53 protein-coding genes (1 of these 53 running past the window's edge) are annotated in these 57,671 nt (G+C 36.1%); 43 read left to right on the top strand and 10 right to left on the bottom strand.

The window, feature by feature from the left end:
* A protein-coding gene (locus tag ACEN4L_RS09265; protein WP_407097009.1) for a hypothetical protein crosses the window boundary here: on the top strand, positions 1–327 show its final stretch. It extends 1,680 nt beyond the left edge of the window; only the last 327 of its 2,007 coding nucleotides appear in the window; its start codon lies beyond the left edge, outside the window; its stop codon occupies positions 325–327.
* Between the two features lie 244 nt (positions 328–571).
* Positions 572–1,132, top strand: coding sequence for a GNAT family N-acetyltransferase (locus ACEN4L_RS09260; RefSeq protein ID WP_407097008.1), 561 nt, complete (start codon positions 572–574; stop codon positions 1,130–1,132).
* 73 nt (positions 1,133–1,205) lie between these two features.
* Here the strand turns inward: ACEN4L_RS09260 and ACEN4L_RS09255 are convergent, their stop codons facing one another.
* Positions 1,206–2,549 carry an MATE family efflux transporter gene (locus ACEN4L_RS09255; protein ID WP_407097007.1) on the bottom strand — a complete coding sequence of 448 codons (1,344 nt, stop codon included), beginning with the start codon at positions 2,547–2,549 and terminating at the stop codon, positions 1,206–1,208.
* A gap of 341 nt (positions 2,550–2,890) precedes the next feature.
* Here ACEN4L_RS09255 and ACEN4L_RS09250 point away from each other — a divergent pair, with 341 nt between their 5' ends.
* Positions 2,891–3,592, top strand: a complete 702-nt coding sequence (locus ACEN4L_RS09250; protein ID WP_407097006.1) for a hypothetical protein — start codon at positions 2,891–2,893, stop codon at positions 3,590–3,592.
* A 60-nt stretch (positions 3,593–3,652) separates the two neighbouring features.
* Here ACEN4L_RS09250 and ACEN4L_RS09245 read toward each other — a convergent pair whose 3' ends face one another.
* The gene (locus ACEN4L_RS09245; protein ID WP_407097005.1) at positions 3,653–3,865 is read right to left on the bottom strand and encodes a hypothetical protein; all 213 of its coding nucleotides are present in this window, start codon (positions 3,863–3,865) and stop codon (positions 3,653–3,655) included.
* Between the two features lie 182 nt (positions 3,866–4,047).
* Here ACEN4L_RS09245 and ACEN4L_RS09240 point away from each other — a divergent pair, with 182 nt between their 5' ends.
* The 11 genes from ACEN4L_RS09240 (at position 4,048) to ACEN4L_RS09190 (ending at position 13,972) form a co-directional block, all read left to right on the top strand.
* Positions 4,048–4,881 (top strand): metallophosphoesterase, encoded by an 834-nt coding sequence (locus ACEN4L_RS09240; protein WP_407097004.1) that lies wholly within the window; start codon positions 4,048–4,050, stop codon positions 4,879–4,881.
* Positions 4,882–5,018: 137 nt separating this feature from the next.
* On the top strand, positions 5,019–5,930 hold the full coding sequence (locus ACEN4L_RS09235) for an aldo/keto reductase (protein ID WP_407097003.1): 912 nt from the start codon (positions 5,019–5,021) through the stop codon (positions 5,928–5,930).
* A gap of 691 nt (positions 5,931–6,621) precedes the next feature.
* Complete coding sequence (locus ACEN4L_RS09230) at positions 6,622–7,620, top strand: Gfo/Idh/MocA family protein (RefSeq protein WP_407097002.1); 999 nt, start codon at positions 6,622–6,624, stop codon at positions 7,618–7,620.
* A gap of 120 nt (positions 7,621–7,740) precedes the next feature.
* Positions 7,741–9,027: a DEAD/DEAH box helicase gene (locus ACEN4L_RS09225; protein WP_407097001.1), complete on the top strand. Its 1,287-nt coding sequence runs from the start codon at positions 7,741–7,743 to the stop codon at positions 9,025–9,027.
* Positions 9,028–9,057: 30 nt separating this feature from the next.
* Positions 9,058–11,736, top strand: coding sequence for a sigma 54-interacting transcriptional regulator (locus tag ACEN4L_RS09220; protein WP_407097000.1), 2,679 nt, complete (start codon positions 9,058–9,060; stop codon positions 11,734–11,736).
* A gap of 167 nt (positions 11,737–11,903) precedes the next feature.
* Positions 11,904–12,212: a PTS sugar transporter subunit IIB gene (locus ACEN4L_RS09215; protein WP_407096999.1), complete on the top strand. Its 309-nt coding sequence runs from the start codon at positions 11,904–11,906 to the stop codon at positions 12,210–12,212.
* 192 nt (positions 12,213–12,404) lie between these two features.
* Entirely contained in the window at positions 12,405–12,707 is a 303-nt protein-coding gene (locus tag ACEN4L_RS09210) for a PTS lactose/cellobiose transporter subunit IIA (RefSeq protein ID WP_407097012.1), read from the top strand.
* A gap of 78 nt (positions 12,708–12,785) precedes the next feature.
* Entirely contained in the window at positions 12,786–13,007 is a 222-nt protein-coding gene (locus tag ACEN4L_RS09205) for a hypothetical protein (RefSeq protein ID WP_407096998.1), read from the top strand.
* A gap of 12 nt (positions 13,008–13,019) precedes the next feature.
* Complete coding sequence (locus ACEN4L_RS09200) at positions 13,020–13,193, top strand: hypothetical protein (protein WP_407096997.1); 174 nt, start codon at positions 13,020–13,022, stop codon at positions 13,191–13,193.
* A 66-nt stretch (positions 13,194–13,259) separates the two neighbouring features.
* Positions 13,260–13,751 (top strand): SRPBCC family protein, encoded by a 492-nt coding sequence (locus tag ACEN4L_RS09195; protein WP_407096996.1) that lies wholly within the window; start codon positions 13,260–13,262, stop codon positions 13,749–13,751.
* Positions 13,752–13,807: 56 nt separating this feature from the next.
* Positions 13,808–13,972, top strand: coding sequence for a hypothetical protein (locus ACEN4L_RS09190; RefSeq protein ID WP_407096995.1), 165 nt, complete (start codon positions 13,808–13,810; stop codon positions 13,970–13,972).
* A 787-nt stretch (positions 13,973–14,759) separates the two neighbouring features.
* Here the strand turns inward: ACEN4L_RS09190 and ACEN4L_RS09185 are convergent.
* On the bottom strand, positions 14,760–15,785 hold the full coding sequence (locus tag ACEN4L_RS09185; protein ID WP_407096994.1) for a YeiH family protein: 1,026 nt from the start codon (positions 15,783–15,785) through the stop codon (positions 14,760–14,762).
* A 76-nt stretch (positions 15,786–15,861) separates the two neighbouring features.
* A complete protein-coding gene (locus ACEN4L_RS09180) occupies positions 15,862–16,353 on the bottom strand; it encodes an N-acetyltransferase (RefSeq protein ID WP_407096993.1) in 492 nt (163 codons plus the stop codon).
* Positions 16,354–17,728: 1,375 nt separating this feature from the next.
* Between ACEN4L_RS09180 and ACEN4L_RS09175 the strand changes: the two genes are divergently transcribed.
* From ACEN4L_RS09175 to ACEN4L_RS09155, 5 genes are all read left to right on the top strand, one after another.
* Complete coding sequence (locus ACEN4L_RS09175) at positions 17,729–18,058, top strand: thioredoxin family protein (RefSeq protein WP_407096992.1); 330 nt, start codon at positions 17,729–17,731, stop codon at positions 18,056–18,058.
* Between the two features lie 87 nt (positions 18,059–18,145).
* A complete protein-coding gene (locus tag ACEN4L_RS09170; RefSeq protein WP_407096991.1) occupies positions 18,146–18,997 on the top strand; it encodes an aldo/keto reductase in 852 nt (283 codons plus the stop codon).
* Between the two features lie 223 nt (positions 18,998–19,220).
* On the top strand, positions 19,221–20,534 hold the full coding sequence (locus tag ACEN4L_RS09165) for an ABC transporter substrate-binding protein (protein WP_407096990.1): 1,314 nt from the start codon (positions 19,221–19,223) through the stop codon (positions 20,532–20,534).
* Between the two features lie 119 nt (positions 20,535–20,653).
* On the top strand, positions 20,654–21,574 hold the full coding sequence (locus ACEN4L_RS09160) for a carbohydrate ABC transporter permease (RefSeq protein WP_407096989.1): 921 nt from the start codon (positions 20,654–20,656) through the stop codon (positions 21,572–21,574).
* On the top strand, positions 21,564–22,409 hold the full coding sequence (locus ACEN4L_RS09155) for a carbohydrate ABC transporter permease (protein ID WP_407096988.1): 846 nt from the start codon (positions 21,564–21,566) through the stop codon (positions 22,407–22,409). Before ACEN4L_RS09160 ends, ACEN4L_RS09155 begins: the two co-directional genes overlap by 11 nt.
* 144 nt (positions 22,410–22,553) lie before the next feature.
* Here ACEN4L_RS09155 and ACEN4L_RS09150 read toward each other — a convergent pair whose 3' ends face one another.
* Complete coding sequence (locus tag ACEN4L_RS09150; protein WP_407096987.1) at positions 22,554–23,792, bottom strand: aminopeptidase; 1,239 nt, start codon at positions 23,790–23,792, stop codon at positions 22,554–22,556.
* Between the two features lie 520 nt (positions 23,793–24,312).
* Here ACEN4L_RS09150 and ACEN4L_RS09145 point away from each other — a divergent pair.
* On the top strand, positions 24,313–24,864 hold the full coding sequence (locus tag ACEN4L_RS09145; protein ID WP_407096986.1) for a TetR/AcrR family transcriptional regulator: 552 nt from the start codon (positions 24,313–24,315) through the stop codon (positions 24,862–24,864).
* A 36-nt stretch (positions 24,865–24,900) separates the two neighbouring features.
* Here ACEN4L_RS09145 and ACEN4L_RS09140 read toward each other — a convergent pair whose 3' ends face one another.
* Positions 24,901–25,353, bottom strand: a complete 453-nt coding sequence (locus tag ACEN4L_RS09140; protein ID WP_407096985.1) for a flavodoxin — start codon at positions 25,351–25,353, stop codon at positions 24,901–24,903.
* 103 nt (positions 25,354–25,456) lie between these two features.
* The gene (locus ACEN4L_RS09135) at positions 25,457–26,305 is read right to left on the bottom strand and encodes a formate/nitrite transporter family protein (RefSeq protein ID WP_407096984.1); all 849 of its coding nucleotides are present in this window, start codon (positions 26,303–26,305) and stop codon (positions 25,457–25,459) included.
* Between the two features lie 426 nt (positions 26,306–26,731).
* On the opposite strand from ACEN4L_RS09135, the gene ACEN4L_RS09130 reads away from it, so the two are divergent.
* The 11 genes from ACEN4L_RS09130 (at position 26,732) to ACEN4L_RS09080 (ending at position 39,602) form a co-directional block, all read left to right on the top strand.
* Positions 26,732–27,475, top strand: a complete 744-nt coding sequence (locus tag ACEN4L_RS09130) for a MurR/RpiR family transcriptional regulator (RefSeq protein WP_407096983.1) — start codon at positions 26,732–26,734, stop codon at positions 27,473–27,475.
* 129 nt (positions 27,476–27,604) lie between these two features.
* Positions 27,605–29,041 (top strand): glycoside hydrolase family 1 protein, encoded by a 1,437-nt coding sequence (locus ACEN4L_RS09125; protein WP_407096982.1) that lies wholly within the window; start codon positions 27,605–27,607, stop codon positions 29,039–29,041.
* Between the two features lie 48 nt (positions 29,042–29,089).
* Positions 29,090–30,436, top strand: coding sequence for a PTS sugar transporter subunit IIC (locus ACEN4L_RS09120; protein ID WP_407097011.1), 1,347 nt, complete (start codon positions 29,090–29,092; stop codon positions 30,434–30,436).
* A 69-nt stretch (positions 30,437–30,505) separates the two neighbouring features.
* Positions 30,506–31,414, top strand: coding sequence for an ROK family protein (locus ACEN4L_RS09115; protein WP_407096981.1), 909 nt, complete (start codon positions 30,506–30,508; stop codon positions 31,412–31,414).
* Position 31,415: 1 nt separating this feature from the next.
* Positions 31,416–32,222, top strand: coding sequence for an alpha/beta hydrolase (locus tag ACEN4L_RS09110; RefSeq protein ID WP_407096980.1), 807 nt, complete (start codon positions 31,416–31,418; stop codon positions 32,220–32,222).
* A 170-nt stretch (positions 32,223–32,392) separates the two neighbouring features.
* Positions 32,393–33,691 carry a PTS sugar transporter subunit IIC gene (locus ACEN4L_RS09105; protein WP_407096979.1) on the top strand — a complete coding sequence of 433 codons (1,299 nt, stop codon included), beginning with the start codon at positions 32,393–32,395 and terminating at the stop codon, positions 33,689–33,691.
* An 18-nt stretch (positions 33,692–33,709) separates the two neighbouring features.
* Positions 33,710–35,128 (top strand): glycoside hydrolase family 1 protein, encoded by a 1,419-nt coding sequence (locus ACEN4L_RS09100; RefSeq protein WP_407096978.1) that lies wholly within the window; start codon positions 33,710–33,712, stop codon positions 35,126–35,128.
* Positions 35,129–35,277: 149 nt separating this feature from the next.
* Positions 35,278–36,000: a GntR family transcriptional regulator gene (locus ACEN4L_RS09095; RefSeq protein ID WP_407096977.1), complete on the top strand. Its 723-nt coding sequence runs from the start codon at positions 35,278–35,280 to the stop codon at positions 35,998–36,000.
* Between the two features lie 118 nt (positions 36,001–36,118).
* Positions 36,119–36,874: a type I methionyl aminopeptidase gene (gene map / locus ACEN4L_RS09090; protein WP_407096976.1), complete on the top strand. Its 756-nt coding sequence runs from the start codon at positions 36,119–36,121 to the stop codon at positions 36,872–36,874.
* A 656-nt stretch (positions 36,875–37,530) separates the two neighbouring features.
* Positions 37,531–38,574, top strand: coding sequence for an acyltransferase (locus ACEN4L_RS09085; protein ID WP_407096975.1), 1,044 nt, complete (start codon positions 37,531–37,533; stop codon positions 38,572–38,574).
* A gap of 104 nt (positions 38,575–38,678) precedes the next feature.
* Positions 38,679–39,602: an aldo/keto reductase family oxidoreductase gene (locus ACEN4L_RS09080; protein ID WP_407096974.1), complete on the top strand. Its 924-nt coding sequence runs from the start codon at positions 38,679–38,681 to the stop codon at positions 39,600–39,602.
* Between the two features lie 389 nt (positions 39,603–39,991).
* Here the strand turns inward: ACEN4L_RS09080 and galE are convergent, their stop codons facing one another.
* The 3 genes from galE to ACEN4L_RS09065 form a co-directional block, all read right to left on the bottom strand.
* On the bottom strand, positions 39,992–41,005 hold the full coding sequence (galE, locus tag ACEN4L_RS09075) for a UDP-glucose 4-epimerase GalE (RefSeq protein WP_407096973.1): 1,014 nt from the start codon (positions 41,003–41,005) through the stop codon (positions 39,992–39,994).
* Positions 41,006–41,129: 124 nt separating this feature from the next.
* A complete protein-coding gene (locus ACEN4L_RS09070) occupies positions 41,130–42,218 on the bottom strand; it encodes a glycosyltransferase (RefSeq protein ID WP_407096972.1) in 1,089 nt (362 codons plus the stop codon).
* A gap of 72 nt (positions 42,219–42,290) precedes the next feature.
* Positions 42,291–43,037, bottom strand: coding sequence for a WecB/TagA/CpsF family glycosyltransferase (locus ACEN4L_RS09065; RefSeq protein ID WP_407096971.1), 747 nt, complete (start codon positions 43,035–43,037; stop codon positions 42,291–42,293).
* 390 nt (positions 43,038–43,427) lie between these two features.
* Between ACEN4L_RS09065 and ACEN4L_RS09060 the strand changes: the two genes are divergently transcribed.
* The 12 genes from ACEN4L_RS09060 (at position 43,428) to ACEN4L_RS09005 (ending at position 57,470) form a co-directional block, all read left to right on the top strand.
* Positions 43,428–44,504 (top strand): glycosyltransferase family 2 protein, encoded by a 1,077-nt coding sequence (locus tag ACEN4L_RS09060; protein WP_407096970.1) that lies wholly within the window; start codon positions 43,428–43,430, stop codon positions 44,502–44,504.
* A gap of 6 nt (positions 44,505–44,510) precedes the next feature.
* Complete coding sequence (locus ACEN4L_RS09055) at positions 44,511–45,938, top strand: lipopolysaccharide biosynthesis protein (RefSeq protein ID WP_407096969.1); 1,428 nt, start codon at positions 44,511–44,513, stop codon at positions 45,936–45,938.
* A gap of 21 nt (positions 45,939–45,959) precedes the next feature.
* Complete coding sequence (locus ACEN4L_RS09050; RefSeq protein WP_407096968.1) at positions 45,960–46,913, top strand: glycosyltransferase; 954 nt, start codon at positions 45,960–45,962, stop codon at positions 46,911–46,913.
* Positions 46,914–46,915: 2 nt separating this feature from the next.
* Complete coding sequence (gene wecB / locus ACEN4L_RS09045) at positions 46,916–48,058, top strand: non-hydrolyzing UDP-N-acetylglucosamine 2-epimerase (RefSeq protein WP_407096967.1); 1,143 nt, start codon at positions 46,916–46,918, stop codon at positions 48,056–48,058.
* Positions 48,059–48,096: 38 nt separating this feature from the next.
* Positions 48,097–49,284 (top strand): hypothetical protein, encoded by a 1,188-nt coding sequence (locus tag ACEN4L_RS09040; RefSeq protein ID WP_407096966.1) that lies wholly within the window; start codon positions 48,097–48,099, stop codon positions 49,282–49,284.
* Positions 49,285–49,457: 173 nt separating this feature from the next.
* Entirely contained in the window at positions 49,458–50,843 is a 1,386-nt protein-coding gene (locus tag ACEN4L_RS09035; RefSeq protein ID WP_407096965.1) for a sugar transferase, read from the top strand.
* A gap of 25 nt (positions 50,844–50,868) precedes the next feature.
* Positions 50,869–51,912 (top strand): glycosyltransferase family 2 protein, encoded by a 1,044-nt coding sequence (locus ACEN4L_RS09030; protein ID WP_407096964.1) that lies wholly within the window; start codon positions 50,869–50,871, stop codon positions 51,910–51,912.
* Positions 51,913–51,932: 20 nt separating this feature from the next.
* A complete protein-coding gene (locus ACEN4L_RS09025) occupies positions 51,933–53,024 on the top strand; it encodes a glycosyltransferase family 1 protein (protein ID WP_407096963.1) in 1,092 nt (363 codons plus the stop codon).
* A 13-nt stretch (positions 53,025–53,037) separates the two neighbouring features.
* Positions 53,038–54,180, top strand: a complete 1,143-nt coding sequence (locus ACEN4L_RS09020) for a hypothetical protein (RefSeq protein WP_407096962.1) — start codon at positions 53,038–53,040, stop codon at positions 54,178–54,180.
* A 19-nt stretch (positions 54,181–54,199) separates the two neighbouring features.
* Entirely contained in the window at positions 54,200–55,264 is a 1,065-nt protein-coding gene (locus ACEN4L_RS09015; RefSeq protein WP_407096961.1) for an EpsG family protein, read from the top strand.
* 46 nt (positions 55,265–55,310) lie between these two features.
* On the top strand, positions 55,311–56,249 hold the full coding sequence (locus ACEN4L_RS09010; RefSeq protein ID WP_407096960.1) for a glycosyltransferase family 2 protein: 939 nt from the start codon (positions 55,311–55,313) through the stop codon (positions 56,247–56,249).
* Between the two features lie 45 nt (positions 56,250–56,294).
* On the top strand, positions 56,295–57,470 hold the full coding sequence (locus tag ACEN4L_RS09005; protein ID WP_407096959.1) for a glycosyltransferase family 4 protein: 1,176 nt from the start codon (positions 56,295–56,297) through the stop codon (positions 57,468–57,470).
* The last annotated feature ends 201 nt before the right edge of the window (positions 57,471–57,671 follow it).

Below are 57,671 nucleotides of genomic sequence, written 5' to 3'. Positions count from 1 at the left end.
GCTGACAATATGAACTATGTTCCTGGTCAATGGGCTGCTGTACAGTTCACATTGCTTAAAGAATCAAAGCAGGCTTCTCAAAATAAACTAACTGTAGAACAGACAACCCCTAATACCGAAATGAGCTATGAAGAACAATTACTCCAAGCTGTCACTAACGGAGAGAAAGAACTGTATATTGAGTACACTCAATTGCCCATTGATTTTGATGTAGCAAAAGTGGAAGAGGATATTCGTAATATAATGGCTAATCAAGGTGTTGAAATTGAGTTCCTGATTGAAGATGATCCAGAATTAAAAGCCATAAAAATAACGGTTCAAGAATGAGGCCCATCAGTTCCTTTAGATAAAGGGTGAATAACACAAATAAAATAAATTGTTTACGGGGAATTAACGGAAGATACATATTCTGTTGTTATACTAGAAATAGTCATTGGCGCCCCCTTGATTACAGACCAAACCGCTGAGGGGCCAGATATTCTGGCCCTTTTTTATACATAGTTTTCTCTTTCAAACAATCTGTTTGAGCACATAGCTGAGTACATACCAGATATTTTAGGAGGTGAGAGGATTGTTACCGGTAGACATTGCATCATATGAACGGATGAACACGAAGAATTTGATTTTGCGAAAAGCCACTATTCGTGACGTAGACGATATATTTGAAATTCGGCACAATCCTCAACTCTTTCGCTTCCTCGAGGATCATATTGATGAGACAAAAGACGTCACGAAATCATACCTTGCTCGGATGAACAAAGGTCAAGAAGAACATAAATGGATTGTATGGGTCATTGAATGCAGAGCTGATCGAAAAGCGATTGGAACGATTTGTTTGACCGATATCAATGATGAAAAATCCTCAGCCGTTGTTGATTTTGTCATGCACCCAGACTATCAAAACCAAGGATATATGCAAGAATCCATAGATACTGTAGCAATGATTGCATTTGATAAGTTAGGTTTGAAGGAATTGACAGCTATTACGGCTAATGAAGACAAAGCTGCTATTGAGTGGGTGGAAAATTCGGATTTTCAATACTCTGAAACGATTCAGCACTATTGGCCAACCAAAAATATGCAAACCAAACTGAATAAGTATATTCTAGTAAATAAATACAATTTCTTGTAATCTTTTAATATAGAAGAAATTGTATTTTTTTAGTAAAAAAGAACTCCTTTTGAAATAGGAGTTCTTTAAATAGTTACATTAAGGAAGAAGATTTCGATTTATTGAAATAGTGCATCAAAAAAATTAATGTGAGCACCAGAGTTAGGCCTTCTGTAACAGGCATTGTCAGCCAAACCCCTGTCAAATCAAAGAATGTTGCTGCTAAGAACAAGGTAGGAACAATGAGAATCAGTCCTCTTAATAAAGAAAGGATAAAGGATTGTCTTGGTTTAGCCACCGCTGAAAAGAAGGCAATAGTGACGATATTGAGGCCCATGAATAAGAAAGCAATGAAATAAATTTTGATGCCTTCTTTAGTAATAGAAGCTAACACAGGATCATTATCTTTATTGAACCATTGAATAATGGTGTCAGAATAAAATAAACCTACCCCATAAAAGAGTATCCCGAAAAAGAGAGCTGCAGCAAACCCGTATAACATCAAACGAAGAACTTGTTTATGCTGTTTAGCTCCGAAATGGACACTGACTATTGGTTGGATTCCTTGCCCAATCCCTGTAAATATACCGATACAGACGAGAGAAACATTGGCAATGATTCCATAAGCCGCCACACCGACATTTCCCACCAAATCCAAAGTAATTTTATTGAACATGAAAATAACTAGACCTGATGAAAATTCTGTAATGAAAGATGGGAAACCAATAGAAAACATGGATAAAAAGTTTTTCGGTTTCCATTTGACAGCAGTAAATTTTAACGTTCGTCTTGGAGAGCGTTTATGCCAGGTCAAAATAAGCAAACTGATAATAGGAGAAGTGGCCGTTGCCAAAGCAGCTCCTCTCATGCCCATCTGCAGAGGGAAAATAAACAAATAATCCAACAGAATATTGGTTAAACTTCCAAACAGCATGCCAGCCATAGCTAAATTGGGATTGCCGTCATTACGGACAAAAAAAACAAGAATATTGTTTACGATAAAAAACAGGGCGAAAAATAGAATGATGCCAAAATATTCTTTTGCCAAAGGGATAATTTCCCCTCTAGCGCCTAATAAAGACATTAAGGGATCCATAAAAAGAAATCCTAGTACGGTAAAAAGCGTGCCTGCAATCAAACCAATCACTAAGGTGGAAGTAAAAATTTGGTGACTCTTTTCTGAACGATTCTCGCCGTAAGAAATGGCGTACAGTGTGGCACCACCCATTCCCAGCATTAAGCCAATGCCATTGATGACATTGTAAACGGGAATCACCACATTCAAAGCGGTTAGACCATCTTGTCCCACGCCATTTGCTACAAAAAAGGTATCCGCTAAAATGTACAGAGACAGCCCTAACATGCTGAGCAAACTCAATGAAACATAATGGATAAAGGATTTATGTGCGGATTGTCGTAAAATATCAGTAGAGTGCATTTGTTTTCCTCCTAAATAAAAAAGGCACCATTTCTATTGTCCAAGGCCTACGACAACAGGAATGAGTGCTTTAAGGAACTTAATTGTCCGGCGACAAATAAGTTCTAGCGTATATGAATTTGATTGGAGTATAGCACAATCAGGATATCAGGTCAAAGCACGAAAAGCTTCAGCTACTGAAATTAAATTTCAGAAAAACGTTTCCAACTCTTAACTTACCTTATTTTTGACCGATAAGAGAAGTAACAACTAAATAAATCGTTCCTATATACAAGTTCTAAAGTATGTAACAACCATATAAGTTTGTTATCTTTCACATCCATTTGAACGGAGGAAATGCAATGAAAAATACAGATAAGCGCTCCACATCCAACTTAAAAAAAGCTTTCTCGCCCGCTAGAATTAGTGCGGCTTTTTTTATTCTCTTTTTTCTAGTTTCAGTCATCGCAGCGGGGTTAATTAATCGAGCAAATGCTGGAGCTGTTCCGCTTGCTGAGTCATTGGGTTATGATTTGGTTGAAATAAACACAGACAAGACTGAAGAACCATTAGCTATTATTGTCCAAAGGGAATCGGTTTCTAAAGAGGAGACAGTAGAAATTGCTAAAGAATGGAAGAAAGATAAAAAACAAGCAGTAGTCGTTTTTGCGACTACCAATACTGCATTCCCAGAAACATCAGCGGAATATAATGAAAATGTAGAATATAAAATTACCATTACCGAAGATAAAATGGAAACCATTGAATTCGATGTTTATAAAGATAGTCAACCTGAACTGATTGAACATCAAAATTGGGATTTAAGTGATAATGTGTTGGACCTAGTGACTGGACAAGTTACGATTAAAATCGAGATGGACAACAATTGGGAAGAAGGTATTGTCCTTTCAGCAGCTCAAGCTTTGTCTCAACAAATTCTAGCCAGCAACCAAGAGAGTGGCGTCTCATCTGTATTTTTTGAAATAAACGTTGGAAACCAGTTGTATCTATACGATTCTGAACATTTCTATACTATCGGCAAATATCAAGTCTCAGACATCTAATCGATTAAAAAGAGAGAAAGCTGATAGAAAAGTCTTCAGCTTTCTCTCTTTTTATTTCCATTATTCTTTATCTGAATCTGTTATTTCTTCTTTAACTTTTTTCAATTTACTTGGATCGCCAAAAGATTGGAAATCTTCAGGAGCTGTTTCACTTTCTTTTTCAGCTTCCGTCTTTTCTTTATCCGTTGGTTCTGAAACTTCCTGTAATCCTTCTTTGACAAATAGAGGATTTACAACAGGGTTGTGACCATCACCAGGTGGTTGTTGGACCATAAAGACACCTCATTTCTTTTTATATTTTCTATTTTTACTATAGCACACTTCTGTTGTAAACGCTTTTAATTTGGTTATGAATATCCTAAAAAAGACTGCGCAATTCTTCTCTTATCCCAAAGATGTATGGTAAACTAAAGGGGAAGATTTAGTGTTTGATGAATGGTATCGGAGGAAAATGTATGATTTGGATTATCTTAGGAATTTTGATTGTTCTATTAATCATTTACTTATATGTAAACAATACAGTACTTGAAACGACCCGTTATACTATTGGTATTCCTTTTTTAAAGGAACCATTGAAGGGGACTAAAGTCATTCATTTGTCTGACTTTCATTTGCCTAAAGAAGGAATCTCGATTCAAACGTTATTGAAGAAAGTGGCGAATGAAAAACCTGATGTGATCGCGTTGACGGGGGATTTGATCCAAGCGAACGAAAATTTTCCTGCTAAAAAGCTGGCTCAATTGACCAAAGGCTTAGCGGATATTGCCCCTACTTATGCAGTAACAGGAAATCATGACCTAAGCGGCGGTCACCTGAGAGAGTGGGAACAAGTATTAAGTGATGCTGGTGTCACTGTTTTGATCGATGAAGCTGTGTGGCATCCTATAAACGGCAGCGGACTTGTCATCATGGGGTTGTCTGAAAAAGAAGATTTTGAGATGACACCTAAACCTATTTTAAAAGGGGTCGAATTGGCTGATGGATGGCAAGATGAAGCACGTATCTTGCTTGCACATCATCCCGAGTTTTTAGAAGAATATTTAATGGATCTGACCCGTGTACCAAATGTTATTTTATCAGGACATGCCCATGGTGGCCAAATGCGATTGCCATTCATTGGCGGATTGTTTGCGCCTGGGCAGGGGCGTTTCCCGAAATACACAGCTGGGGTTCATTTTGATGACCATTTGCCAGATAAGCGCATGGTCATCAGTCGTGGAATCGGAAATTCTTCTTTTCCGTTCCGAGTGAACAATCGACCAGAAATGATCGTCATTGAACTGAAGTAATCAAACAGGCATTCTTCCAAGGCTTTGGAAGGTGCTTTTTTTGAGAAAGAGGAAAATTCTTAAGTGTAAGTGGTTTCTTTTGATGTTTTAAGTAGTCTTAGATAAACTAGGGGTAACATAAATAGGAGGCGAAGCATATGGTAGTAAGCTTATATGATAGAATTCCTTTGAACAATGGTTACACGATACCGCGTATTGGATTTGGGACAGCGGGGCTGACTGGAGCAGAAGCAGAAGAGTCCGTATTTTATGCGTTGAATCAAGGTTATCGTTTAATTGATACAGCTCCATCTTACGATAACGAAGAAGCAGTTGGTCGTGGAATCAACTTGGCCATCAATGCCGGCATTAGTCGGGATGAAATTTTCGTGGTTACTAAAATTGAACCAGAAGATATGGGATTTGATAAGACTATTGATGCATTTGAAGCTAGCTTAGAACGCTTGAACACGCAATATATTGACTTGTTATTGATTCATCGGCCAGCAAAAGATGATCAAGCTACGCTGGACACTTGGAGAGCAATGGAAGACATTTATGCTTCTGGTAGAGTGCAATCGATTGGAGTATCCAACTTTAGCCGTGGAGATCTGGCCATGTTGCTGGAAGAAGCTAAAATTAGACCTGCAGTAAACCAATATCAAATGTATCCCGGAGCTAGTGACCGCAGTACTAATGATTATTGTGATGATGAAAATATCGTTTCTATGGCCTATTCTCCATTAAAACGAGGGAAAGTGCAAAAAGAGCGCCGATTGATGTCGATTTCAGAAAATTATGACAAATCACCTGAACAAATTGCTTTACGTTGGTCAATTGACCGAAATGTAGTTCCTATTCCACAGTCTGGAAACAAGGACCATATTCGGGACAATATCAATATATTTGATTTCAGCTTGAGTGATAATGATATGACAATTCTAAATAATTTAGACGTTCCAAGAAAAGACCGAGATACCGGAGATGGAGGAGGAAATACTGATCGGACCAATCGTCGTAAAAATATTCAAAAAGGACGAGGCAGCGGAACAGGACGTATGAGACACTAACCGTTGTTGTGTTCAGAGTAAACAAATATCTGTTCAAAAAGACCACAAAAGCTGACAGTTTCTTACTGAATTTGTAAGAAGCTGTCAGCTTTTTGACTATCAGCTGTTTTTCTACAGTTTTTCAATCAACACTAAAGTGCTTGAAAGTATCGGTATTATGTGTGAATAGTTTGGTGGGAGTTATGGTGGACGGGATGCGTTGCTAGTACCATATTGCAGTAACATTTAATACGATATGGTAGATAAGAGTTTGATTCGGACCATAAGTGGTGAAATCATTTGAGGATATGGTATATGAAGTGGGTTTCAAGTACCATATAGGTGAAATACAAGGTTCAATATAGTATTTTAATCCCTTCACCCTGCAGCTCTATTTGAAAAAACGTACGTATAAGCTTGATCAGTGGAATTTATTCTATTTTCGAGGAACGAGACAAAAAGTTGTAAAGTGGTTTTCACCTCATCTCATCTCATCTATTCTAAGATTAACAGCTTTATTTTCAGCTTTGCTTTTACTATTAGAGGAGATTTGGTAAAATAAGAAAATGGAGAGGTATTTTATTTGATTGGAAGCGTGCGAATTGCCTCGTTTAGCTTTGGGAGAAAAGCTTTCTGATCTTAGGAGCAATAGTATACAACAGGATTACCATCTTATTCATAATAAATTCAAAATTACTGGAGGTTTTTTTGTATGACTTTAAATCTTGGAATTATTGGAACAAACTCTATTACAAATGTTTTCGTAGATGCTGCGTTGGAATCGAAACTCTATTCTTTAAAAGCGGTTTATTCACGTTCTGTAGAAAAAGCAGAATCTTTTGGTAAACCATACGGAGCTGACGTCTTTGAAACAGACTTGACTGTTTTTGCGCAACACCCGGAAATCGATGTGGTTTATGTAGCTTCTCCGAATAGTTTGCACTTTGAGCAAGCGATTGAGTTGATGAAGCATGGCAAACATGTGATTGTAGAAAAGCCGATGTTCTCTAATCCAAACGAATGGGAAAAAGCCACACAAACGGCTAAAGAAAACAAGGTATTCTTGTTTGATGCAGCTCGCCATATCCACGAAGAAAATTTCCAGCGAGTGAAAGTGGAAGTTCAAAACATTGAGAATATCCAAGGGGCTAATTTGACGTACATGAAATATTCTTCTCGTTATGACAATGTGTTAAATGGAGAAGAACCGAATATCTTTTCATTGAAATTCTCTGGGGGAGCTTTAGCAGACTTAGGTGTTTACTTGATTTATGCAGCCGTTTCTTGGTTCGGTATGCCTCAGTCTTCTCATTACTTTGCGCAAAAAGTGTCTACAGGGGTCGATGGAAAAGGGACTATGTTCTTACGCTATCCGACGTTTGATGTCACGATGCAGACAGGAAAAATTGCAAGTTCTTATTTGCCGAGTGAAATTTATGGGTTAAACAAAACGATTTCCCTAGATGGTGTTACAGGAATTTCAGCTATTGAAATCATTGACCGTAAATCAGGATTAAAAGATAACATTGCTAAATCTGCTCAAAAATCTCCTATGATCGAAGAAGCTATTGCATTTGCAGATGTGATCAATCACGCAGAAGATGAAGAGCGCTTAAAAGACTATCAAGAATGGACAAACCTGAGTCAACAAGTCAATCAAGTACTTTATGAGCTGCGAAAAGACGCAGAAATCGTTTATCCAGCAGACTAAAAAAAGTGAAAAATGTTTAGGCTGAGAATAATGTCTCAGCCTTTTAAACTGTTTTTCGAAGAGCATCATAAAAAGGGCGATCGAAAAGACCTAAATACCGTAAATAAGAGGAGCAATCACATGAATGAACAATTAATCCCTGCATTCCAGAAACATTGGAATGATTCCGGTTTTGGCGCACCAACGGCCATTCAAACGGAAGTATATGATTTATTAAAAGAGAAGAAAGACGTAGTAGGAATCTCTCCTACTGGTAGTGGAAAAACATTGGCTTATTCTATTCCGTTATTGGAACAGATTGTGCCGACAGAAGGAATGCAGTTATTGATTTTAGAGCCTTCTCAAGAATTGGCCGTTCAAGTTGGACAAGTTGTCAGTGAATGGGCTAAAGCGTTGCAATTGACTACAATAACGTTAATTGGAGGGGCCAACATCCAACGCCAGATTGACAAATTAAAAAGCAAACCTGAAATTATTGTCGGGACACCAGGACGTATCTTAGAATTGGCCGAGAAACGCAAATTAAAGCTGCATCAAGTGCAAACAGTCGTGTTGGATGAAGCAGATCAATTGTTGGGACAAGATCAATTGAGCACAGTACGTGAAGTGATCAAAAAAATGCCAAGTGATCGTCAAATGGGATTCTTCTCAGCTACCAGCAACGCATTGATGCAAGATTTGTCTAAATGGTTCAACGTGGAACCAATCTGGAAAGATGTTACAGCAATAGATGATTCAAAAGGTGAAATCGTTCATGCTTATATCGAAACGCCGATTCGCAAACGAGATGCGACATTAAAACAATTGAGTCATTTACCGGATTTTAGAGCGTTAGTCTTTTTTAATGATGTAGCTAGTTTGACGGTTGCATTGGATCGTTTGCGTTTTGAAGGAGTTTCAGCTGGCGTATTGCATAGCGAACGGAACAAAACGGAACGTCAACAAGTCCTGCAAGACTTCCGTAATGGAAAAATCCAATATTTATTGACGACGGATCTAGCTTCAAGAGGTTTAGATATAGAAGCCTTGGATTACGTGATTCAATACGATATTCCTATCTCTAAAGAAAGTTATGTTCACCGTTCTGGGCGTACAGGACGTATGAGACGCAAAGGGACTGTCTTAACGTTAGTCAATGAGCGGGAACTGCGTAATTTCAAACAATTGATCGCTCCGTTGGAATTGTCTTTGATCCAATTGTACTTATATGGTGGGGAGTTAGTGACCGAAAAAGTAGTTCAAGAAGAAGCGCCGCATGCTGAAAAAGAAACCATCAAAAAAGTTGTTCCTAAAAAAGTTAAGAAACCTGTGTCTACACAACCTGTTGAGGCACCTGTGAAGAAAAAGAAAAAGAATCGTACGAAAAAAACGAAGAATAAAGGAGCAAGACGTAAAAAGTCAGAATAGTTTTTTGCTTAAAAGGAGAATGTGTTGAAGATGAGCAATCGTAAAGACTTAGTATTGAAGTATTTACAGCAAAATCCAGATGATTCCTTTTCTGCAAGGGAGCTTGCAGAAGCGCTTGAACTTGATCGAACAAATGTGAGCCGCTATTTAAACGAGCTGTATGCGGATCATAAAGTCCACAAAATTGTCGGCCGTCCGGTATTATTTCAATTCAAATCGCCTCGTTCTAAAAAAGAAGATGGGGAAAGCAAAGCTTTTTCAAAAATGATCGGGTATAATTTGTCTTTAAAAATTATGGTGCAGCAAGCTAAAGCGGCTATACTTTACCCGCCTAGAGGCTTGCATACGATCATTTTTGGTCAAACTGGGACTGGGAAATCTGTTTTTGCCCGCAGCATGTATGAGTTTGCTTTAGAAGCTAAAGCAATGCCGCAAGATGCCCCTTTTATTTCATTTAACTGTGCCGATTACGCTCAAAATCCACAACTATTGTTTGGGCACATTTTTGGAGTGAAAAAAGGGTCGTATACGGGTGCGACTGAAGATACACCAGGTTTGTTGAAAAAAGCTGATGGCGGGATTCTGTTTTTAGATGAAATCCATCGGCTGCCTCCTGAGGGGCAAGAAATGTTGTTTACGTTTATCGACAAAGGTGTCTATCAGCCTTTAGGAGAAAGCGGCAAAGAGTATGAAGCAAGTGTTCAGATTATCGGGGCTACCACTGAAAGTTCTGATGTATTGTTGTCAACATTCAAACGACGTATCCCCATGTCGATTACCTTGCCGCCATTGTCGGAAAGAACCATTGATGAACGGTATCAATTAGTAGCAGCTTTCTTACAGCAAGAAGCCCGTCGTTTGAATCAGGAGATTGTTGCTGAACGGGACGTCATCTTAGCCTTTATGCTTTATCATCCTGAAGCCAATATTGGACAAGTGGAGCGAGATTTAAAACTGGTTTGTGCGAAAGCTTTTTTGCATTACCGTACGAATGATGAAGACCATTTGAACATTACGCAAAAAGATTTGCCATTACAAGTACAAAAAGGATTATTGCTCAAAAAAGAAGCGCCAGATCGCCTGAATCGAATCATTAAACCGCAGCAAAACCGGTTTGTTTTTGAATCAAATCACCAAGATTCGGATTATTTTTTAGGTTCCGGAGAAGATATGAGTGTCTACAATGCGATTGAAGAACGCGTAGATGAGTTGCTCAGATCAGGTGCTCAAAATATCGACTTGGAGAAGTTTGTACAAAATGGCATGGGACATTATTTCAATGATTACATTGAGCAGTTGGCGAGTAGAGAAGTACAGAAAGAATTGATTTCAACGGATATTTTGGAAGCTACCGAAATGGTCTACGATATAGCAGAAAAACGCTTGAATCGAACATTCAATAACAGCACGCGTTTTGCTTTTTCATTGCATTTGCAAAGTACATTAGACCGTATTCGAGAAAATCGACCTATTATCCATCCTAACTTAAATGGTGTCCGTAAACAGTATTCCAAAGAGTTCCAAGTAGCTATCGAATTGTCTTCCTTGATTGAAGAGAAGTTTGAGATTGAGATGCCATTAGATGAAATCGGTTTTATTACGATGTTTCTGACGATCGATTTAAAAGAGAAGTCAGAAGAGCTGCAAGAAAAAGTCGGCGTCTTTGTAATGATGCATGGAAAATCTACTGCCAGCAGTATGTTGGAAACGGTCCAAGAATTATTAGATACTAAATTTGGGATTGCTCTAGACATGCCGTTGACGATGAAAGTCAAGGAAATGTACGAATGGGTCAGGATAACGATTCGGGATCGCATGAAAGATTATGCACAAGGCATCTTATTGCTGACTGATATGGGATCGCTGAATTCATTTGGGGATATTTTAGCAGAAGAGTTGGATATGCCTATCAAGACTTTGTCGATGACGAGTACTCCGATTGTGTTGGAGGCTGTTCGAATGGCCAGTTTAGGCAGGTCATTAGAAGACATTTATCAAAGCTGTCAACGTGGAATGAGCAACAGTATCCAGCAAAATTTCACAGTAAAGAAAGACAAGAAACCTGTTATTGTGGTGACTTGCTTTACTGGAGAAGGAGTAGCGAAAAAGCTCGAAGAAAAATTAGAAACAGAAATTGATACGACCATGACAAAAATTATTCCGCTCCAATTTCTGCAGCGAGAGCAATTTCGTCAACGGATTGATCAATTAATGGAAAAATATGACTTAAAAGCTATCGTAGGAACAGTAGGCTTTGATTATTCATCAGTTCCTTATTACTCGGCTTTTGATATTTTTGAGGGCAACAAATTAACCGATTTAAAGCGTCATTTAGAATCGGATTTTCCAGTAGAAGAAATGGCGCATTCACTCGAAGGAACGATTAAATCGGTGGATTCTGTCCAAGAATTGCTGGAATTGGTGCGAGATGTAGTAGATAAATTACTGGTTAACATGCAGTTTCAGATTGATGCGGGTGTAAAAGTAGGGGTCATCCTTCACCTGGTATTCTTGGTTGATTCTTTAAGAACAGAAGCTTTTTTACGTCCGTTTCCTAATAAAGAAATGTTTGTTAAACAAAATCGAATCTTGATGGATGTGACTAAAACAACGTGCATCGTATTGGAACGTCGTTATGAGATCCAATTTCCAGAAGATGAGATAGCGTACTTGGCTTACATGTTGTTAGAAAATAAGACTCATGAATGACAGAAATACACACTAAAAACAAATGTGTAACCATTTGTTTTTAGTGTGTATTTTTACAATGGTGAGAAAGCCTTTTCTGATAACGTTTACTTTTTAAAAAGTTGGCACGAAAATTGCTTATATATAAGTGTAAGGTAAAAAAATATCATATATGGAGTGAATATAAAATGAAAACAATTATGTTAGTATGTGCAGCAGGTATGAGTACAAGTTTATTAGTAAGCAAAATGGAAAAATCAGCAGAAGCAAAAGGAATCGAAGCAGATATCTTTGCCGTTTCCGCTTCAGAAGCTGATGCTAACTTAGCGAATAAAGATGTAAACGTTCTATTATTAGGACCACAAGTTCGCTTCATGAAATCTCAATTTGAAAAGAAAGTTGCTGATAAAAATATTCCAGTAGACATCATCAACATGCAAGACTACGGTATGATGAACGGTGAGAAAGTACTAGATCACGCATTAACATTAATCTAGAGAGTATAGCAAACCGTTTAAGAGAGTGGAGAAAAGCATCCAGCCTATTGGTTTATAGCCACATAGGCTGCTTTTCGCAGCTCATTTAGTAAACTAAACGTACGAAGAAATAAAGATAACCTAATACAGTCAATCTCGTAGTAATGGAAGGGAAGTTTTATTGTGGTAGATGAACAAAATTTAGAAACGATCATGGGTCTTATTATTAATGGCGGGAATGCTAAAAGTGATGCTATGGAAGCTATCCAAGCTGCTAAAAAAGGAAACTTTGAAGAAGCAGACCAAAAGATCAAAGATGCTGATAAATCATTATCAGAAGCACATAAATCTCAAACAGGTATGTTAACGAAAGAAGCCTCTGGGGATGCCGTTACGATATCTTTATTGATGGTACATGGGCAAGATCATTTGATGAATGCCATTACTTTCCGTGATTTAGCAGCTGAAGTTGTAGATGTTTACAAAAAAATAGCTGGCGTTTTGATTGAAGAGTAAACCAACGACAAGCTGCGAAAAGTGAGTATCCCTTTTTGTAGCTTTTTCAGTTTAAACAAAAATTAGGAGGAAATAAACATGATTCTTTTAAATGCACCGATTCAACAAGACAAAATAATTGACACTTTAACTCATTACAGTGAAAATGGGGTTAGCTACAATTTCATAAAAAAAGAAGGTATGAAATTGTACTTTGAATCCACTATGGATAACGAAGAGGAAGCAGCTCAATTAGCTAAAAAAATTATTAAAGGTACAGATTACGGTTCTATATTGTATTTTCAAGCTACAGTGGAATGAGGGAGATAGGCAATGCTTAAAAACGGAATGTTCATCATGTCTTTAGGATTTATTGCGCTGATATTAGGCCTTACAGGTCCAGGTGAGAACAGTGGTTGGGTTTTAGCATTAGCCGTAATCTGTATTGTGGCTGGTTTTATTTTGTATTACCAAGCTGAAAAGAAAGAAAAGATAAATAAAGATTGATACAATGAAAAAGACTCTGATTTTTAGAGTCTTTTTTAATACTACAAAAAGGAAAGAGGTTTTATGATGACAGCGACTATCCAACAGTTTGAAGACAAGGTGATTGCAGAATTTGAACGAGAATTTCCGTATGAAATAGAATTAGTTTGGAAAATGCTAGCAGACAATCAGTATTTGCAAAAGTGGTTCCCTGAATTGAGTGTAAAGTCGCTTGAAGAAAATGGCAAGATTTTATTTGATATGCAAGATGGGACTTTTGAAGAAATGACCATTACGTCATTGAGTGAACCGAATGTTTTAGAGTACACTTGGGACAGGGACTTGGTTCGATTTGATTTAACGCCTTCAGAAAAAGGAACTCACTTAGTATTCAAAGAGACCATTTCTGAAGTGACAGAGCATACTCCTCGAGATATCACAGGTTGGCATATTTGTTTGGATGCGATTGAATCTATACTTGCCAACGAAGAAATGCCAGATACGCAATTGGTGTTTAATGAGTTGTATCCTGTGTACAAAGAAAAATTTGCGACGTTTGGAGAAGAGACAGGACAATAAAGCATGAATGGCATAAATAGGAAAAAGAGTTGCATGTTCCGAAGAAAAGCAAACCGATGATTCTTGAAATCTCGCCTATGAATTATCTTGTGATAGAAGGAGTAGGCCATCTTAATGAAGAACTGTTTTCTAAAAAAATCGAAGCTATGTATTCTGTTTCGTATGGAATTCGGATGTTGCCTAAAAAAGGAGAATCAACTGTATTGGGAATTGACTGTTAGTACACGAAAAAGCTGAAGAACGGATTGTCTGCTCTTCAGCTTTTTACCGTTCTCCAGTATTAACGTTGGTAACTAAAACAATGTTTACTCATTACTCGTTAATCGTTGCTTGGAGCAGGACATGAATGAATCTGAGTCAGCCGGCAGCGCTATTGTTTTAGTTTATTAGTCAAGTGAGGCCTCATTTTAGGTTCACTTGAAGAATAAGTACGGTTTATTAGTCAAGTGAAAGCTTAAGTGAACGCTACTTGATCAATAAATCCCATTTATTCATCAAGTCGGACATTTTCCATTCCTCACTTGATGAATAACCCTCATTTGCTCCACAAATGAAGGCCTCTTTTCACATTGAATAGAGCATTCCTTCCGAAGAAGCCGCTGAATATCGTGACTCTACTCGAATAAAAACAACACCGGCTAGTTTAAGTCCGATTTTACGTCTTTTCATGAACAGCCAAAATGCCGGAATAAATTTCTTCACCAACACTAAAAGATGAAGAACCTTTTTACCGTAAAATGAACGATAGCCCTCTCTATTTAGGAGAAGGCTATCTAACTAATCAATATTCAATATTTTTAGGTTGTCTAAACTATTACTCATTTTCAATATTTCAATTTATACAATGTATTCCCTAACCTCTAATACATCCTTGTAGCCCCATAGCTACTCCAGTGTGAATAAACTTGCCGCGTAAAACATAAAACTCGTATATCAATATCTTTCGTGTATTAATTAGTATAACACAATTTTAACGAAATAGCTAATCCTATTATATTGATTTCTGTTCTACACTTGCCCCAGCACCATTTGAACGACAAATGAAACCACGACTACTAGTGAAGAAATAATAAATCCATGCAGCATCGGTTTAAAACCCGATTTAGCTACTTCATAGAAGTTAGTCTTCAACCCGATAGAGCCGAGTGCCATCACCATCAAAAATTTGCTGATGATAGAAGTGATATTGCTGACCGATTCTGGAACGAGGCCGGTGCTTTTAATAGCTACCATCACTAAGAAAAATAGAATGAAAAAGGGGAAAATGCTTCGGATGCTGACTTTTTTCCGTGTGATCGTTTCCCCATTGGCCAATTGTTCTTTCCGTCTCATACGTGCATTGATGATCGAAAAAATCAAGACGACAGGGACGATAGACAGAGTCCGAGTTAGCTTGACAATGACGGCATACGCACCGGCTGCATCTGAAAAAGCATACCCTGCTGCGACTACGGAAGAAGTATCATTCACTGCTGTCCCAGTCCATAAACCAAATCCTAAATCACTCATCCCAAAGTACATCCCAGCTATCGGAAATAAAATCACCATCAAGATATCAAAAATAAAAGTAGCAGAAATCGAGTATGCGACATCACGATCTTCCGCCTCAATAGTTGGAGCGATCGCTGCAATCGCTGATCCTCCGCAAATACCCGTTCCCGCTGAAATCATACTCGACAATTTCCAGTTCATGTTGAATAATTTTCCAATAAGGTATCCTCCGCCAAATGCAGTCAGCAAGGTAAAGACCATGACGATCAAGGAATACTTTCCGACGTTTAATACTTGCGTAAAACTAAGTGTCAGGCCTAATAAGATAATCGATAATTTCAATATTCTTTTGGAAACAAATTGTATGCCTTCTTTAAAAATCGTGTATCTTGAAATTAACGGGTTTAATAACATCCCGATCAATAAAGCAAAGACACTTCCACTAATAACGCTATTTGGGATCCAAGCACTGATTTGATTGGCTGCTACCGCCAGTGCTGCAGTTAATAAAACACCCGCTGTATACTGTTTGACTTTATTCAACGATAAATCCTCCTCTATATTTCTTACCTCTATGATCTTACTCATTTAAAAGGAGAATTTCAACTCTAGATTCATCCTAGTTAGATCTGGTTTTTTGAAAAGCGACTCTTGGCGTTCCGTCATTTACGTAAATCGTACCGCACTTTTGGTACCCATTTTTTAGGAGCATTTTTTGCATCGGGATGTTAGTTTCGTGCGTATCAACCTTGATATTGGGTATTTGCTGAAAACACCATTCTAAACAAAAAGCTCCTACTCCTTTTTGCGATCGCAGTGATCCTAAGCGATGCACAACTCCGTATAAACCATCATTTAGCCATTTTCCGTCGTAGATTTCACGATAGGTGGCATCTTCTCCGATCGCAAATGTAAATACTCCAACGATTTCTGCTCCATCTAAACAAACATAACTTGTCCCTTCTTGAATATCGTTGATCAGTAATTCATCACTGGGGTAGCCATTAACCCATTGCTGGTCATTTCCATTCTCTCGCATATATTTCCTTGCTTCAGTATAAATATGCTGAATAAGCGACAACTCGTTTCTTTTTGTAGGTCTAATTTGCATTTCTCTTCACCTCTTATTATTCACAAATAACTATGTATAAAAATTCTACCATAAAATCATCTTAATGATAGGTGGAAAGCAAAAGAATTTTGTCCGTCTGACGAGATGTTCAATAATGGAATAATAGCGGGAGAACATGATGTGAAAAAGATGGATGATGAAGAAGCTTGAGATTTTAACATCAAATAAGGAACCTGAATGATGAAGTTCAAGTTCATAACATCAATCAACCGCTCTACAGAATTAATATACAGTTTACCAGTTAATTGTAAAATAAAAAGAAGCTTCAAACTCAAACAGAGTAGAAGCTTCTTTCTATTTTTAGCGGCCCTAGAGAGATTTGAACTCCCGACCTAACGTTTATACTGATAGGTAACGTTCATCTGCAACCTTACTTGATCAGATTACTTGTTTTCCCCCAGTCCACACCCTGCAGGCGACTTTCGTCGCACAAGGCGTTCCATCAATCAAATATTCGTTGAATAGAGAAAAATCTCTTACGAATAGAATAAGTTATTTTTACATTGACTGAGCAATGCAAAAACTATGATATTGGAAATAAGTGCATTATGTTCCAACGAATGATTTGATTGACTAGCCATCTTTCCTCCGCTGGTTGTTATCCCAGTTTCATCGGTACTACACAGCTGCTGCCGCAACTATTCAATAGCCATTATCCTGCTATTTAGAACCCTCAAATAGGAGATAGCGGTTCTTAGCTGCTTCCAACGTTCCGTTATTACTAGCTTTACAGTTAAACTTAGGTGCTTTCTATAAATGTTTCAGCGTTTTTGATCCACAACCATTTAACCAAAAACTATTGAGGTACATCCTCAACAACAGTATCTGCTTTCCTAAACAAGCCACCGCGCTTTAATTCATTCCATAAAATGAAAAAACATCCGTACATTCGAAAGTTCGTCAGTGCTAAAGCACATTCTCACCGTATTTAATTTATAGCCCTCCGACTACTAAGCGCATGCTGTTCGCCGACTTCACCGAACTTTTGACAACACCCAACTATTTTCAGGGATTGCCAATCGGAGATCAAGGTATTTCTCAAGCGGTTGACTTGAGTGTGCTTTTTTCATTCCGCACAATATCGTAATAACAGTTAAGCCTTATAGGCTCTTACATTTTATAGACTTTTTCAAATCTAGTTTGTAGTAAAACGTTGCGTACAGGAAACGTTTGCTCTATCCAACTGAGCTATAGGACCATACAACTAAATTCATTTTCTCATGATTCGAAAATCTTGTCTAGCACTTTTCGACTTTTCCATTTAGATAAATGAAGTGAATGTGACTTTGCACCTGTTTGTGAATCATGAGATGCGTGTTACAATGATAAAAAATGGTTAAAGGAAGAGGATATTATGGAATCATTTCAACAAGCCCATTCTATTGAAGAAGTACGCCGATTTATTCAAGAAAATGAACTAGCCTTTGTGTATATTTCTCGAGAAGACTGCAGTGTTTGTCATGCAGTACGACCTCAAGTGCAAAGTATACTTGAAAACTACCCACGCATTCGATCGATTCAAGCGGATGCTGATCATATTCCTGAAGTAGCGGGAGATTTTACTGTCTTCAGTGTGCCGGCGCTGCTGTTATTTGCTGAAGGAAAAGAATTGATTCGCGAAGCTCGTTTTGTGAAAATGGACGACTTGGATCGTCAGTTCAAGCGGATAGTGGAAAATTACTAAAGCAACTTCATCATTCGTATCGTTTTACATTGTGTTCAAATAATTGATAAGATAAGACGGTAAAACACAGTGAAAGGGATGAAGAGAATGAGCAAGGTAATTCCAACATATACATTAAATGATGGTCAAGAAATCCCTGTGATCGGTCTAGGAACCGTTGGGATAAAAGGTGCAAAAGGAGTAGCGGAAGTGATGGATGCCCTGGATAATGGGTATCGTTTGATCGATACTTCTACGAATTACAATAACGAAGGCATGGTCGGAGAAGCTGTTCGCAGAAGTTCTGTACCGCGTGACCAGATTCTATTGAGTTCAAAATTGCCGGGAGCCAAACATCAATACGAAGATGCTATCCAAATGATTCAAGAGTCTCTGTATCGTATGGGGATCGATTACTTTGATAAATACTTGATTCATTGGCCTTTGCCAAAACAAGATCAGTATGTAGAAGCATGGCAAGCATTGGTGGATGCTCAAAAATTTGGTCTGATTCGTTCTATTGGAGTTTCCAACTTCTTACCAGAACACTTGGACCGTATTATTGAGGAAACAGGGGTCACTCCGGCTACCAATCAAGTCGAACGCCATCCTTATTTCACGAATAAACGTGTAATAGAATACAATAAGGAACACGGTATTTTAACAGAAGCATGGAGCCCATTTGGAAGAGAAATTAATGACTTACTAGAAAATGAAATCATTGCTGCGTTGGCTGAAAAACATCAAAAATCAGTTGCGCAAATCATATTGCGTTGGAATTACCAAGAAAACGTGCTGGTCATTCCGAAAGCTTCTAGTGCTAAACACCAACGCGCCAATCTTGATATTTTCGATTTCACTTTGAGTGAAGAAGAAATGAAAAGCATCGATAGCCTAGATAAAGGACTAGATGGCTTAGTAGAAGGGCAACATCCAAATGAATATGAAGAGTTTGACTAAATAGAACTACTAATTATGAAAGGGGCTGGGACACTAATGTTGTCTCAGCTTCTTTGCGTGTGTATTGAGTTTTCTAAAATCGTATTAGTAGGAGAAACAAGAGGCATTTGTTAAAATAAATGTAAGCTCTTACTTGTTTCTGAACCTGCATCATTCCGCATAAGCTCACCTTTTTGTAATACCACACATCATTTCAATCACATCACAAATTGGAGGGATTCAAATGTCAAAAAAGAAAGCATTTTTACTTATGAGCAGTTTAACGTTAGGAGTTTTGGCTGCATGTGGCAATAATACAGATAATACTGAAGGAGGAGACGGCTCAGAAGATGTAACGATTCAATTTATGACCTCTTCTGTAGAACAAGAACGTTTAACGGTCATCGAAGGAATGATCGACCGATTTGAAGAAGAAAATGACGGCATAACAGTAGAAACTGTTCCGGTAGAAGAAGGGCAATACAATACGAATGTAGTTACTTTGGCTCAAGCAGGAGAATTACCGGCAGTCATTGAAGTAGGACAAGATTTTGCAAAAACAATGGCAAATGAACAGCTGATCGATGTAGAGGCCACTACTCAGTTGGTGGAAGATATTGGTCCACAAAGTTATTACGAAGGCGCATTGAATTTATTGAGCAGTGAAGATGGAGAAGGCTACTTGGGAGTTCCATTAAGCGGATGGGTGCAAGGGATTTGGTACAGCCAATCAAAACTTGAAGAAGCCGGAATCGAGGAGCCTGCTAATTGGGAAGAATTATTATCAGCAGCTGAACAACTGACAGATACAGCCAATAATCAATATGGTATTGCGTTGCCAACAGTTGAAGGACCATTTTCAGAACAAGGATTCTCGCAATTTGCTTTATCAAATAATGCCAATATTTTAGATAATGAAGGAAATCTGGACTTAGATACATCAGAAATGCGTGAAGCACTTGAAATGTACCAACAATTAGCTGAATACACTATGCCTGGTTCAAATGATACCACACAAGTAAACGATGCCTTCTCAAATGGAAGTGCAGCAATGGCGTTGTACTCAACATATATTTTACCTGGTATCTATGAAAATGGTGATCCAAGCGATATTGGTTTCATTATTCCAACCGAAGAAAGTGAAGCTGTTTATGGGTCTGTTACAGCATTGACGATTTCGGGAGGACTTGAACAAGCAGAAAAAGATGCTGCAGAAGCCTTTATTGCATTTATGTCTGAACCAGAAAATATGACTGAATGGGTACTGATGTCTCCAGGAGGCGCACAGCCTGTCAGTGATGAAGTAACTAATAGTGAAGAATATCAAAATAATGAAGTAGTTCAAGCCTTTGGAGAGCTGTCGACAGAAATCGCCGGTTCATTTGATGCTATTCAAGTTTTTGGTTTAGTTGAGGGACAAAACTTCACTCATATGGGAGCGATCACTGGATCTAATGCGATCGGTACGTTGATCAATCAAATTACAGTCGGAGACGCAAGTATTGATGAAGCAATAGAACGAGCTCAATCGACAATCGAAGATGTTATGCCAGAATAAGGCTAACTCCATAAATAAGCGTAGCGTGGCCAAGTAAGGGAGACGAGCTTACTTGGTCATTTTTCCAGAAATAACAATAAACTAGGAAAAATTAGTATTTTATTAAGGAAGTGAGAGAAATGAAACCGCCCCAAAATTCAACAGAAACACATATGAAAAATAAAAAATTTAAACGCAGAACAGGTGACTCAAAAATCGCATTGGCATTTTTACTGCCAACGATCATCTTATTAGCTGGGCTGGTTTTGTATCCCATGATTGAAAATATCCGTATCAGTTTCTTTGATGTACCTTTGAATCCAAATTTGGATGAGATTTTTTTAGGTCTAGAAAATTATCAAACGATATTGACTGATCCAGATTTTTATCGATCACTTGGTGTAACTGTATTGTATACAGCCTTAACAGTTGTCGGAAGTACTATTCTTGGTTTGGGAGTAGCGATGTTGTTTAATCGAGAATTCAAGTTTCGGAAATTGTCGCGTTCGATCATTATTTTATCTTATGTTACGCCGTCTATCTCGCTAGTATTTGCATGGCAATACATGTTTAACAATACTTATGGCATCATCAATCATTGGCTGGTCGATGTAACAGGTATCTTAGATAAAGCTCCGTTATGGTTTGACAATCCTGCATCAAGTTTTGCATTGGTCACTATTTTTGCGATTTGGCGTTACTTTCCATATGCATTTATTTCCTTTTTGGCGATATTGCAGACAATGGATGAAACGCTATATGAAGCCGCTGAAATCGATGGAGCAAATGCTTGGCAGAAATTTGTGAACATTACTTTACCTGCCATTCGACCTGTATTGATCACCATCGTGACATTGAGAACGATTTGGACATTCTATATGTTTAATGATGTTTATTTGTTAACTAAACAAGTGGATGTGATTGGGGTTTACTTATATGAGCAAGCTTTTTCTCAAAATGACATGGGACAAGCAGCCGCCATCTCTGTAGTTCTTTTTGTTATTTTGTTTACAGTTATTTTCTTCTCACGTAGAAAGGTGGATGTCACAAATGAAACGTAAAAGAAAAAACATGCTGAGCCGAACGTTGTTTTATATCTTACTAGTGCTGATCTTAGTTATATCTCTGTTTCCGTTTTTCATCATGTTGATGACATCGTTGAAACCGACTAATGAAGCGATCTCTTATAATCCAACTATACTGCCTGAAGTAGTAACGCTGGAACATTACCAAGATGTTTTTAACCCGTCTTTATTTCCGTTTTTAACGTATTTTAAAAACAGTATGATCGTTTCTTTCCTAGCAGCATTCATCTCTGTATTTATCGGGATTTTTGGAGCATATGCCATGTCGAAATTAAATTTCAAATTTAAATCCACAATGAATTCAGCTTTTTATACTGTGTACATGTTTTCAGGAATTCTATTGGTGGTCCCTTTATTTAAAATCATTTCATCGCTGGGACTATACAACACACGAACATCGATCATTATTGTGATGATCGTACAAACGTTGCCAACATCTATTTTTATGCTGAAAAGTTATTTTGATACGATTCCTAAAAGTATTGAAGAAGCAGCAATGATCGATGGGCTGACGCGTGTACAGATCGTCTTTTATATTACTATTCCACTGGCGATATCAGGAATTGCATCTGTTTTCGTGTATGCCTTTATGGTTGCTTGGAACGATTATTTGTTTGCTTCTATATTTGTTTCCAGTTCAGAATTCTTCACCTTAACAGTAGGGTTAAACAGCTTGTTTGCGACTCCTGATTATGTTTGGGGGAGAATGATGGCTGCTTCCTTACTGACTGCATTACCTGTAGTCATCATGTATGCTTTATCTGAACGATTCATTAAGAAAAATTTAGTAGAAGGTGGAGTAAAAGGATAGAAACACCATAAGTTTCAATTGCTTGTATTGAAGGTTTTGTAGCCGAGATGTTAAAAAAAGAGCATGAATTTATCTCTCCATACAAAAAACCAGCCATCCGAACGATAATGTCGGATGGCTGGTTTATCTTATTTACTTAAAAAATTATGCCCATTCACCGTTACGGAAAACAGGAACAGTTGAACCGTCTGCTTTGATACCATCGATATTCATGTCTTTAGAACCAATCATGAAGTCTACATGAACAGTAGAGCGGTTTAAGCCGGCTGCTTCCAATTCTTCTTCGGACATTTCAGTTCCGCCAACAATGTTGAAGGCATAACCTGATCCCAATGCCAAGTGGTTTGAAGCATTTTCGTCAAATAAAGTATTGAAGAAAGTCAATCCTGATTGAGAGATTGGAGATTGATCAGGTACTAAGGCTACTTCACCTAAACGAGCAGCTCCTTCATCTGTTTCGATCAAGCGTTTCAAAGTTTCTTCTCCTTGAGCAGCTGTTACTTCCATAACTTTACCATCTTTGAAAGTGAATTCCATATCTAAAATAGTTGTTCCTGCATAACTCAATGGTTTTGTACTGCGAACTACGCCGTCAACACGTTTAGCGTCCGGAGCAGTAAATACTTCTTCAGTCGGCATATTTGCCATGAAACGTTCTCCGCGAGCATTTAAGCTTCCAGCACCTTCCCAACGGTGGCCAGCAGGTAATCCAACCGTTAAGTCAGTTCCTGGAGCGGTGTAGTGTAAAGCTGTAAATTGTTGCGCGTTCAATTCTTCAGCTTTTGTTTCTAAAGTCACATCTTTTTCGTTCCAAGTTGCTATAGGATCTTCATCGTAAATATGAACGGCTTTGAAGATAGCATCCCATAAAGCATCTACTTGTTCTTCCGTAGTGTCTAATTCTGGGAAGACTTTAGCTGCCCATTTAGCGCCTGAAGCTGCAGCAACGACCCAGCTCACTTTGTTGGCTTGAGTAGCTTTACGTTGTTCGATCATGGCTTTACCAGCTGCAGATTGATAAGCAGCGATTTTTTCTGCATCAATTCCTGCTAGAGCATCTGGGTCAGAAGAGCGAACGCTGATACGGCTAGCCCCTTTAGCAATGTGGTCTAAAGACTCATCGATTTTGTATTGTGGAATATCTGTCAGACGTTCCACTGGTGTGTTCATCATGACTTCACGGTTTACCACGTCATCTGCCCATTTGACAATGACTTCTGTAGCTCCTAAAGCATAAGCTTCTTTTGTAATCATACGAGCAAGTGAAGCTTGGTCTACATCAATAGATAAAACGACTGTATGCCCCTTTGATACATTTACTCCCGATTCTACAATCGCACGAGCATATTTTTGTAAGTTTTCTTCGAAATTTGGTAATACCATATTTTTATTCCTCCTGATTTTATTTCATATTCGTTGATATTCATACTGCACTTTCATATCATAGCATACGCAAATAACAAAACACAATTTGCTAACAAAAAAATTTCAACAGATTACAATGTTGTAACGAATGCGTGTTTGAAAGTCTTTCCGGTATTTTAGTGGAACACACTATGTTATAATATGAATAGAGAAAGGTTGACTTTCTAAAGAAAAACTTTCGTTATATTGGGAAGCAACTTGTTTTTATAGATGTACAAGTGATACAATAAACCTTGTGCTTTTGTGGCATTCATAAGTAGTTGAAAATGAAAATTTAAAAGAGATTATTGGCAGATTTCTTGATCGCTTTAGAAAGAATAATGGACTTTAGTTTTTTAAGTTGAAAAGCTATTGATTTGTAGACTGCTTTCTCTATCGTTTAAGAACTTTTTTTCATAGGTATTATAACCAGAAGGTAATACTGCATCCGGAACTATAACTGTTTCGTAAGAGTTTAAAGAATTTAGAGGTGAAAGATATGGCAAGAAAAAAGACCATTATGAAGTCCAGCATTCTGGATACAGCTTATGAAGTTGTCAGAACTGAGGGGTTTGATGGATTTACTGCACGCAATATTGCAAAAGAAATGAACTGTTCTACGCAACCGATTTACTTGGAATTCAAAAATATGGATGACTTGAAAAAAGAATTATTGGTAAGAATAAAAGCTCATTTGACGGAAACGATTTATGTCCAAGAAAGAATAGAAAAACCTGTTCTTAATGATGCTTTGAATTATCTGTACTTTGCAAAAGAAGAGTCTGTATTTTTTAAGGCGCTGTATTTGGAAAATCGCTTAGATGCTGAGCAAATTTTTGCTATTTCTCATGACGTGGTGTTAGATTCATTTGAAAATGATGAAAAAACTAAGGAATTGTCCAAAAGCGAAAAAGAAAAATTCTTCAGCTTATTTTGGGCTAGTGTGCATGGACTAGCATCTCTAATTGCTCAAGAATTGATTCCTTTTAATGAAGAAGAATTAATCGGTTATTTAAAACAATCCTTTAAAGGTTGCTTAAAAGTAATCTAAATAAAAAACCTCAACGTTTTTGACGTTGAGTTTTTTTTATTGAGCATTTACTTTTTCGACTAGAGCTTTGGCAAAGGCGTTTAACTTTTCGATATCTGCTTCTTCGGGATCTAAATCAACTTTGACACTTTCGGCACCCTGAACTGCTCCAGCTGCCTTAAGTTGTTCTGTAAAATCATCGACTGATTGACAAAATTTTTCATAAAAGGTATCTCCAGAACCGAAAGTCCCAAAAATTTTCCCCGTTAAATTTACATCAGCTAATTCCTCATAAAAGTCCACGATTTCATCGGGCAAATTCGCATCCGTTCCGTAAGTATAAGTAGCAACCAGACACAAGTCTACATCCAAAAAATCTTGGGGATCAGCTTGCATACTTTCTTCTACCTGAACCTCTACACCTAGTTCTTGTAATGTTTCCTCAACAATATCGACACATTGAGCGGTATTCCCCGTTAAACTCGCATAAACAATCATAGCACTGGTCACGTTTTTTTCATTCCTTTACGGTTAGATTCTCAAAATAGTATACCAAATTTTGAGGAGCAGTACCAATCAGAAAGAACACAAGGAACTCAATGACAAATGAGGTTTAATCGGCATAACGCGTTTTCCCATTGTTCAACCATGAATAGTTTACGCCCATTATTAAACCACCACCAACATAATTTCCTAATGTCGCAAAAAAGATATTTGTTACAACAGCAGCAATTGTCATTCCCGGAACATTTCCACCGCTGGCAAAAAATGCCAGAGAGAAAGAAGAAAAGTTGGCAATAACGTGTTCAAAACCGAGAAAAGCAAAAATAAAGATCAGAAATACAATAGCTAATACTTTTCCTGCATCATCTTTCATTCGCATAGTAACAAAGAAAGCTATATTCACGACCATATTTGCAAATATCCCCTCAACAAATATTTGTAAGGGTGCTTTAGCCAATTTGCCTGAAACAGCAGTGATTAAGTAGTGGTCTATGGCAACATCATGGAAGACACCTGTATAAGATAAGGCCCAGCTAATCATAATAGCTCCAACAGCATTAAAAAGAATGCAAGTACCCAAAATACTCAATGCTTTTTTCCAAGGAAGAACTTTTCGATGTACAGCAGTTGTCATATACATCATATTAGAAGTACCCAATTCACCATTCAAATAAATGATCATGACTAATGACCAAGTGAACATAAAAGCATACCCGAATTTACCCCATCCTGGTGTTAAATGTTCAATAGAATTTCCCATACCGACTGCGATCCCAGTACCCAACGTTAAGTAAAAACACGCTAACATGGCTCGCATAATATAACGACCGATGCTCTTATCAAACAAGTCTGCTTTTTTTAAGATGCTTTTTTCGATGTCGCCCATCATACCAGTTGAAAAACCTTCTACTATATTTTTACTTTGCCCTACAGATGCTTCAGCTACCTTTTCTTCCACTTATTTTCATCTCCAATTTAATCAAATGATTTAATTCACAATGTTTATCATACACTATTTTAAATTAAAAAGAAATTCTTTGATTATAGATAATGTTTGAAATGTGAATTTTTTTAGAATAACTTTGAATAAGAAGAAAAGACCTTAAAAAACTAACATAAAAGAGAAGGCTTCCACTGCATTTGTTTCGACTTTTTTTATTGTGAATTACTTTACTAATACACATTTCCCAAAAAATTAAGAGAGTATGATTCTTATGCGCCAGACTAGATTTTGATTAAATCGTTGAACATCAAAGAGGGAAGTTCCATGATGAAGATTAGCGTTTGAACATCAAGGTTGAAAGCTCCATGATGAATGATAGTGAGGGACAAAGACTTGTGTTAAAATAAAAAAGATTGATAAGAGAGAACAGGGGGAAAGAGTGTGTTCAATTTTGAAGCTATTAAATCATTTACAGAAACAGACCGCGTTATTTATGATTACATCCTGCAGCATAAGGAAGAGATTTATTACATGCGTATTCGCGATTTGGCGGAAGCAGCTCATGTTTCTCCAGCATCCGTAGTTCGTTTGCTGAAAAAAAGCGGGTATGAAAGTTTTGCAGAGTTTAAGTCAGAAGTTCGCCGTCAGACGAAACAAAATCAGCAACAACCAGTATTTGATACAAAAGAAATTGTAGATGAATTTTTTAACCGAACACTAACCAAAGATTACAATCAGCAGTTAGACAAGGCCGTTGAACTAATACATAAATCCGGATTGGTCATTTTTTTCGGTATTGGGACATCCGGAATTCTAGCAGAATATGGTTCTCGACAATTTATTAATTTAGGGAAACGAACCTTTTTCGTAAAAGATCCATTTTACCCCATAAAAAACGCCAGTGAAGATTTTACAGAATCAGCTGCTATCATTTTATCGGTCTCAGGAGAAACGGAACAAGTTCTTGAACAAATGGAAGCCTTAAAAGAACAAGGCAGTAAGATTATCAGCATTACCAATACTTCGGGAAATACATTAGCTAAAAATTCGGATGTGAATTTAGCTTATCATCTCACGCCGGAATTGGTGGGAAAAGAAGTGAATATTACTTCTCAAGTGCCCGTTACTTATCTACTAGAGACTTTAGCACGAAAAAATTACACGAAGCGTAAACGAAAAGAATGAAACGTATTGTTTCAATATTGAAATATATTTCAAAAAACTGAAACCGGATTCTTTTTGTGAAAAGGTTATTGTGTTATGTAAAAAAACGGTTACAATAAAAAGTGTAAGAAAAGAAAAAGAGGTGAGGAAATGGAACACAAACAGTTGACGCCTTTTCCGGAAAACTTTCTGTGGGGATCGGCTTCGGCTGCCTATCAAGTAGAAGGTGCGATGGAAGAAGACGGAAAAGGACTTTCTGTCTGGGATGAATTTGTTAAGATTCCCGGCAAAACATTTAAAGGAACCACTGGGGAGGTGGCAGTAGATCATTATCATCGTTACAAGGAAGACGTACGATTGATGGCAGAACAAGGGTTGAAAGCTTACCGTTTTTCGGTAGCTTGGAGTCGTGTGATTCCAGATGGAGATGGGGAAATAAATGAAGAGGGGATTCAATTTTATGAAAATTTGATTGATGAACTGTTGGCACACAATATTGAACCAATCGTTACACTATACCATTGGGATATCCCACAAGCTTTACAAGATAAATACAAGGGCTGGGAATCTCGTCAAGTAATTGCAGATTTTACTCGTTATGCAACGATCTTATTTAAACGCTTTAATGGAAAAGTAAACTACTGGGTGACGTTAAATGAGCAAAATGTGTTTACATCGCATGGTTATATGATGGGAAGCCATCCGCCAGATGTAAAAGATCCCAAACGCTTTTATGAAGCCAATCACATTGCAAACTTAGCGAATGCTTCTGTCATTCAGGCTTTCCGTGAATTAGGGATTTCTGGGAAAATTGGTCCGAGTTTTGCTTATGGTCCAACGTATGCACTAGATTCTAGACCAGAAAACCAATTGGCAGCGGACAATAACGAAACGTTCAATGCCCATTTCTGGATGGACATTTATGTATTTGGGAAATATCCTAAACTAGCGTTGAAATGGTTAGAAGAAAATAACTGGGCACCTACAATCGAAACTGGGGACTATGAAATGTTGGCAAGTGGCAAGCCAGACTTTATGGGCTTAAACTATTACCGCAGCTCCACAGTTGAATTCAATCCTTTAGATGGTGTTGGCGAAGGAAAAATGAATACTACCGGAGAAAAAGGGTCTACTGAAGCAGGTGGGATTCCAGGATTGTACAAAGGAACGGATAATCCTTATGTAGAAAAAACCAACTGGGATTGGGACATTGATCCGACTGGTTTACGCATTGCTATGCGCCGTATCGACAGTCGTTATGACTTGCCGATATTAATTACGGAAAATGGACTGGGTGAATACGATACATTAGAAGAAGACGGTTCGATTCACGATACATATCGAATTGATTATTTAAAAGCCCACGTCAAAGCCATTCAAGAAACGATTTCTGATGGAGTAGATGTATTAGGGTACTGTACATGGAGTTACACAGATTTGTTGAGCTGGCTGAACGGTTACCAAAAACGGTATGGTTTCGTTTATGTAGACCGTGAAGAAAACGATGAAAAAGAACTCAAACGATACAAAAAAGATAGTTATTTTTGGTATAAAGAGGTTATTGATGCGAATGGATTAACAGATTAAAACATGCTCAAAACAATTTGATTTATTGGAGGAAACCAAATGGGGTTTATGGATAAATTTGAAAGCGTTTTAGAGAAGACTTTAGTGCCTTTATCAATCAAGTTAAACAGTCAACGCCATATCGGAGCGATCCGAGATGCATTTATTTTAGCTTTTCCATTAACAATGGCAGGTTCATTGATTTTACTATTAAATTTTGCGGTCTTATCACCAGATGGCTTTATCGCATCTCTGCTAAATTTAGACAGTATTTTTCCTAATTTAGCAGAAGCACAAAATATTTTTGCACCGGTTGTTCGAGGAACCAATGACGTATTGTCTATTTTCATCGTCTTTATGATTGCTCGGAACTTAACTGAAACATATAAACAAGATTCATTGTTAGGTGGATTAACAGCTATCGCTACATTCTTTATCTTGTATCCGCCTTATCAAAATGTGGAAGGCGCAAATTACTTAACAACTCAATTCATCGGTGCACAAGGGTTGTTTGTAGCGATGATTGTTGGATTACTGGTTGGTGAAATTTTTAGTCGTCTTTCATTGAACAAACGATTGAAAATTAAAATGCCAGAGCAAGTTCCGCCGGCTGTTGCTCGTTCTTTCTCAGTGTTGATTCCGATTATTTTGATTTTAATGCTCTTCTCTATTGTAAATTACGTTGTGGCACTATTTTTCCCAGATGGAATTAATGAATTGATTTACTCATTGATTCAAGCACCATTAACAAATATCGGAGGAAACGTTTTTGCCGTTATTATTTTGGCACTTGTTTCCAACTTGTTATGGGTATTGGGAATTCATGGTCCTAACACCATTGCAGCTATCCGTGATCCTATCTTCTCACCAATGGGAATTGAAAATTTAAATTACATTGCTGAAAAAGGAACGACTTGGGGTGTTCCTTACCCAATCAACTGGGGTTCTATGAATGATGGTTTTGGTAATTATGGTGGTAGCGGGATGACACTTGGTTTGTTGATTGCTATTTTCTTAGTGTCAAAACGAAAAGACTACCGTAATATTGCTAAATTATCCATTGCTCCAGGTTTGTTTAACATCAATGAGCCCGTTGTATTTGGACTTCCAATTGTGTTGAATCCAATTATGATCATTCCTTTTGTATTCACACCAATCATCAATATTTTAATCGGGTATTTCTTTACAGTTAGTGAAATTATACCGCCTATTGGTTACTCGGTCCCATGGACGACGCCAGGACCATTGATACCGTTCTTGGGTACCGGAGGAAGTTGGGGAGCATTAGGCGTGGGGCTCTTGTGTCTAGGAGTTTCCGTTCTGACTTACATGCCGTTTGTTATGGCAACAAATAGAGCAGCTGTAAAAATGGAAGAAATGGATAACGCACAAGACACTACAAGCGCAAACGCTTAAAATTTGAAAAACTATCTGCCTCTGATTTATGGAGGCGGATAGTTTTTTGACGAAAAAGGAGATAAAATGATGAATACAGTTTGCTTCGACATCGGCGGAACGTATATCAAGTATGCCTTAGTGTCAAATATTGGAGAGATCTTGCAGCAAGATAAAGTAGAGACCCCTTATCAAAAAGATGCGTTCCAACAAGAGATAGCAGCGATCGTAAACCAATTTGCTCTCGATTATGAAGTGAATGCAGTCGCCATCAGTATGCCAGGGTACATCAATCCTGAAACGGGATACGCTGAAAGAGCGGGGGCTTTAGTTTATTTGGATCACATGAATTTGATCGAGTTACTGAGTGAAAAAATCACGCTGCCGATTTATATCGAAAATGATGCTAACTGTGCAGCTTTAGCTGAGCGGTATTCAGGAAGTGCTCAAGGGATTGATAACTTTATCGTCATGACCATTGGCACCGGAATCGGAACAGCTTTGTTTTTAAACGGAAGTCTCTTTCGGGGAGCCAGTTTTAAAGCTGGTGAATATGGCCATTCCCGAATCAACTATCAACAGCAGCCGCATGCTACCATGCACGATATATTTTCTACTCGCGTTCTCGTCAAACGGTATAAGCAGCTTCTAGGCATAAGCAGTACGGAACACGTAACAGGTGAAGCTGTTTTTGAAGCTGCTCGAAAAAACCCAGCAGTGGAAGCACTTTTAACTGAATGGGTACAGTGGATATGTGTGGGAATCTATAATTTAGCTTGCACTTTAAATCCTGATAAACTATTAATTGGCGGCGGTGTTAGTGCCAACCCTGAACTAATTCCAAGGATTCAAGCACAAATGAAACACGTTGATGAGCGTTGGGTGACTGATTTTAATGTTCCAATTGAACCATGCCGCTATTTGAACGATGCTGGAATCTTAGGAGCCTATTATTTTGCTGCACAGCAACAAACAATCAAACCAGTAGAGGAGAAATAAGATGGCTATTTTAACCGGATCTTTTCAATCAAAGGAATTAATCAGAAAAGTCAGCTTCACTGCCATTATTCCTACAACCACTCGTTCAATTTATGAACCTGAGAATGCTGAATCTGACAATAAAGATGAGCCTTTAAAAACGGTGTATTTATTGCATGGATGGGACGGAAATCATGAAGACTGGCTGCACAACACACGAATCGCCGAACTGGCGATAAAATACCACATCGCTATCTTTATGCCAGATGGACAGAATAGTTTCTATGTGGACCAGCCGAATGGAGATCATTTTGGAAAATTTATCGGAGAAGAATTTGTTCATGAGACCCGCAAATTATTTCATTTGTCGGATAAAAGAGAAGATACAACGATTGGCGGATTATCGATGGGTGGTTATGGGGCGCTGAGAAATGGTTTCTACTACCCCAAAACGTTCGGCAATATTTTAGCGTTCTCAAGTAAAATTTTTACAAAACGCTCATCTTCAGATATTGTTTTTGACCAGCCAATCTCTCGGCGGTACCAAACGTTGATTAAGGGAGAGACCACAGCCGCTTTACCTGATGATATGGATATCGAAGAATTAGCGGTAAAAGTTTTTGAATCAAAAGAGGGCAATCCAAGACTCTATTTATCTTGCGGGACGGAAGATAGCTTGATTGACGAACAAAGAAGTTTCCATTGCTTCTTAAGAGAACACGATTATGCACATGAATGTATTGAAGCCCCAGGCGTCCATAACTGGGATTATTGGAATACCAGTATTGAACAAGGACTGGAATGGCTGTATGGGAATGCGGAAAAGTAATCATTAAAGAATTGGGAAGAGCCGTTGTGGTCAATGGATAGTTGACCACAACGGCTCTTTTTTTAAGATGTGTATTAATTTGTATTTACAAATTAATACACATCTCTTTACAATTATTTTGAAAGGGGTTACAATAAAAATGTAAAAAAGATACAAAGGAGGAAGAAAGAATGGAAGATAGTAAATGGGTCATGTGGCTAGGGAATTTTGCAGCTAAGGTAAACAGTTACAAATACATTATTGCGATCAAAAATGCTTTTACGATGTTATTGCCAGTCATTATCACTGGTGCATTTGCCACTTTGGTTTCAAATATGGTATTTGGAACTACGAGTGGTCTAGCCGCTGTTAACGGTTTTGGATTTTTGGAGAATTTAAAACCGATCACTGATTCAATCAGCTATGCAACGTTAAATTTTTTGACAATCAGTGCAGTGTTTTTAATTGGGATGGAGCTAGGGAAGCTAAACAACTTAAAAGGTTTTTTTCCTGGATTACTAGCTGTTATCAGTTACATAGCCGTTATCCCCAAAACAATTGATGCCTTAGTCAATGAAGAGCCGGTTGCTGTAGTAGACGTAATTGCTAAACAGTACACGAATAGTTCAGGTTTATTTTTAGGAATGTTTATTGCTATTTTAGCGATTGAATTATTTAGCTGGTTGCAGAGACAAGACAAATTAACCATTCATATGCCGGACTCTGTGCCATCTAATGTTTCTGCCAGCTTCTCAGCATTGATTCCTACTATTTTGACTATCACAGCTATCGCTACATTAGGATTTATTGTATTGGCTGTTACAGGAATGTCACTATATGACATTATTTATACGATTGTTCAAGAACCGTTGTCCAACTTGGTTTCGGGACTACCGGGCATATTATTGCTGATGTTTGTTTCTCAAGTTTTTTGGGTGATAGGGATTCATGGGAATCAAATCATCAAACCAATCCGTGAACCGATTTTATTAGCTGCAATCGCAGAAAATACAGCTGCTTTTGAAGCTGGAGAAGCTATTCCAAATATTATCAACATGCCTTTCTGGGATATCTATATGAGTATTGGTGGATCTGGTGTGACTTTTGGATTACTGATTGCTATTTTCATTGTCAGTAAGCGTGAAGACTACCGTTCTATTTCTAAATTATCGCTAGCACCAGGATTGTTCAATATTAACGAACCAATGATTTTTGGATTACCCATCATGTTAAACCCGGTAATGGCGATTCCATTTATTATTACGCCTTTAGTTACTGGAGTCATTGGCTATTTTGCAACAGCTATTGGATTTGCAGGACCAGCAGTCGTGATGATTCCATGGACAACGCCACCAATCATCAGTGCTTACCTTGCAACAGCAGGTAGTCTTGGAGCTGTTGCGACACAGTTGATTTGTATCGTTGTGGCGACTTTGATTTACTTGCCATTTGTAAAAGCTTCAAATGTGACAAAAGCAGTAGCAGACTAAACTTAGAGGAGAGATTTCGTGATTAAAACAATACCAGAAGATTTTATCGTTGGAGCAGCATCATCCGCATGGCAAACAGAAGGCTGGAAAGGCAAAAAAGAAGGACAAGATTCCTACTTAGATACGTGGTACAAGAATGAACGCCACGTTTGGCATGATGGATACGGACCAGGGGTAGCGACAAACTTTTATGAACGATACGCAGAAGACGTTGCCTACATGAAAGAGATCGGCTTGACTCATTACCGGACCTCTATCAATTGGTCTCGCTTCTTTACCAATTATGAAACTTTTGAAGTAGATGAAGAGTATGCACAACACGTGAGCGACTTGATTGATACTTTACTGGATGCTGGTGTTGAACCGATGTTGTGTCTGGAACATTATGAATTGCCGACTACCTTACAGGAAAAGTACGATGGTTGGAGTTCGAAAAAAGTCGTTGAATTATTTGTCGGTTACGCCGAAATCGCCTTTGAACGGTACGCTGATCGAGTAAAGAGCTGGTTTACATTCAACGAACCGATCGTAATCCAAACACGTGTGTATTTAGACGCGATCCGTTACCCCCATGAACAAGATACGCGCAAATGGATGCAATGGAATCACCACAAAGTTTTAGCTACAGCAAAAGTGGTCGAATTGTACCACCGAAAAAAATACGATGGAGAAATCGGTGTCGTTTTGAATCCAGAAGTGACGTATCCACGTTCTTCTTCGCTTGCGGACAAAAAAGCAGCTGACATGTATGACTTATTCTATAACCGAGTCTTTATGGATCCATTGGTAAAAGGTGAATATTCGGAAGACTTGTTCCAAGTGATGGCCTTACACGACATTACTTTTGATTACACACAAGAGGAGCTTACTATTATCAAAGAAAATACAGTGGATTACTTAGGTGTGAATTTGTACTTCCCGCATCGTGTCCAAGCACCTAAGCATCAGTGGAATGAAAATACTCCATTCCATCCTGCCTATTACTTTGATCCGTTTGAATTACCTGGTCGTCGGATGAACAAATCACGCGGTTGGGAGATCTATCCACAAATCGTCTACGATATGGGAATGCGTTTAAAAGAGGAATATGGGAATATTCCATGGATCCTGACTGAAAACGGAATGGGCATTGAAGATGAAGAACGTTTCATGAACGAAGAAGGAGTTGTTCAAGACGATTACCGCATTGAATTTGTCAGCGAACATATCAGCCGCTTATTAGATGTGCGCGAAGCGGGTTCGAATTGTAGAGGGTACATGCTGTGGGCCTTTACAGATTGCGTTTCGCCTATGAATGCCTTTAAGAACCGTTATGGATTGGTACGGATTGATCTAGAAAACAATCGCGACCGTTCGTTAAAAAAATCGGCTTTTTGGTATAAAGAAATGATTGCACAACGTCAATTGGTTCTCCCGGATGAGCCTGAATTTAAATAGCGCAAATAAAAAAAAGAGTTGATTCTGTCAACTCTTTTTTATTCCTTTAAATTTGACTATACAATTTAGTTCACTGATATGTATAAGTAGACAGCTTCGTGCTATACTAAATAAGAATTCCCGTTATCTTATGAGGTAGGTGAAAAGTGGTGGCAAAATACAAAGAAGTCGCAAATGAAATTCGAAAACGTATCAAAAACGGGACATACCCCATTGAAGACCGAATGCCTGACCAAACGACATTGGCAAAAGAATTCCAAACGAGTCGCGTGACTATTAAAAAAGCGTTAGATCTGCTGACAGTTGTCGGTTTGATTTATACGATTCAAGGTTCTGGAACGTACATCAAACAGAACGCCCTCCAATTAGCAGAATCCAGTATCCGCATTGGACAAAATGTTGGTCTAACTGCTCATGTGGACGAAAGCATGGAATTGGAAAACAAAACGTTGAAATTCGATGTGCGTTTTCCGACAGAAGAAGAGTGCGAACAATTGCTGCTCAAAAAAGAAGATCCGGTATATGAAATTGAAAGGTTGCGTATTTTGAACAATCAGCCTTATTCTTTGGAACATTCGATCTTGCCGCTGACTCTTGTTCCAGGAGTGACTCAAGAGGTCTTGCAGCAATCTATGTATGACTACATTCGGAATGAATTAGGGATCGTATTTGGCGAAAATCGGCAAACGATTCGAGCCGCTCAACCGGATGAATTGGATAAGGAATATTTAAACTGTTCAGAAGACGAACCGGTCCTAGAAGTGAGTAAAGTGATGTTCACTTCAAGTGGCATACCTTTGGAATATTCTAAAGTTCGACACCGATTTGACATGGTGGAGATGTCTTTCGTGAATCTCAATACAGAACTATAGTAAGCGTATTTATAGGCTTTTGGGATAAATAACAGACAGAGTTACCCTTCACAATCTGTGAAAATGCGTTATAATAGTAAGGAATGGACAGTGTAAAAAATAGAAATGAGGAATATAAGTGATTACATTAAAGTCAGCACGTGAAATTGATGCAATGGATGAGTCCGGTACTTTACTAGCGAACATGCATATTGCATTGCGTGATTTTATTAAACCTGGGATTACTAGTTGGGACATTGAAGAATTTTGCCATAAATTTATTGTTGATAATGGAGCTATTCCAGAGCAAATTGGTTTTGAAGGATATGAATACGCAACTTGTGTCAGTGTCAATGATGAAATTTGCCACGGTTTTCCGCGTAAAGAGAAATTAAAAGATGGAGATCTGATCAAAGTGGATACGGTTATCAATTTGAAAGGGGCTTTGAGCGACTCTTGTTGGAGTTACATTGTTGGAGAGTCTACTCCTGAGTTGGACAAATTGATGGAAGTAACTCTTACAGCTTTATACAAAGGAATCGAGCAAGCACAAGTTGGAAACCGCATCGGTGACATCGGTCATGCAATTCAATCTTATGTAGAACCTGAAGGCTTTTCAGTCGTACGTGAATTTATCGGACATGGAATTGGACCAACTCTTCACGAAGCTCCATCTGTACCTCACTATGGTGAAGCAGGTAAAGGCTTGCGTTTGAAAGAAGGAATGGTCATTACGATCGAACCCATGATCAATACTGGTACATGGAAATCGAAAATGGACAACAACGGTTGGACAGCGCGCACAGAAGACGGCGGAATCAGCTGCCAATTCGAACACACATTAGCGATAACGAAAGACGGTCCAAGAATTTTAACTTCTCAAGGGGATCAATAAATAAACTAGCATCATCATTAGTCGAATTCATTGACTGGTGATGATGTTTTTTGTTTAGTGAGGAGAAAGCTAGAGTTGTGAGAAAGGTTAGGTGTTCCAATTTCCAGTGAGAAAGACAAAACAGGAACGCAAAATCAATTTAGGCAGGTTATTCATCAAGTGAGCATGGAATTGTTTCCCACTTGATGAATAAAGTGGGTTTACTCATTAAGTGGCATTAAAAGAAGTACTCACTTGACTAATAAAGCAGGTTTATTCATCAAGTGAACATGGAAAGAAGACTCACTTGAAGAATAAATTAAAATAACAACGCCACTGGCTGTCTCAAAGCCACTGTATTACTGTTCCAACAGAGTTTAAGGATAGAGTGATAAGAAATATCTTATGTTTCGTGAATAAATGTCCGCAAAAGCCCCCTTTAGTCCCCTTTAAACCCCTTGCAGCCTAAATTCGTAACTATGCGTGGATATAAAAAATGCACCTGAAAATTAAGTGTTAGCCTAACTTTCGGTGGAGCGTTACCGATTCAGTTCAATCCTATTTAATACAATCACAAGAACGAGTGTGACTAAACTACTGACCCTGAAGAGCAGATAGAAGAACCTTTTCATAATTGTTTGGTATAATACAGTACGATAATGAAAAAGGAGTAAATTATGAAAAATCGTTTATGGTATGTAGATTTAATTCGCATCACGTCCATTTTTTTAGTCATTGTTGTCCATGTTTCATCCAGCAATTTTGATTGGTACCAAATCAATTCGATGGAATGGCAGACATTAAATGCTTTTGATGCGGTAGCGCGTATTTGTGTGCCGTTATTTGTGATGATCAGCGGAATATTTTTCTTAGAACCCACAAAAGAAATTGGAATCAGAAAATTGTACCGCAAAAATATTTGGCGGATCGTACGTGTATTCCTTTTCTGGTCATCTTTCTATGCTGTTTTTATGGCGTTCTATCCATTTCAGTCCTTTTCCACAGATCAAGTGAAGGAAACGATCGATCGCTTTACAGAAGGTCATTTTCATTTATGGTTTTTATTTCGGATTGTAGAATTGTACATTATGACGCCATTTTTACGCAAAATAGCGGAAGATAAGAAGTTGATGCGGTACATAATGGCGTATTGTTTTGTATTAGGCTTTCTCATTCCGACGATTCGCCAGTTTCCAATTGGTTCTACAGTAACGATTGCAGATGACTGGATAAATCTGGACATTACGTTTGGTTATGTCGGATATTTCTTTGCGGGAAGTTATTTGTACCGCTATGGAGTAACACCGAAAGTAAAGCGCTGGATCTATGGATTGGGAATTGTGGGGCTGTTAGTAACCTTGTTCGGAACCAGCTATTTATCTTTAGAAGCCGGAAAACCAGTAGGGTGGTTGTTTGAATATTTGACACCGAATGTCATGATGACCAGTATCGCTGTTTTTGTGTGGTTCAAAGAAACTTTTAACAATCGTGTTTTTTCTGAAACAGCTAGAAAATGGATCAAGGAATTCTCCGATATTTCCTTTGGGGTTTATTTGAGCCATGTATTGATCATCTTTCTGTTGAACTCAGCTAACATAGATACCCAATTGTTGAACCCCTTGATTTCGGTTCCTTTATTAGTATTACTTGTGGCAGCTTTGGGTTATGTTGTCGTGAAAATGCTGATCAAAATACCTGGACTCAAAAAATGGATTTTATAGAACAATGCTAAAAGCAGTGGCTCAGGAGAGGACTTTTTCAGGTAAAGAGTAGTATACTATGATGGAAAACGATTTCAAAAAAATAGTGAAGCGGAGGAAGACAAGTGAAAAAAATCAACATAGGTCAATCAGGACTAATGGCATCTCAAATTTCTCTTGGTATTATGCGTATGAATGCTTTGTCCAACGAAGAAGCTAAAACAGTTATTGAGACTGCTATTCATGAAGGTATTGATTACTTTGATCATGCCGATATTTATGGTAAAGGAGAATCAGAGCAAATTTTTGGACAAGCTTTTAAAGAATTAGGTATCTCGCGAGACAAAGTGTTGTTGCAAACGAAAACGGGAATTGTTCCAGGAGTGATGTTCGATTTTTCAAAAGACCACATCATTGAATCTGTAGAAGCTAGTTTGAAACGTCTTCAGACAGATTATGTCGACACATTACTGTTGCATCGTCCCGATACGTTAGTAGAACCAGAGGAAGTAGCAGCTGCTTTTGATGAACTGGAAAAAGCGGGAAAAGTGCGTTATTTCGGTGTCAGCAACCAAAATCCGCTCCAAATTGAATTGCTCAAAAAAACAGTTCAACAACCTTTGATTGCTAATCAGCTGCAATTGAGCATTACACATGCACCAATGATCGATGCTGGGTTTAATGTCAATATGATCAATGAAGCCTCAGTAGTCCATGATGGTGGGATTTTGGACTACAGTCGGCTAAATGATATGACCATCCAGCCATGGTCGCCATTCCAAGCAGGAAATGGCAAGAAAGGGTTATTCTTTGATCACCCAGATTATCCAGAACTGAATCAATTGATCAATGAAATGGCCGCTGAAAAGTCAGTAGCTCGTGAAGCTATTGCTGTTGCTTGGTTGTTGCGTCATCCAGCACGAATGCAGCCGATTGTGGGAAGCATGAATCCGGATCGTATCAAAGCTATTTGCCAAGCGTCAGAAATCACCTTGACTCGTGAAGAGTGGTATAAATTGTATAAGAGTACTGGGAAAGTTTTACCATAAACTGCAGGAGCCATCATCTGAATTGGGATGATGGCTTTGTACTCGCTAGAAATCCGTCTAGTTCATAATGACAGTTACAGCAAGTTGAGGATTATTAAGTAGAAGCAGTCTATCTCACAATAGCGCTGACAGCAAGTTGAGGATTATTAAGTAGAAGCAATCTATCTCACAATAGCGCTGGTATAAAGGTGAGAATTGTTAAGTAGAAGCAGTCTACCTCACAATAGCACTGGTAGAAGTGTGAGGTTTATGAGCTAGAAGCCGTCTATCGAGCAATTGTGTACCCATTTGATCAAAAGAGTTTATCTTCTAAGTGAGTAGTGTAATAGAATAAAAAAATGCCCCATTCGCTGATGTAATGTTCATCAGCGAATGGGGCATTTCAGTTATTATTCTGCATAACCGTTTGGATTGTTATTTTGCCATTTCCATGAATCACGGCACATGTCTTCTAAAGACAATTCTGCTTTCCAGTCTAGTTCGGCAGCAGCTTTGGTTGCATCAGAGTAGCATGTTCCGATGTCACCAGGACGTCTTTCAACGGTTTCGTAAGGCACTTTTTGACCTGTGGCTTTTTCAAAGTTGTTTACTACATCAAGGACGCTGTAACCAACTCCAGTTCCTAAGTTGTAAGCTTCAATTTGTTCTGTTTCTAAAACTTTTTTCACAGCTTTTAAATGTCCTTTTGCCAAATCAACTACGTGGATGTAATCGCGGACACCAGTACCGTCTGGAGTGTCGTAATCAGCTCCAAACACACTTAAATGGTCCCGTTTGCCGACAGCCACTTGAGTGATGTACGGCATTAAGTTATTCGGGATACCATTTGGATCTTCACCAATACGGCCGCTTTCATGTGCTCCAATAGGATTGAAGTAACGAAGAAGGGCGATGCTCCAAGAATGATCTGCAGCATATACATCCTGTAAAATTTGTTCAATCATCATTTTAGTTGTACCGTATGGATTTGTTGTGCTTAATGGCAAGTCTTCTGTAAGTGGAGAAACATTGTTCATTCCATAAACTGTAGCAGACGAACTGAACACAATTTTCTTCACGTTGTATTGTGCCATCAATTCGCACAGTACAAAAGTACCCGTTAAGTTGTTGTGGTAGTATTTCAAAGGCTCGGCAACCGATTCGCCGACTGCTTTGTAACCTGCAAAGTGGATCACTGCTTCAATATCATTTTCTTTAAAAACAGGTTCCAACGCTTCTTTGTCCAAAATATTCGCTTCGTAAAATTTAAAGCCTTTACCTGTAAGTTCTTTGATGCGGTTTAACACTTCTGGTTTACTGTTTGAATAATCATCTACAATAACCACTTCGTAATTCGCATTCAATAATTCTACTACTGTATGGCTGCCGATATAACCAGCGCCTCCTGTAACTAAGATTGACATAGTTTAGCCTTCTTTCTTAAGTTGGTTTCTTTAATTTAAAAGCTTCTTTCATCTGTTATATTTTACCATACAAATTTTTTTGTGGATAGCTTGGAATAGAATGCTTTATTACTTTAGACCCGTTTTACTGAAGCAGGTGTTGATAAAGAGCAACAGTATCGTTGTAAAAACGTTGAATAGAAAATTGCTCATGAGCCAGCTGATACACTTTTTCTCCTTTAGTTGCTAAGTTGTTGTGTTCCCAATCGCTGTAGGCTTCATTTAAAGCAACTGTCAAATCAATGACAGATCTTGGAGGAACAAGCCAGCCATAACTGTTATCTGGAATCAAGCGTTGGACATCGCCAACATCTGTAGCAATAAACGGCACCTTTTGTTTAGCAGATTCTAAGAGAACTAGCGGAAAGCCTTCATTATACGAAGCTAAAATTGTTACATCAGATTGGACAATTTGAGCTTCAACTTGAACGGCATCTAGGAACCCGTGAAATTGAACCTGATCTTGCAGCTTCAATGTTTGAACCAACTCTTCAAGGGTTGATTTTAGTTCACCATCACCTACTAAATGCAGTGTGAAATCTGTAAATTGAGCAGCAGCCAAGCTCTTCAACAAGACCTCGTGTCCTTTGATAGGATGCAGACGCGCAATACACGTTAAAGTAAAGACCTCATTTTTAGCTGACGGTTGATCAGGATCATTGTCAAATTGAATCCCATTATAAACAACGGTCATCTGTTCCTTTTTCAAACCTAGTTCAAGCAACGGTTCTTTTAGACTGTCTGACACCAATATCAAGTGATCCGCTTTTTTCAGACTAGCCGTATTTAATTTAGTAAAAATAGTACCTTTTATTCCTCTATTCATAAAATCCAATGTAGGATCACTGTGTACTGTAGTGACCCAAATAGGAGGAACTTTTTTGTGTACAGCGGCAAAAATAAAGTTGGCTCGTGCACCGTGGGTATGAACGATGTCAAATGATCCATCTGAAATAAATTGCACCAATCGTTTTAAAATCGCTAAATCATAACGGGAACGTTGTTCAAGAACATGGACTCGAATACCCAATTTTTTCGCTTCTTCAGCGATAATGCCGCGTTCCAATACTAACAATTCGGCTGTTTCTGAATCAAATTGAGAGAGCAGTGATAAAATATGGTTTTTACCGCCGCCGTCTTCTAACCCTGCGTTTATATGAAGTATTTTCATCATTGATTAACCTCGTTTATTATTCATTTGATTTCTTTATTTTCACAAAAAAACTGAACAACGTATTGTTCAGTTTTAAGATTGTTTATTGCGAAGCTGTTTTTTCTCTTGCTTGACTTCATGCAAAAAGTGAGGCAAAGCCATCATCCGCTTGATACGGTAAGGTTGTTTGATCAAACGATACAGCCACTCAATATTTAATTGGATAAATATTTTTGGTGACCGTTTGGACTTTCCAGATAAAACATCAAAACTACCGCCAACTCCCATCAACAACCCCTTAGGAGCCGTTTGCAAATATTGGTGGATCCATTTTTCTTGTCTGGGATAGCCGATTGCCACAAATACCATATCCGGGTTAGTTTGTTGAACTTGTTCAATGATCGATGTATCAGACAAATCAAAGTAGCCATTTCTTGCTCCAACCAACTGAAGAGAAGGATAGCGTTCGTGTACTTTTTGAACAGTACTTTGCAAAACGTCCTCTTTAGCACCTAATAAGTACACCCGACTGCCACTTTTATTGGCTTCTTCAAGCAAACTGATCATGAGATCATATCCCGCAACACGTTCTACGATAGGTGTGCCTAATATCTTAGAACCCTTAATGATGCCGATACCATCAGCAATGACATAGTCCGCTCCTTTTACGAGTGACATGTAAGAAGGATCTTTTTTGGCATACATCACGATTTCTGGATTAGCTGTTACTACAAATGTTTTTTTGTTTTGCTGGATTCGATGCATTAATTCTTTGAGCAGAGTTCCTTTTGTCTTATTGTCAAAATGAACTCCCAGTACCGATACTTTTTTATGTTCCATAATTACCAATCATCCTTAACACCTTCACTAGTCTAAACTTTTTATTTATCATACCATTGAAGTAGAGTAGAGATAAAGCAAAGTTTCCATTTTTATTGAATTAAAAATATGGTTGAATATTTTTTTAAACAATTTATTTTCTAATAAATAAGTTCTACTTTAGTATAACGGAAAAAAAGAAAAAAATTTTTATAGTTGAGTTGGAAAAAAAGTATCTATGTAACCTTGGAGCAATTTGTTCTCATTATGAAAGTATGTAGAATAACAATTTATGTATATAATGACTGCCTAAAGTTCCTTGAAAACTCTTAAGAAAACTGTAATGTTTGAGATGTAAGATTATGCTATAATAGGAAAAGTTGTAGCATCTTTGAACAAAGGGGAAGACCGATGAACAAAGTATCGATTATTATGCCAATATATAATGTGGCAGCTCAATTAGAGAGAGCTATTCAATCTGCCCTCAATCAAACATATAGCAATATCGAAGTTATTTTAATAAATGATGGATCAACAGATAAGTCTGGGGAAATTTGTGATGAATATCAACGAAAAGACAAACGTATTAAAGTCGTACACCAACAAAACGCCGGCTCAGGATATGCTCGTAACGTAGGACTTGATATAGCAACGGGTGTGTATCTTTATTTTGCGGATCCTGATGATTACTTTGAAATGACTTTAATAGAAGAAACGGTAGCAGTAGCAAAAAAAAATAATGCTGACATGGTAGTGTTTGGCTACTATAACGAAGTTTTCCAAAAAAATGGACAAGTTGACACGACAAAAAAACTACCTATATTGAACGGAGAATTTTCTCAAGTAGCTTTCCATAATCAGTTTCGTGAGCATTATGCAGTTTCGCCATATGCTTTATGGAACAAGTTGTATCGGCGAGACTTTTTGATGCAGCATAACTGCCGATTTACCAATCAAAAAGTAGGACAAGATGCATTATTTAATCAGTTAGTACAACGTGATGTCGAAAAAGTATTTTATCATCCAAAAGCCTACTACCATTATGTATCTATGGAAGGCTCTGCAGTTAATCGCTATCGTGAAGAACGTTTTGTTTATGAATACAATATTGCTAATTGTTTTGAGAATTGGATGCAATTCTGGAATAAAGATCAAGAGTACAAAGATTTAGTTTATCGTGAATATTGGGGGGCTCTTTACTTAGAATTAAGTAATTTAAGCTGGAAGGACTCTCCTTTAACGAGTCGGCAAAAAACGATTCGCATTGCGACGTTGATGAAGGATAAAAAAATCAAAGAAGCTGTTTACGGTATACTCTTGGAAGAAGAACCCAATGCTTTTGTTAAACAATTATTGCAATTATTAAGAAAAGAACAATACGCTAATGCACTACGGGTAATGCGGTTTAGAGTAGTTGTTGGTAAAAACTTTCAACAACTATTTGCTTGGTTGAAAAAAAAATTAGTGAAAAATTATAGATGGAGGTAATAGATTATGGGAATGGCAGATGAATTTAAGAAAGGAATATTTTTCAGTGCAATAGGGAAGTACTCCAACGTGGTGATTCAACTGCTAGTAACAGCAATTTTATCACGTATTTTGACCCCTCAAGAATATGGAATTGTGGCGGTAGTAAATGTCTTTTTAATCTTTTTTCAAATGTTAGCTGATTTTGGTATAGGGCCAGCCGTTATACAAAATAAGACTTTATCAAAAGGAGATATAAATAGCATTTTTAGTTTCTCACTTTATTTAGCCCTTATTTTGGCTATCATTTTTGCATTTCTTGGCACTCCAATAAGTGCTTTTTATGGTGATGATGTTTATAAACCTATCAGTATGGTTTTATCAGTGTGTTTGTTTTTCTACGGTATTTTAGTTGTTCCACAATCTTTATTACTGCGAGAGAAAAAATTTGGTACAGTTAATATTGTAACAATTTTAGCAAATCTGGCATCAGGTATCATATCAATCATTTTAGCTTTTGCAGGATTTAGCTACTATGCATTAATTATTGGAAACACCGTAAAAGCTATGTGTATGTTTCTTGTTTTTTATGTTAAAACACCAGTGAAAATAAACTTTAATAGAGATTTTTCTCCATTAAAAAAAATATTTAGTTTTTCAAAAAATCAATTTTTATTTAATTTTATCAATTACTTCTCAAGAAACTTAGATAGCATATTGATTGGGCGATACTTTTCAGCAAGTGCATTAGCTTTTTATGATAAAGCTTATCAAGTGTCTTTGTATCCAAATCAAATTTTAACGAATGTTATTTCTCCTGTCATTCAGCCAATTATGTCCGATTATGAAACAAATCTTGATAAAATCAAACAAGTATATATAAAAATTACGACAGTTTTAGCCACAATAGGTATGCCTTTATCTGTATTTTTATATTTTCATGCAGGAGAAATTATCTTATTTCTGTTTGGAGACCAATGGGGTGGAAGTGTAGCTCCTTTTCAAATATTAGCAATTTCAGTTTGGGTTCAAATGATTTCTAGTAGTACTGGTGGGATTTTCCAATCTGGAAATAGGACCGATTTATTGTTATTGTCTGGAATCTTATCTTCTATTGTAACAATTATTGCTATTTTTATTGGTATTTCAACAGGAAGAATTGAATATGTTGCGCTTATGGTAATCATAGCTTTTGGAATCAATTTTATTCAAGCAAATTATTTATTAATGTATAGAATGTTCGATTCGAATTTTAGTGATGTTTTCAAAGCATTAATAAAACCTTTCTTTATGGCGCTTATACAATTTGTAGTATTTGTTGCAATGCCTGAGCTCCCATTTAATAATTTATTTAACTTAATAATTCTTGGAGTAATATTTGTAGTGCTGTTTGGTTTGGGGTTATTAATTACTGGTCAAATAAACTTATTTAAACAAGTTATTATTAGAAAGTAAGGTATTGAAAGGAAGAAATGAATGAAACAATATCCCTTAGTGTCTGTCATTGTACCAGTCTATAATGTTGAAGATTATATTGAGGAATGCTTAGATTCTATTATTGAGCAAACATATTCTCATTTAGAAATCATTGTAGTAGATGATGGCAGTACTGATACCAGCAATCAAAAAATCCAGCCTTATACTACTGATAATAGAGTGAAATTAATTGAACAAGAAAATAAAGGTTTATCAGGAGCAAGAAATTCAGGGTTAAAAGCTGCTGTAGGAAAATATGTTTTGTTTGTTGATTCAGATGATTACATTGAACGAACAGCTATTGAAATATTGATAAATCAAATGGAAAATCAGAATGTAGACTTGATTCGATTTAACGGGAGAGCTTTTTTAGATAATATGAATACACTGATTGAGCAGAATAATTATAACTTTAGTCACCGTTTAGAAGAAGGAAAGATTTATACCATTGACTCGTATGATGCGAATCGAAGGTCCTTTGTTTCACCAGTCTATTTATATATAGTAAGAAGAGAAATCTTAGGAAAAAACCACATTACCTTTTATGAAGGTATTTTACATGAAGATGAACTATTTACAGCACAAGTATTTTTAGCAATTGATTCAATGATGTATCAAAATGCATTTTATTATCATCGTCGTTACCGAGAAAATTCGATTATGACGGATCAAAACCCAAAACGATTAAATAAGACAATCGATTCTTATTATCGTATTTATATAGAGCTGGAAAAACTGTATGTAAAAGATGAAGTTATCAAAGAACAAAAGAAGCTAATTAAAAGGCAGATGCTGTCGATTTATTCAGGAGTTATAAACATTCCATTGCCAGCAAAAGAAAAGGAACAAGTATTAAAGCAAATGAGTGCAATTACTATAACAGAAAAAATATATTTGAAAGTACAATATGCAGTTCATGCTATCAGAAATAAAAGGAACAGGAGGGAGGTTTAAAAATGAAGAAAATAAAAGTGATGACGGTTTTTGGTACTAGACCAGAAGCTATCAAAATGGCTCCCGTAGTCAAAGAGCTACACGAACAATCCAAACGATTTGAATCGATTGTGGTAGTAACTGCTCAACATCGTGAAATGTTGGACCAAGTATTGGGAACATTTGATATCAAGCCAGATTATGATTTGAATATTATGGAAGAGGGTCAGACCCTTTCGACGATTACCACAAATGTCTTACTTGGTTTGGATAGAATTATGAAAGAGGCTAAACCTGATATTGTGTTGGTTCATGGAGATACAACCACAACTTTTGCTGCCAGTATGTCAGCTTTTTACAATCGAATTAAAGTAGGCCATGTTGAAGCAGGTTTGCGTACATGGGATAAATACTCTCCATTTCCAGAAGAAATGAATCGACAATTAACAGATGTTATTGCTGACATTTATTTTGCGCCAACTACTAATAGTAAGGGAAATTTACTAAATGAAAACCGATTAGAAGAGAATATTTATATTACCGGAAACACAGCTATTGATGCACTGCATCAAACAGTCAAAGAAAATTATCCTTTGCCAATATTTAATAATATAAGTTCGGATAAGAAATTAATTCTTGTTACCATGCACCGTAGAGAAAATCTAGGCGAGCCAATGGAAAGAGTTTTTAAAGCAATCCGAAATGTAGTAGAACAGCACCTCGAAATAGAAATCGCTTTTCCTGTTCACTTAAATCCAATGGTACAACAGAAAGCTGAAAGAATTTTAGGTAAGCATCCACGTATCCATTTGATTAACCCATTAGATGTCATTGATTTTCACAATCTAATCGCAAAAAGCTATATGATTATGACTGATTCTGGCGGTGTGCAAGAAGAAGCTCCATCATTAGGGAAGCCTGTTCTTGTTCTTAGAGAAACAACTGAAAGACCAGAAGGTATAGAAGCAGGAACGCTAAAACTTGTTGGTACTCAAACGGAAACAATCGTACGAGAAATGACAAACTTACTTGAAAATGAACAAGAATATAAAAAAATGTCAATTGCTAGTAATCCTTACGGTGACGGAAATGCTAGTAAGAGAATTGTGAACGTAATAGCGTACGCTTTTAGTTTGGAAGATTCACGTCCTGAGGATTTTTTATAATTGTTGTATGATTTTTTAATAGGAAGTAGGTTTAATTTTTGGGAAATAATACTTTAATCATAAAATGGAAAGAATTTAATAACAGTTATAATCATGTTTGGTCTATTCTTATCCTATCCTTAATGAGTATTTCTTTTGTTTTAACTGACTGGATGATCGATATCTTTACAATAGCAGATTTTATTTTTGCTTTAGCAGGACTTTGCCTTTTACTTAGTGGGAATTATAAAGTAAAAAGTAATCAAATAATTTGGTTACTATTGTTGCTAGCAGTTATAGCGGCAAATATAGTACTGAATCTAAATTTAAATGAGCAATTTATCTTAAAGACAGGAATAGCGGCATTTATTAGAGTTGCTTATTATGGAGTAATTGTGGTGGGAGTTTATAATTATGTGAAAGATCAAAAACTAGAGGCACAATTTTTAAAAATATTAAACATAGTTGCTGTAATAGTCTGTATTATTGGAATTTATATTACTATTGCATTATATTCTGGTGGGGATCTTTCATATGAATTTTTTTGGACATTTACCCGGACTGATTTATTGAGTTATGCTTTTAATGAAAATACAGAATTTATTCGAACAAGAAGTATATTTTCAGAACCTGCTTACTTAGGTTACTTTTTAAATATTATTCTAGCATTAAACTACTTTAATAAAACAAATGTAAAAATTCATAGAGGTTTTTCCTTAGTGATTACACTCACATTACTAATGACATTTTCTTACAGCGCTATAGGTATCATGTTAATGATTCAACTAATGAAATTCATGACTCATAAGAGTGTGGAAAATTTTAGATGGTCTAAAAAATATATTGTCTATATTCTAGTACTTTTAATTGTTATCTTTTTTGCTTGGGATTTAATCAATGCGACGATTATAAATCGTACAGCAGATATTTTAAGTGGTAAAGATGGATCAGCTTATTTCAGAATTATAAGAAGTTGGGACTTTGTAAACACTGAACACATTTTTTTAGGGAATGGTATTGGACATACACCAAATATTTGGAATATATATGCCTATATAATATCCGATTTGGGACTAATAGCTTTCATTTTGAGTTGTGTATTTAGTTTTTATCTTTTGATAATTAACTTTAAATTAGGATTAGTTTTTATTGCGTTGAACTTTCAAAAAGGCGGGTACTTAAATCCTGCATTTTCTATTTTTTTATTGTTAATTTTTATTTATATAGGAAAGAAAAAAAGAAAATAATACAAACAATAAACTTATAATTTTTGTATATTTGAGTTATCAATTTTAAAAAATCTAGTTATAATGTTAAAAAGTGCTGTATGAAACTAAAGTGAAATAGGAATCAGTTCAGTGATATGTTATTATGAGTGATGAAAAATTAAAAATATGAGATTGATTTGGAGGAAAATGGGATGGCTCAAGGAGAAAAATTCACCAAAACGAAAAAAATAGTCATAGTGGCAGTAGATGTATTACTGTACCACTTATCTATTCTCCTTTCTTTTTATGTGCGTTACCAAGGCAATATACCAATGTATAATTATCAGGCTTATAAACAAGCAAATATATACATTTTTGTGCTATTTGTCTTATTAAATTTACTGTTTGGGGTATATATTTTATACAACAAATCAATTACTGATTTTTTGTATCTAACAGTGATTATACAAATTATTACGACTATTTCTATTATGGCTGTAACCTTCTTCGGAAGATGGTTTACTTTTCCAAGATCTGTAATGTTTATTAGTTTTGTTATCAGCACAATTATTTTATTTACTTGGAGAGTTATTGTATATAAAATATATGAACGATACAGTGGAAGCAAAATAGTAATGGTGGTAGGACACGAAGAAAATATAAAGAATGCGATTTTTAATATTGGACAAGCAAAAAGTAAAAGGCATATTGTAAGATATGCAGTAGTGTCAAATTATTATACCAACATTCAAAAAAATCTTGACAAGGTAGATATTATTTATCTTACGAGTGATATAAATAAAGATGAACAATCTAAGATTTATAATTTATTAGTTTCTGAAAAGAAAAAACTGTTTCTTACAACAAGTTTTGAAAATTTACTTTTAGTTAATCCCAATATAATGAATATAGAAGATGAAAGTATAATTGAGGTATCAAATTTCGAAATCTCTCAAGAAGATAATTTGATCAAACGATTGATGGACGTTATTTTTTCTCTCTTTCTTATCGTGTTAGCTTCTCCAATAATGTTAGTTACAGCTATATTAGTAAAAGTAACGTCAGAAGGCCCTGTGTTTTATAAACAAGTACGTATCACGAAAGATGGCAAAGAATTTAATGTCTTAAAATTCAGAAGCATGAGTGCTACTGCTGAAAAGGATTCTGGTCCAGTTTTGGCAACATCAAATGATGCAAGAGTAACAACCATAGGGAAATATCTACGATCGTTGCGAATTGATGAACTACCTCAACTGTTTAATGTACTAAAAGGGGACATGTCTGTTGTCGGTCCAAGACCTGAACGACCTTTCTTTGTGGAACAGTTTCAGAAAGAAAATCCTCACTATTATTTACGACATAACGTGAGGGCGGGAATTACGGGATATGCGCAAGTATATGGTAAATACGCTTCTGATTTTAATAGCAAACTAAATTTTGATTTATTATATATCAAAAAATATTCTCTTTTACTTGATGTAAAGATTATGCTACAAACCATTAAGATACTTTTTGATAAAGTTTCTTCTAAAGGTTTAGATGAAGAAGAACAAAAAGAAATCAAAAACGTGCCAAATAGTATAATATATTTGGATTAGTCTGTTGAGGAAAGGACAAATTGAAATGGAGAACACTCCACTTTTTAGTGTGGTCATGCCAGCATACAATTGTGAAAGTTCAGTAGGAAGAACGATTAAAAGTATTTTAAACCAATCTTTCTCAGATTTTGAATTGATAATTGTTAATGATGGTTCTAGTGATAACACAGAACAAGTACTCGATAAATACCATCAAAAAGATTCACGATTAAAATTTAAAACCATTCCGAATGGTGGACCTGGAAATGCTAGAAATAAAGGTATTGAGTTAACTAGCGGACAATATTTATTATTTATTGATTCAGATGATGTTATGAAAGAAAATACATTGAGCATGTATGCTAGTTTTGTAAATGAAAAAAACATCGATTTGATTATTTCTTCGTATAATATGAGAATTTTAGACGGTGATGAGGTAGTGGATACTCGTAAGGTAGAAGCTCCTAATTTACTAATAGAAGCACATGAAAAATTTCTAGATAATGTTTATCCTTTAATGAATAAACAACTGATGTATGTTGTTTGGAATAAATTATATAAACTATCTATTGTGAAGGCGAATGATGTATTTTTTCCGCCTTATAATAGTTGTGAAGATAGATTATTTAATATACGGTACTTTAATCATGTAAGTAGTTGTAGAGTAGTTAGTGATGTACTCTATGACTATTCATTTGATGGGAGAAATAGCTTAACGAATAAATATTTTGACAATAAATTTGATACATTTGTAGAGTTTTACCGTGAGTTACTGTTTTTAACAGACAAGAATCGTAGAGGATCCAGTGCTTTGTTTCTAAAAGGAGTAATGTCATGCATCATTCCTCTGCATAGTGATAGTTGTTCTTTAGGTTACCACGATAAATTAGCGTATATTAGACGAATAGTACATTTTCCAGACGTTATACAAGCTACAAATGAAAGTCTCGTGGATACTAAGATGAGAAAAATAATGAAAATATTGTTTAAGTCGAAATCGGTGGCTGTAAACTTTGTTGCTTCAAAAACAATGTATACAATTAGTATGACTTCGCCAAAAACAATTGAAAAATTTAAACGTAAATTTTAAAAGAAAGGTCTGAGTCAAGTATGGACAAACCGTTAAGAGTTCTTCATTTTCAAGGACGTATGGGAAAAGGCGGAGCTGAAACTTTTATGATGAATGCTTACCGCAATATTGATCGTTCAAAATTTCAATTTGACTTTTTAATTTATAATGATTTTGAAGATATTAGACCATACAATAAAGAAATTCATGATTTGGGAGGCCATATCTATGCTGTTCCTAATCCTAAAAAAAATATTTTAGGTTATATAAGAGGTGTTACCGCTTTATTTAAAGAGAAACATTTTGATATAGTTCATAGTGAAGTTTTCTTTGGTGGAGGATTGAATTTATTATTAGCTAAGCGAGCTGGTATTGACAAAAGAATCGTTCATAGTCATGCTACAACAGATGGAAAGAAAAATAATTTATTTATGTCTGCAGCACGTAAGCTTTTTGATCGTTTGATGAGAGATAACGCAACGGATTATTTAGCGTGTTCCACTGAGGCAGGAATTGGTCTTTACGGAAAAAATCAACCGTTTATTTTTGTACCTAATGGTATAGACTTAAATATGTATCGGAATGTACCTAAAGGAAAAGAAGGTATTAGAGAAGAGATTAATGTGCCTAAAGACGCTTTTGTTGTAGGTAATATAGGAAGATTTGAGGAGCAAAAAAACCATTCTTTTTTAATTGATATTTTTGAAGAAATTGTTCAGCAACAACCTAATAGTTTTTTGTTATTGATCGGTGAGGGGTCTTTAAGAAACCAAATAGAACAAAAAGTTTCTTCAAAAAAATTACAAAAAAATGTCTTATTTCTAGGTCTAAGAGACGATATTCCAGAGCTATTAAAAGCTATGGATGTTTTTTTAATGCCTTCTTTATATGAAGGGTTACCTATTTCAGCTGTAGAAGCACAAGCAGCAAATATTAAGCTAGTTCTGTCAACTGAAGTTTCTTCTGAAACACAATTATCTAAAAATGTTCACTTTATTTCATTAAAAGAAAATACTGAAAAGTGGGCTGAAGAAACACTTAAAAAACCTTATACTAATGAGCCTCTACCAGAATTAGCGCAATATGATATGGAATATACAGCTATATTATTAGATGAGATTTATTCAAAATGAGGAGGACTTGCACTTGAAGAATTTACCCACTTTAGATGAAATGATAACTTTTTTAAAAGATAGTATGAAAATTATTATTATCACGACAGTTTCTATTTTTTCATTGTTTTTATTAGGTATTGGCTATACCATCTTTACTGATAGCAAAATTAATGAAAATGCAATTAATACTGAAGAACAGGAAATTAAACTTAATGAACTTGATCAAAATATACCTTTCGAGGCCCAGCTTGATCCTGAAGAAATAGAATTAATTATGAAAAATTTCCAAAAGAACGGGGGAGTGGCTTTTAGTTTTTATACAGAAACAGAAACAGGAGAGCCTTTTTTAGCCAATTCATTGATGGAAGAACTTTTAATATCTCAAAATGTACTTGAAAGAATTGAAGAAGGAGCAGGTACGACCATTGAGCCTAGTCCTGATCTCGCGTTACAAGTAACTTTAAATCCAAATACTCAAGTAATGACTTTAAAAGTTGGTACAGGAGATAAACAAAAAAACCAAGTGATTGCAGATGCTTATTTTGACTTGATTTCTCAGGAGGATAATTCTTTCTTTGATAATAAAACGGTTTATATTGTTACTGAACCTGAAGTAATAAAAAGCTATGAAATTGAGTCAGAAGCAGTAACTGAATCAGATATATCCGTTGACGCTACTAATGATTTATCATATAAAAGAATCATTTTATATGCTGTGCTAGCAGTAATAGTAGGGGGAGGTGCAGGGATTTTTATAGCCCTGATACGGAACTTATTAAAAAAAGAAGTTACTGACTTATACGGATTTGCTATTAAAGATAACGATACAGTTTTAAATATGAGTAATAATAAATATCTGAATAATACCGAAAAGTATGATCAACTAATCCATGCTGTACTTCATCCAGAGAAAAAGATAAAACTGGTTCTTTCTGAAGAAAATTTAGATAATTATATAGTGGAAAAATTAAATTCTACATCTAAAGAACAATTAGAAAAAAAACAATATTCTGTATTATTTACAAATTCTGTATCAGAAGTTAACCCTGCAATATCGGTTGATGAAGTTATTATTATATGTAAGAAATATAAAACAACAAAGAAATGGTATGAAAAACAGAGAGAGCTATTAAAAGTTTATAGAGGCAGTGAGATTAAAGTAATTTTAATATGATAATTAACGGAGGACCGATATGTTTTTTTATATAAGTGTTTTTGGTATATTGCTTATTTTAGCTACCATTGAAGTAATGTTAAGGAATAAAAAAATCTCTTTCATAACTGGTGGGTTACTTGCTATCATAGCGGGATTCCGTTTTTATACTGGATATGATTTTAACTCATATGGCAAGTTTTATTCAGAGGTCGAAAATATTTCTGATGTATTTAATGGTAGTATAGAAGCAGAAAGTGGTTTTCTATTTTTGAATTTTCTTTTTAAGTCAATGGGTTTTAATTATCATACCTTTATATTATTTTTTGCTTTATTTAGCTTATTGTTGCTAACAAATTTTGTATATAAATTTACATCTTTTCCTTCTTTAGTATTGTTATATTATTATGCTAGATACTTTTTAGTCCGCGATATGGGTCAAATTAGATCTGCCATGGCATGCATTATATTATTGTATTCAATACCTTATGTATTAAATAAAAAACCTTTTCAGTTTTTAGTTATTGTTTTCGTCGCTTCATTGTTTCATATAACAGCTTGGTCGTTTATTATTGTTTATATTTTTCATTATTTGTTCAAGCATTTAACAGTAAAAAATATTACTTGTTTATTAGGCATTAGCTTTTTAATTGGAGTGATTGTACAAATTCCAAGTATATATATATGGGCAATTCCTGAACGCTACAATGCATATTTTACGAGTCCGTCTTATACTAATGGGCAATGGATTCTGAATCCTATATTATGGATGCAATTGATGTTGTTTTTTACAGCACTAATATTGTCTTATCCAAAATTAAATGAAGAAAAAAATAAATTTAATATAATATTAAAGATATATTTTCTGGCTTCGTTAATATTAATCTTTTCAGGAACTTTGAGTACAGTAGGTGGGAGATTAGGGACTTTATTTGCCACTAGTGAAATTTTTATTGTACCAATTATATTTTCATCTTTTACTAAAAATAAATTAGTTAATATGCTTTTATTTTCTGGTTTTACTTTTGCGGTTTTTTGTTTAATATTTATCATATCTGAGACTTATATAGATTACATGCCATATGAAACTATTTTTAATTTTTAATTTTGAAATTATTTAAGCGTAATAATAATATTAAAGGATGAATTAAATGAATGAACCATTAATTAGTGTTATAGTACCTACGTTTGATAGACCAATTTTTTTAAGAAGAGCAATAGAAAGTGTTATTAAACAGGACTATAAAAATATAGAAATTGTTGTTGTTGTAGATGGTTTTTCTAATGGAACAGCCGAGTATATTGAACAAGCAAAAAAAACAAGTAATATAAAAATTAAACTTGTCCAAACTAATATAAAAGTGGGCGGAAGTGAAGCAAGAAATATTGGAGTAAAACTAGCTGATGGAGAATTAATTGCTTTACTAGATGACGATGATGAATGGTTTACAGATAAACTAAGTAGTCAGATTAAATTAATTAATAAAAACCACTTATCATTAAATGATGATTTTTTATGCTTTACATCTTTGGAAAGATATAAAAATAAAAATCAAAAAAAGTACGATAAACTTCCAAACGTTAATTATAAAGAAAGTGGTAAAACTACTATTGCAAGCTACTTATTCGAAATAAAAGGTTTAAAAAATATAGGCTTTATTCAAACCTCAACAGTGCTTGTTCCAAAACATATCATTATCGAGACGCCATTTACTAAAGGTCTTATCAAGCATCAAGATTGGGATTGGTTATTGAAAGTAGATAATAACCATCAATTAACTATAGTACAAGTTGAAGATCCAAAAATTATATATCACTCTGATGTACCTAAAGATACAAGAGTTGGGTATGTCAATAGATGGAAATTTACTGAAGAATGGTTAGAAAAGCATAAAGCTTTTTTTACAAAATTAGCATATGAAAGTTTTATTTTGAATTATATTCTATTGGGAATTGCTTCTGATGAAAAAATAAGTAAAGAGCAAAGAAAAGTAGAAATAAAAAAGAGATACCAAAACCTATCTTTAGCAACAAAGTTAAGACCATATACTTTGAAAATCATTATTTATATGATGCTAAACAAATATTAGACGATTTTGATAAGTAATTAATTTATTCTTCAAGAGAGGTGCCCAATGAAAAAAATAGGTTATACTAATGATTCATATCCTGAAAGAAGGACTATTATTGATGGTAATCTACACCCATTAAAAAAAGTGAAGAGTTTAAACACTTACTACCCACAAACAGCCATAAAAAGAATGCCTATTTTAGGGAAGAATGCCATAGTTTTTTTTAAAGATATAGTTTTTAGTGAGGTTGGAGTAGATGGACTGCATCTTTTTAATACTGTCACAAAAAAAAATATTCCTTGGATTTCAACTTTTGAGACCTATATACCTCGAACTTCAGCAACGTCATTTTTGAATGAAGAAACTATTACTAAAAAGAGTATAAAAGAAAAAAACAGAACAGAAAAGTATGTAAAATTGTTAGCTCATGATAATTGTAAAAAAATTATATCCTTATCTCAAAAAAACTATGAGATGGAACTGCGCTTTTTAGAGCATTTTCCACAATATAAAAATATCATTAAGGAAAAAATGATTCAAATAAATCCACCCCAAAAAAAATTAATGGAAAAATCAGAAGTAGAACAAAAGGTAATTAATCCTATTTTAAAATTTTTGTTTGTTGGAAAAGATTTCACTCGTAAAGGTGGAAAAGAAATTGTAGATGTCTTTTCAAAAATTAAAGAAGAGCATAATTTCGATTTTGAATTGACAATCGTTTCATTAGGAAAAAGTTACAATTATGCATTTGGTGAATACCAAGATACTGAAAAAGAAGTACAAGAGATGAACAACAAAATTAGAAACACAAAATGGATAAATTTCTATGAAAGCATGGACAATAAAAAGTTACTAGAGATGATGAAGAACAGTGATGTCGGCTTATTACCAACTTGGGCAGACACGTATGGCTACTCAGTTTTAGAATTTCAAGCATCAGGTTGTCCTGTCATTACAACTAATATTCGTGCTCTCCCAGAAATAAATAATAGCACTATAGGATGGGTAATTCAGCTCCCTATAGATGAATCAGGAGAAGTTGAAGTTAGCAGTATTAATAAAAAACAAATACTGCGCAAGCAACTGCAGAACTCATTTGAAAAAATTATCTTAGAAATTTTAGAAAATCCACAACAAATTAAAGAAAAAACAATAAAGTCTTATAATGCTGTTATAAAGAATCATTCAGTAAAAAAGTACATGAAGGAAATAAGTGTCATCTACTCTGAAAATTTTTAGTAAACTCTTTGTAAAAACTTTTAATTAATCAAGTTAAGAAAACTATATTTTTAAGTTAATGGTTGCTACCTTAATTAATGTCTACTGAATAATAAACTATGCTTATTCTGCTGCCTTTTACAACTAATGATTGATATAATAGATGCAAGGGTTTTTATAGGATGTTAAACAAAACCTTGCACTTTTACTGAAATGAGGACA

The organism is Desemzia sp. FAM 23988 (assembly GCF_045528365.1).
Lineage (GTDB): Bacteria > Bacillota > Bacilli > Lactobacillales > Carnobacteriaceae > Desemzia.
The sequence above is the reverse complement of the archived record's forward strand: the minus strand, read 5'-3'. Positions and strand labels throughout refer to the sequence as shown.

Bases quoted from the DNA above. Each gene is read 5' to 3' on its own strand.
- ACEN4L_RS09255 (WP_407097007.1), bottom strand. From the start codon at position 2,549: ATGCACTCTACTGATATTTTACGACAATCCGCACATAAATCCTTTATC.
- ACEN4L_RS09250 (WP_407097006.1), top strand. From the start codon at position 2,891: ATGAAAAATACAGATAAGCGCTCCACATCCAACTTAAAAAAAGCTTTC.
- ACEN4L_RS09245 (WP_407097005.1), bottom strand. From the start codon at position 3,865: ATGGTCCAACAACCACCTGGTGATGGTCACAACCCTGTTGTAAATCCT.
- ACEN4L_RS09240 (WP_407097004.1), top strand. From the start codon at position 4,048: ATGATTTGGATTATCTTAGGAATTTTGATTGTTCTATTAATCATTTAC.
- ACEN4L_RS09235 (WP_407097003.1), top strand. From the start codon at position 5,019: ATGGTAGTAAGCTTATATGATAGAATTCCTTTGAACAATGGTTACACG.
- ACEN4L_RS09230 (WP_407097002.1), top strand. From the start codon at position 6,622: ATGACTTTAAATCTTGGAATTATTGGAACAAACTCTATTACAAATGTT.
- ACEN4L_RS09225 (WP_407097001.1), top strand. From the start codon at position 7,741: ATGAATGAACAATTAATCCCTGCATTCCAGAAACATTGGAATGATTCC.
- ACEN4L_RS09220 (WP_407097000.1), top strand. From the start codon at position 9,058: ATGAGCAATCGTAAAGACTTAGTATTGAAGTATTTACAGCAAAATCCA.
- ACEN4L_RS09215 (WP_407096999.1), top strand. From the start codon at position 11,904: ATGAAAACAATTATGTTAGTATGTGCAGCAGGTATGAGTACAAGTTTA.
- ACEN4L_RS09210 (WP_407097012.1), top strand. From the start codon at position 12,405: ATGGGTCTTATTATTAATGGCGGGAATGCTAAAAGTGATGCTATGGAA.
- ACEN4L_RS09205 (WP_407096998.1), top strand. From the start codon at position 12,786: ATGATTCTTTTAAATGCACCGATTCAACAAGACAAAATAATTGACACT.
- ACEN4L_RS09200 (WP_407096997.1), top strand. From the start codon at position 13,020: ATGCTTAAAAACGGAATGTTCATCATGTCTTTAGGATTTATTGCGCTG.
- ACEN4L_RS09195 (WP_407096996.1), top strand. From the start codon at position 13,260: ATGACAGCGACTATCCAACAGTTTGAAGACAAGGTGATTGCAGAATTT.
- ACEN4L_RS09190 (WP_407096995.1), top strand. From the start codon at position 13,808: ATGATTCTTGAAATCTCGCCTATGAATTATCTTGTGATAGAAGGAGTA.
- ACEN4L_RS09180 (WP_407096993.1), bottom strand. From the start codon at position 16,353: ATGCAAATTAGACCTACAAAAAGAAACGAGTTGTCGCTTATTCAGCAT.
- ACEN4L_RS09175 (WP_407096992.1), top strand. From the start codon at position 17,729: ATGGAATCATTTCAACAAGCCCATTCTATTGAAGAAGTACGCCGATTT.
- ACEN4L_RS09170 (WP_407096991.1), top strand. From the start codon at position 18,146: ATGAGCAAGGTAATTCCAACATATACATTAAATGATGGTCAAGAAATC.
- ACEN4L_RS09165 (WP_407096990.1), top strand. From the start codon at position 19,221: ATGTCAAAAAAGAAAGCATTTTTACTTATGAGCAGTTTAACGTTAGGA.
- ACEN4L_RS09160 (WP_407096989.1), top strand. From the start codon at position 20,654: ATGAAACCGCCCCAAAATTCAACAGAAACACATATGAAAAATAAAAAA.
- ACEN4L_RS09155 (WP_407096988.1), top strand. From the start codon at position 21,564: ATGAAACGTAAAAGAAAAAACATGCTGAGCCGAACGTTGTTTTATATC.
- ACEN4L_RS09150 (WP_407096987.1), bottom strand. From the start codon at position 23,792: ATGGTATTACCAAATTTCGAAGAAAACTTACAAAAATATGCTCGTGCG.
- ACEN4L_RS09145 (WP_407096986.1), top strand. From the start codon at position 24,313: ATGGCAAGAAAAAAGACCATTATGAAGTCCAGCATTCTGGATACAGCT.
- ACEN4L_RS09125 (WP_407096982.1), top strand. From the start codon at position 27,605: ATGGAACACAAACAGTTGACGCCTTTTCCGGAAAACTTTCTGTGGGGA.
- ACEN4L_RS09120 (WP_407097011.1), top strand. From the start codon at position 29,090: ATGGATAAATTTGAAAGCGTTTTAGAGAAGACTTTAGTGCCTTTATCA.
- ACEN4L_RS09115 (WP_407096981.1), top strand. From the start codon at position 30,506: ATGAATACAGTTTGCTTCGACATCGGCGGAACGTATATCAAGTATGCC.
- ACEN4L_RS09110 (WP_407096980.1), top strand. From the start codon at position 31,416: ATGGCTATTTTAACCGGATCTTTTCAATCAAAGGAATTAATCAGAAAA.
- ACEN4L_RS09105 (WP_407096979.1), top strand. From the start codon at position 32,393: ATGGAAGATAGTAAATGGGTCATGTGGCTAGGGAATTTTGCAGCTAAG.
- ACEN4L_RS09085 (WP_407096975.1), top strand. From the start codon at position 37,531: ATGAAAAATCGTTTATGGTATGTAGATTTAATTCGCATCACGTCCATT.
- galE (WP_407096973.1), bottom strand. From the start codon at position 41,005: ATGTCAATCTTAGTTACAGGAGGCGCTGGTTATATCGGCAGCCATACA.
- ACEN4L_RS09070 (WP_407096972.1), bottom strand. From the start codon at position 42,218: ATGATGAAAATACTTCATATAAACGCAGGGTTAGAAGACGGCGGCGGT.
- ACEN4L_RS09065 (WP_407096971.1), bottom strand. From the start codon at position 43,037: ATGGAACATAAAAAAGTATCGGTACTGGGAGTTCATTTTGACAATAAG.
- ACEN4L_RS09060 (WP_407096970.1), top strand. From the start codon at position 43,428: ATGAACAAAGTATCGATTATTATGCCAATATATAATGTGGCAGCTCAA.
- ACEN4L_RS09055 (WP_407096969.1), top strand. From the start codon at position 44,511: ATGGGAATGGCAGATGAATTTAAGAAAGGAATATTTTTCAGTGCAATA.
- ACEN4L_RS09050 (WP_407096968.1), top strand. From the start codon at position 45,960: ATGAAACAATATCCCTTAGTGTCTGTCATTGTACCAGTCTATAATGTT.
- wecB (WP_407096967.1), top strand. From the start codon at position 46,916: ATGAAGAAAATAAAAGTGATGACGGTTTTTGGTACTAGACCAGAAGCT.
- ACEN4L_RS09035 (WP_407096965.1), top strand. From the start codon at position 49,458: ATGGCTCAAGGAGAAAAATTCACCAAAACGAAAAAAATAGTCATAGTG.
- ACEN4L_RS09030 (WP_407096964.1), top strand. From the start codon at position 50,869: ATGGAGAACACTCCACTTTTTAGTGTGGTCATGCCAGCATACAATTGT.
- ACEN4L_RS09025 (WP_407096963.1), top strand. From the start codon at position 51,933: ATGGACAAACCGTTAAGAGTTCTTCATTTTCAAGGACGTATGGGAAAA.
- ACEN4L_RS09015 (WP_407096961.1), top strand. From the start codon at position 54,200: ATGTTTTTTTATATAAGTGTTTTTGGTATATTGCTTATTTTAGCTACC.
- ACEN4L_RS09010 (WP_407096960.1), top strand. From the start codon at position 55,311: ATGAATGAACCATTAATTAGTGTTATAGTACCTACGTTTGATAGACCA.
- ACEN4L_RS09005 (WP_407096959.1), top strand. From the start codon at position 56,295: ATGAAAAAAATAGGTTATACTAATGATTCATATCCTGAAAGAAGGACT.